This is a genomic window from Nocardia crassostreae, assembly GCF_001613405.1.
GTDB classification, from domain to species: Bacteria; Actinomycetota; Actinomycetes; order Mycobacteriales; family Mycobacteriaceae; genus Nocardia; species Nocardia crassostreae.
Genome location: NZ_BDCH01000038.1, coordinates 1 through 57,671, shown reverse-complemented (window position 1 = coordinate 57,671; position 57,671 = coordinate 1). Strand labels below are relative to the sequence as shown.

Here is a 57,671-nt window from a genome sequence, read left to right as displayed (position 1 = left end):
GCAAGGTGGTGACGGTCGGCGACACGGTCTCGCTGCTACCGCGGGATCTGGGGCCCGGCACCAGCACCTCGGCTGCGACACAAGCCCTTTCGAAGACCTTCGGGATCGCCTGGACGACGGAGTTGCTCACCGTCACCGCCACCGATCCCACCCCCGGCCCGGTGAGTATCCAGCCCAATAGCGCCGTCGTGTGGGGCCCCGGAATCGCCGCGACCGACACGCCGCGTTCACTCATGGGCGATCTGGCCGCCCAGGCTCCGGACCGGCTCGACCGGCCGTCCACACCCGCGCCCATGTCGGCGGTGGCGGTGGCCGACCTCGCGGGTGTGCAAGCACAGGCCGCGAAGCTCACCGAATGGCTGAACCTGGCCCTGGACGAGCCCGAGCTGTTGAAAACCCTTGGCGCACCATCGCATCTGGGTGTGCTCATCACCGGCCCGGCGGGCGTCGGCAAGGCGACGCTGGCCCGCGCCGTCATCGGATCGCGGCGCTTGGTCGAGTTGGACGGCCCGTCGGTCGGCGCCGCCGAGAGCGGCACCCGCCTGCGCGAAGTGGGTATGGCGGTCTCCGAGATCTGTTCGGGCGCAGGTGGGATCCTGCTCATCACGGATATCGACGCCTTGCTGCCGGTCGACGCGGAGCCGGTCGCCACGCTCATTCTCGACCAGCTGCGGGCCGCGGTCGCGGCGCCCGCTGTCGCGGTCCTGGCAACCACCGCCCACCCCGCCTCCGTCGACGCGCGATTGCGCGCACCCGACCTGTGCGATCGCGAGGTGTCGCTCCCCCTGCCCACCGCCGGAGTACGGGCCGCCCTGCTCGAACAGCTCTTGCGCAAGGCCCCCGTGGACGGGCTCAAACTCGACGAGATCGCAGCCCGCACACCCGGATTCGTGGCCTCGGACCTAGCCGCACTGGTCCGCGAGGCGGCCCTGCGCGCAGCCTCCCGCGCCAGCCGCGAACACACCGAACCGGTGCTCACCCAGCCCGACCTGGTCGGAGCCCTGGAGGTAATCCGCCCCCTGTCACGTTCCGGTTCGGAGGAACTGGCCATCGGCAGCCTGAGCCTCGACGACGTCGGCGATATGAAGGAAACCAAGCAGGCCCTCACCGAAGCGGTGCTCTGGCCGCTCCGCCACCCGGACTCGTTCGCTCGCCTGGGCATCGACCCGCCGCGCGGCGTCCTGCTCTACGGACCGCCCGGCTGCGGCAAGACCTTCTTGGTGCGCGCTCTCGCGGGCACGGGTCAACTGAGCGTGCACGCCGTCAAAGGCGCCGAACTCATGGACAAATGGGTCGGCTCCTCCGAACGCGCCGTCCGCGAGCTGTTCCAGCGGGCCCTGGATTCCGCGCCGTCGCTGATCTTCCTGGACGAGGTGGACGCGCTGGCCCCCCGCCGCGGCCAGTCCAGCGATTCCGGCGTCAGCGACCGCGTGGTGGCGGCCCTGCTCACGGAGTTGGACGGTGTCGAGCCCCTACGCGATGTGGTCGTCGTGGGCGCAACCAACCGCCCCGACCTCATCGACCCCGCCTTGACCCGCCCCGGCCGCATGGAACGCCTCGTCTTCGTCCCCCCGCCGGATTCCGCCGCCCGCGCCGAAATCCTGCGCACGGCCGCCAAATCGGTCCCCCTCGCCAAGAACGTCAATCTGCGCAAACTGGCCGCCGAACTCGACGGCTACTCCGCCGCCGACTGCGCCGCCCTCCTCCGCGAAGCCGCCCTCGCAGCCATGCGCCGAGATGTGGACGCCGCCACCGTCACCGCCCAGGACATGGCCGCCGCCCGCACCACCGTCCGCCCCTCCCTGGACCCCGTCCAAGTGGAATCCCTCCGCCTCTACGCCGCCCAACGCGCCGCCTCCACCTGACTTCACACCCCTTCCCGTTGGTTCACACCCTCTATACGGGGTGTGCACCAACGACAGGGGGTGTGAACGCGGGGTTTTGCTGCCGGACCTGCGATTACAGACCGAGTGGTTCGTTTGCTGAATACGGTTAGCAAACCTCGCAACTCAGGCGAGTCGGACCGACCAGTCCGCGTTGTGGCGGTAGTTTCACCCAGGTGAGGGCGTATCAGGTAGCCATCGAGACCGTCACAGCGCTGGTCGCAACAACGGTTGCCGGCCTCTCGCTGGCTATGCCGATCGACTTCGGATGGACGTCGCAGACATCGGCGCTGCAATTGGATTTGCTGGCCTACAGTCTGCCGCGCGCCGTGGGGGCCGGGGTGTTGACGGCCATGATCATCGCGGTGCTCATCACCACCCTGGGCAGCATTGTGGTGGCGTGGGGGACGGCGCTGGGCGGGCTGCTGGTCTTGACCGCCAATCACGTTTTCGGGCACACCGCCGAGCCGCACGCGGCACTGACGACCATGAATTTCATCGATTCACTGGCCGGTGGCGTGGTGCTGGGCGCGCTGGGCGCGGCGGTACTGCACCACAAGCTGCCCGCCTTCGGGTGGACGCTGGGCGTGCTGATCAGCATTCTGCTGGGTTCGGTGAATCCGCTGCCGCATATCGGCGGCATTCTGGGACAAGACGTTCCGGACCAATGGCGAGCGACGGATATGCCGCCGCTGTGGATGATCGAGCTGGCGTTGGTGCTGGTGATCATCGGCACCCTGGCCAATCGGCATCGGCGGCCCGCGGAACGGCCCTCCATCGAATTGCCGCTCGCGCCGATCCTGGCCGGTGTGGTGCTGGTGCTGGTCACCCTGGCCAGCGCGGAATGGCTGGCCCGCCACGGTGACAGCCTCGCGGGCATCGGACTGGCGGTGGTGAGCGCCGTGGCGACAGGAATCATCGCGGCCATGCTCATGCCCGGCCGCGACGGCGAGCTGGCGCTGCTGGCGGTGGCCATCAGCGCGGTGGGTTCCTCGGCGCTCGCGGCGGAGGTGCCCGCCTGGTCGATTCCCATCGCGGTGGCGGTGGCCGTGCTCGGCATGTGGTACGGCACCCGCCGCGGCGCACCCATGGTCTGCCTGCTGTTGTTGCTGGTGCTGGGCTTGTTCACGGCCGTCACCGCGAATACCGACCGGGCGATCCTGATCATGGGCGGAACGGCCGCACTGGTGTGGCTGACCGGATACGGCCTGTACTCGGCCGCGCCGCGCTATGTGCCGAACCGCGTGCTGGGCACCATGATCCTGTTCATCCCGTCGGCGACGCTCGGCCTGCGCGACTACGTGGCGCGCGGGCACTACGCCATTCAGGACACCACCCAGGCGGCAGTGTGCACGGTGACCGCGCAGGACGCCTCCGCGCCCGCCTGGACCGCGGTACTGATCGTCATCGGCTGTTTGGCAGGCTTGCAGGTGCTGCGCAGCTGCCGTCCCGCAGCGAGCCCCGAGGACGGCGTGGCGGAGCAGTCCGACGAACCCGAATCCGGCGGCGGCCCAGAGAAAGAGGATTGAGCCCGCAGGCTCAGGCGTTCGCGGCCACTTCCACCCGCACGCCCTCGCGATCGGCGGCGAACCAGGTGCGATAGAAGGCCGTGATGTAGGCCGTCAGCAGCGTAATGATGACAAGCGCTGCGGGAACCGGATATTCCGCATACGCCACCGACAGGTAGCGATACGACAGCAGCAGCGCCGCCAACAGCACGGCCCCCGCCGCGACAAGCTGGATGCGCACCCGATCCCACCCGCGCTCCGGCTCCCGCAATGCGGACTCGATGGCCAGCAGCAGCACCACGCCCGCCACCAGATCCGCGCCGTAGTGGTAGCCGAAGCCGAGCGTCGCGCCCAACGTGGCGATGAGCCAGAACGTACCGCCCCAGCGCAGCCAGCGCGGCGCGGGATTCCCGTCGGCGTCGCGGCGGGAATGCACGAAGATCGACAGCGCCCACGCGGTGTGCAGGGACGGCATGCAGTTACGGGGTGCGAAGTCACCGAAGGGCAGTGCGCCCGGGGAGAAGTCGATGGGCGGCACGACGTTCGGCCAGTAGTCGCCTACCTGGAAGCCGAGTCCGGCGGATCCGTAGGCGAACATCGGCCCGACCACCGGGAAGATCACGTAGAAGATGGGGCCGATGAGTCCGACCACGAGGAAGGTGCGCACCAGGTAGTGGCTCGGCCATGTGCCGGTCTTCACGACATTGCGCAACTGCCAGATAGTCACGATCATCGCGCCCACCGGTAGTTCGATGTAGACCCAGTGCAGTACGTGGTAGAGCACCGGGCCGAAGAAGTCGACGACCTGGCCCATCAGCCACGACGGGTCGCCTAGGGCGTGGTCGACCAGTACGAGATGTTCATCGAGCATCTGTGGTCCGGCGAGGACGGTGACGAACAGCCAGACCTCGGCCACCTTGCTGGAGAGCACGAGCAGAATGCCCAGTGCGGCTGCGTGGAGGGCGTTGCTGCGCTCCTTGCCGTGCCAGCGCCACGCGGCGATGACGACGATCGCCGTCAGGACGATGACCGGGCCGTTGCCCAGGGCCAGTGGGCCGCCGAGCAGGGTTCGGACCACTTGGTAGGAGATGTCGATGGCCGCGGCGGCGCCTGCGGCGATGAATCGGCGGCGCCACGACAAACCGATGAGCGCTAGGCCTAGGCCCGCCCAGGGGACCGTCACCGATCGGGGAGTTCCCGTGTAATCGAGCCACAAGCTCTCGACCGGGCCCAGAAAACCGTTGCGGGAGGCGACTATCTGAAGGGCAATGAGCAGCACCGGAACAGCGGCCAGCACGGCGGCGATCCGAATGCGCCTCGACGGCATCCGACCCCCACGTGCCCCACCGCTGAGTTCGGAACGCGGACCGTCGAGCAACACCCAGCCATAGTAAACGTCATGTGAACGCAACCCCCGCAGCCAGGCAAACAATGGGGGCGGAGCTGGGTGAACACGTCCCGGTCAGGGCATTGTCGGTGCTGGCCAGGGCATACGGCGTACGCAGGTGGGAGTAGCCAAGATCACACTGTGGGCGCGGGATGGGGGAGAGGGTGGGTCTGATCAGGAACGCTCGTGGCTGAGCGGATTCCCTTCGAACCCGTTCGCAGACCCGCGATCTCACCCCACTACCCCCAGCAATCCCTACTGATCGAGTTCCTTGACCAGTGAGTCCACCACCGCCACCAAATCCCCCTGAGCCGCAGCCGCCACCTTGCGCTGCCTCTGATAGCTCGCGCCCTTCTTGGGGATCTCCGCCACCAACGCCAGCTCCGCCTCGCAGCCCAGGCTCTTGGCGGTCGGCTCCAACCGGTTCAACAGATTGTTCAGATCATCCGTCACAAGCCGCTCATTACTGTCGGCATCCGTAATGATGATCGCGTCCAGCCCATACCGAGCCGCCCGCCACTTGTTTTCCTGCACGTGCCACGGCGGAATCGAAGGCATGGTCTCCCCCGCTTCCACCCGCCGATCCAGGTCCACGATCAAACAGTGGATCAATGCCACGATCGCCGATAGCTCAGTGCGAGTCGGCGTCCCATCGCAAACCCGGACCTCGATGGTCCCCCACTTAGGCGCGGGCCGAATATCCCAGTGCATCCCCCCGAGTTGTTCGAACACACCGGTTTTCATCTGATCGTGCGCGAAACTCTCGAACTGTGACCAGTTTTCGAACTGGAACGGCAACCCCGCCGTAGGCAGCTGCTGGAACATCAGCGCCCGATTGCTCGCATACCCCGTATCCACCCCCGCCCACATCGGCGATGACGCCGACAACGCCAGCAGATGCGGATAAGACAGCAGGAACGTATTCAGGATCGGAAAGACCTTCTCCGGATGCGAAACCCCCACGTGCACATGCACACCCCAGATCAGCATCTGCCGCCCCCACCACTGCGTCCGCTCTATCAGCTCGTCGTAGTGCGCACTGCGCGTCAGCTGCTGCCTGGACCACTGCGCGAACGGGTGCGTCCCCGCGCAGAACAGATCCACCCCCAGCGGATCCGCCGCCCGCCGCACCTGATCCATGGTCCCGTGCAGCTCATCCACCACCTCGGACACCGTGTCGTGCTTGCCCGACACGATCTCCACGGTATTCCGCAGCAACTCCTTGGTGATCTGCGGCGTCCCATCCCACGCCCGCAGATCCCCGCAGGCTTCGAAAACCGCTGCGGCGGTATTGGACAGGTCGCGCGTCACTTTGTCGACGAGCGCGACTTCCCATTCCACGCCGAGCGTGGGCCGGAGCGAACTATTGAAGGGTACCTTCATATTGCCTGCCCCGGCCGTGGCTCACCTCGGATTATGCGACGACGCCGCAGGCAACCCGCGCGCCCGAGTCGCCGGTCGCCTTGGTGTCGGCGTCCGGCCCGGTGGCGCCGCCGGGCTGGGTGTAGCGGCTGGGAATATTGCCGAAGTTGTCCGCACCCGCGTGGATCATCAGGGCCTTGCCCTTGATGTCTTCGAGAGTGACCTTGTCGGTGGTGGTGGTCAGCTTGGCGGTGCCGTCGGAGCGCACCTCGAGGGAGGTCAGGTCGCCGCTGGCCGGATGCGCGTTCTGGTCGCCGACCTGCAGGTGGCCGCCCGCGGAGAGGAAGTCGCCGGGCGCGCCGCCGCTGGGGGCGGTGGAGTTCGGCTCACACTTGCCGAACTGGTGGAAGTGCAGGCCGTGGAAGCCGGGGGTGAGGCCGTGGGCCTCGATGGCGATCTCCAGGTGGTCGCCGACCTTGCCGATGGTGGCGGTGCCGACGGTTTCGCCGTTGGAGTTCTTCAGCGTCGCGCTGGTGGATTCGGTGGGCGGGTTCTGCATGCCGCCACCGCCGCCACCGCCGTGGCCGCCCCCGTGCCCGGTTTCCAGACCGGCCGGAGCGGGCGAGCTGGTGAACACCGGCGGGGTCGTCCCCTTGACGTCACTCGATTCCTGGCTGTTGGTGCAGCCTGCGAGGCCGAGGACCGCGACCGCAAGCACCGGGGTCACAGTCCGCCAGGACGGGCGACGAGTTGTGGACGGGGCCATAGGGGAACTCCTTTACGAGTACCGAGTTTACGAGTACGACTAGGGGCACATGGTTGGTACCGGACAAGATCATGCCAGAGGCAGCACCTCGTCTCGCGCAGGGGCTGTCCGAGTTGTTCAGTTACCGGTCACGATGACGATGACGCCGGCGGGTGAGTCCGCGATTCCCGGGAAACGCGGTTCCGCGCTGACGCCCAGTTCTTCGGCGATGGCCAGGGCCGCCGCCTTCTCACTGGCCGAACTGCCGTAGTACACAGTTGTTTTCGGAATCACACCATTGGCGTAGTTGCCGGTTTCGGCGATGGTCCAGCCGCTGGCGGTGAGTTCTCCGGCGGTCTTGGCCGCCAGTCCCGCGACGGTGCTGTTGTTGTAAACCCTTACGGGAACCGATTTGTCGGCCGCGGCGGCGGGCGTGGTCGGCGGCGCGGTGGTGACCGGCGGGGTCGTGGTGACCGGCGGGGTGACGACGACCGGCGGCAGTGATGATGAAAGTCCCGGCGCCAGAGTGACACCCGGCACAGTGCTGCTGCTGGCGGCGGTGTCGGTCTCGACGCCCTCGGAATCCGAACTCGACAGCGACATGGTGCCGATGCCCGCGAACACGATGGCCAGGGCGATCAGGACCATGGCCAGGGCCCGCAGCGGCGGGCCGCCGGACGGCGAATTCGGGTTGCTCACGATGCCGAGCCTAGTAGTTCGACGGTGTTCACACCTGGAACCCGAGACGGCGTGCGGCTCTGGTCTTCTGCCGACTGGCGCGCAGGCGGCGCAGGCGGCGCAGGCGCTTCACCAGCATGGGGTCGGCGGCCAGCGCTTCGGGCTTGTCGACGACGGCATTGAGGACCTGGTAGTAGCGGGTGGGCGACAGGTCGAACAGTTCCCGGATGGCTTCTTCCTTGGCGTCGGCGTACTTCCACCATTTGCGCTCGAAGTCCAGAATGTCGAGTTCCCGACGGGAAAGTCCGTGCGCGCCATCCTCGTCGGGGGCGGCTGGTTTTTCCTCGCTTGCGGAAATGTTCCGTGCCGCTGCGCTGTCCATAGTGCTCCCTCGCCGAGTGGTCACCAGACGAATATGGTGCTTGTGCGTCGCCGATCATTCAACCACGCGGCGGAGACTTCCGAATGCGTACCTCTCGGCGTGTTTCGGCGATCAACACCCGGCGTGTCGCGCTTCCTCGACGGTCCACCCTGTGGGTAGCCCAGGGCAATCCAGGCAGCAGAACGCAGGCAAGGTTCGCGGCCGTCTCGTTCTGGACTGAGCGGAGGGAGGGAAGAACGAGACCAAGGGGCCGCGAACCCCGCCGGAGCGAAGCGGAGGCAAATAGGCACAGTAGGCTCTTCGACATGGCTATTCTCCCGATCGTCATCGTCGGCGACCCGGTTCTGCACAATCCGACCAACAAGGTCACGCAGACACCCGAGGAACTGGCCGAGCTGATCGCGGACATGTACGAAACCCTCGACGAGGCCAATGGTGTCGGCCTGGCCGCCAACCAGGTCGGCGTACCGCTGCGGCTGTTCGTCTACGACTGCCCCGACGAGGGCCCGGACGGCAGCATGGTGCGCCGCCGCGGCGAGGTCATCAATCCGGTGCTGGAGACCTCGCCGATCCCGGAGACCATGCCGGATCCGGATGACGACGAGGAGGGCTGCCTGTCCGTACCGGGCGAGCAGTACCCCACCGGCCGGGCCGATTGGGCCAAGGTCACCGGCACCGACGAGCGGGGCGAACCGGTCGAGATCGAGGGCAAGGGCTTCTTCGCCCGCATGCTGCAGCACGAGGTCGGACATCTGGACGGCTTCCTCTACGTGGACGTGCTGATCGGCCGCAATGCCCGCGCCGCCAAGAAGGCCATCAAGCGCAATGGCTGGGGTCAGCCGGGTTTGAGCTGGGTGCCGGGCACGGTGCCGGACCCCTTCGGCCACGACGACTGAGCCGAGACGCCCGCCGCCACCGTGGACAGCGCCCGCGGCCTGCCACCGAATTCCGCAGACTTCCCACCGCTCGGACGCCGGGTGGTGGTGCGCTATCGGCTGCCCGAGGGCTATCCACAGCCGCTCACCGATGTGATCGGCGAACTCGTGGACACCGACCCGCTCACCGTGCACACCGCGGACGGCCAGGTGGTGTCGATCGCCCTGGACCGGGTGGTGGCGTGGAAAGAGCTCGGCCCCAGGCCGATTCGCAACAGTGAGATCCGCGCCCTGGAGGCCGCGGCCGCCGACGGCTGGCCCGGCCTGCAGCGCTCGTGGATCGACGGCTGGCTGCTGCGCGCCGGGAACGGGTACACCAATCGCGCGAATTCCGCTGTGCCGCTGGGCGGTTCGGATGGTCCGGCGCTGGCGTCCACGGAAACCCTGCACCGCATCGGCGAGTGGTACACCGCGCACGGCCTGCCGCTGCGGCTCCTGCTGCCCGACCGGCTCGCCCCCGTACCCGCAGGATGGCAGCGCTGGAACGAAACCCTGGTCCTCGCAGTCAATCTCGAGAATGTGACGCTGCCGGAGGGGCCGCCGATGGTGCGGTTCGCCGAGGCCCCGGACGGCGGTTGGCTCTCGGTGCACCGCCATCGCGGCGGCGATTCGGATGTCTCGCCCATGCCCGATGTGGAGGTGCTGACCGCGGTGTGCGATGGCGAAGTCGCCTTCGCCGCACTGGGATTGCCCACTCCCCTGGCCGTCGGCCGGATCGCTGTCACCACCGCCCCCGACGGCCGCACCTGGGCGGGCCTGACCTGCGTGGCCGTCACCTCCGGCCATCGGCGGCGCGGGCTGGGCGCACTGGTGTGCGCCGAGATGCTGCGCTGGGGCCGGGCCCGCGGCGCGACCCACGCCTATGTGCAGGTGGAGGATGGCAATGAGGCGGCCCTGACGTTGTACCGGGAGATGGGCTTCGTGGACCATCACCGGTATCGCTACGCGGCGCCGTAGCCTCCGCTGTTCCACGCCCGACAATCGATCAGTCTCGAAAGGTTTACCGTGCGGCTCGCAACCTGGAACGTGAATTCGATTCGCTCCCGTGTGGATCGGGTGATCTCCTGGCTGGACCGATCCGATATCGACGTCCTGGCCATGCAGGAAACCAAGCGCAAGGACGAGCAGTTCCCCTTCGAAGCCTTCGAAGCCGCCGGATACGAAGTCGCCCATGTAGGCCACAGCCAGTGGAACGGCGTGGCCATTGCCTCGCGCGTCGGCCTGGAGAATGTCGAGATCGGTTTCCCGCACCAGCCCGGCTTCGACAAGAACGCCGGTGAGGCCCTGCTGAGCACTCCCGTCGTCGAAGCGCGCGCGCTGGGCGCGACCTGCGGCGGCGTGCGGGTGTGGAGCCTGTACGTCCCGAACGGCCGCGCCCTGGACGACCCGCACTTCGAATACAAACTGGAATGGCTTGCCGCCCTGCGCAATGCGGGCGTCGAATGGCTGACCGCCAACCCGCACGGGCAGATCGCTCTGGTGGGCGACTGGAATATCGCCCCAACCGATGCCGATGTCTGGTCACCGGAATTCTTCGTCGGCAAGACACACACCTCGGAGCAGGAACGCGACGCCTTCGAGGCCATGACCGAAGCCGGATTCTCGGACGTGATGCGCCCCTTCCACCCCGGCCCGGGCGTCTACACCTACTGGGACTACACGCAGCTGCGCTTCCCCCGTAAGGAGGGCATGCGCATCGATTTCATTCTCGGCTCCCCCACCCTCGCGGCCCGCGTCACCGACGCCAATGTGGACCGCGAGGAGCGAAAGGGCAAGGGCGCCAGTGATCATGCGCCCGTCGTGGCGGAACTCGCGGACTAGCTACACCGGACGCGTTTTTATCGCGTCCCTGGATATGAACACGTCGTAAGTGCCCGGCGTGGCGATGACCGCATTGCCGTACGCCGAGCGCACGAACGGTTTGGTGAACCAGGTTTCCTTCTTCATATCGTCAAAAAACTCCCCGTCACCACCATTGAGGAAGATGTGGTTCTGGGTGGTGGCCACGCCGTCCAGCCGCTGCCCGTAAATCCTGGTGATCTTGTACCCGGAGTTGAAGCCGAGCGCGTTCACCCACGGCTCCAGCTCGACGATATTGGCCTGCAGCACCCACATATCGCCCTGGATCTGATACTTCAGATGCTGCTCGTCGTGCTCCTTGTCCCCGAACAGGGTGAGCTCCACATCCATCATGTGTTCTTGTCCCGCAATGGGAGTCGCCACGATGTGGGCAGCCTTCACCTCCCCGGTGAGGCCGAGGAAGGTTTGCAGCAGCGTGGTGACCCAGAGGATCACCACCGCGACCAGAATCAGCGAGATGGCGCCCGCGCCGCGCCCGGCGAGCACCTTGAATCCCACCTTGCGCGCTTTGAAGATCGCGGTCACCAGCAGTGCCACCGCCGCGACGGCGAGCACCACCAATAGGACCTGGATCCAGCCGAAAGTCACCGGGAAGACCATGCGGTAGTTGTACCCGCAAGTGCCGACACAACACAGCAGGTCAACCGCAAAAAGCGCGTGTCCCGCCGGACGTGCCGCAACACGCCGGGCGGGACACGCGCTGAAGCCGTGTCAGAACGACCGCGTCAGAACGCGGCCTCCTCCAGCTTCATGATGTCGTTGTCGATGTTCTCCACCACCGCGCGCACACCGGTGATGAGCGGCAGCTTGTTCTTGGCGAACCAGGAGGCGACGGCGATCTTGCCGGTGTAGAAGTTCTTGTCCTTCTCCGCCGCGCCCGCGTCCAGCGCGTTCTGGGCGATGACGGCCTGCTCCAGCAGTCGCCAGGAGATGACGAGATCGCCCACGGCGTACAGGAATCGGACCGAGCCCAGCCCGACCTTGTAGATCTCCTCCACATTCTGCTGCGAGGCCATCAGGTAGCCGGTGAGCGCGGCCGCCATGGCCTGCACATCGGCCAGCGCGGTGCCGAGCAGCCCCCGCTCCACCTTGAACGCGTCCGGACCGCTCTCCACGAAGGTGTTGATGAGCCCGGCGACGTGTCCGAGCGCCACGCCCTTGTCGCGAATGATCTTGCGGAAGAAGAAGTCCTGCGCCTGGATGGCGGTGGTGCCCTCGTACAGCGAGTCGATCTTGCAGTCGCGGATGTACTGCTCGATCGGGTAGTCCTGCAGGTAGCCCGAACCACCCAGGGTCTGCAGCGATTCGGTCAGGTTCTCGTAGGCGCGATCGGAACCGCAGCCCTTGACGATCGGCAGCAGCAGATCATTGACCCGCTCGGCCAGGTCGGCGTCCACTCCGAAGTTGGCCGCGGCCACATCGGCGTTCTGGTAGGCCGCGCAGTACAGATACAGCGCACGCAGGCCCTCGGCGTAGGCCTTCTGCTGCGCCAGCGAGCGGCGCACGTCCGGGTGGTGGGTGATGGTGACGCGCGGCGCCGACTTGTCGGTCATCTGGGTCAGGTCCGCGCCCTGCACGCGCTGCTTGGCGTATTCGAGGGCGTTCAGGTAACCGGTGGACAGCGAGCCGGTGGCCTTGGTGCCGACCATCATTCGCGCGTTCTCGATGACCTTGAACATCTGCGCGATGCCATTGTGCACCTCGCCGACCAGGTAGCCGATGGCGGGCTTGGCGCCGCCGAAGGTGATCTCACAGGTGGGCGAGGACTTGATGCCCATCTTGTGCTCGACGCCGGTCACGTAGGCGCCGTTGCGCTCGCCGATCTCCATGGTCTCGGAGTCGAAGAGGTACTTCGGCACGGCGAACAGCGACAGGCCCTTGGTGCCCGGTCCCGCGCCCTCGGGGCGGGCCAGCACCAGGTGGATGATGTTGTCGGCGGTATCGCCGACATCGCCGCCGGAGATGAAGCGCTTGACGCCGTCGATGTGCCAGTCGCCATTGGGCTGCTGGGTGGCCTTGGTGCGGCCCATGCCGACATCGGAGCCCGCGTCGGGCTCGGTGAGCACCATGGTGCCGCCCCAGCGGTTCTCCCAGGCGTGCGCGGCCCAGCGCTTCTGCTCGTCGGTGCCCTGCTCGAACAGCACCTTGTGCATGAGCGGGCCCGTATTGAAGAAGGAGGCCGAGTTGTTGGCGGCCACGATCATTTCCTGGATGGCCCAGATGAGCGCGTTGGGCGCGTTGACGCCGCCCATTTCCTCCGGCATGCCGAGGCCGGAGTAACCGGCCTCGTTGACCGCGGCGACGGTCTTCTTCAGCAGCGGCGGGACGCTGATGCTGAAGGTGGCCGGATCGAATTCGACGGGGGTGCGGTCACCTTCGACGAACGAGGCGGCGATCGGTCCCTCGGCGAGGCGCAGGGCCTCGGTGAGCATGTCGCGCGCGGTCTCGGAATCGAGATCGCCGTAGGCGCCCTGATCCAGCAGTGCGCCGATTCCCAGTACTTCGAACAAGTTGAACTCGATGTCACGCAGGTTCGCCTTGTAATGGGACACGGACTGGCCTCCTAGCCGAAGTTGTGTTGATCAAACTGAAGGCTGCCGTACGCTTGTCCGGCTACGCAACCGTAGGCGGAAGTGCCCCCGGTCACGCACAGGACTTCTGCGCCCTGGCAGCGCAAACAGCGGAATTCCGGGTGCACGTGCACACCCGGATCCTGATGTCACGCGCTCGGGCGAGCGGCGCGGCCGTAGAGTTCGCGGGCCTGTGCGGGCGTCACCGTGACCGGGTTGTCCGGGATTCCCGCTTCAAGGTGTTCGCGCAGGAAGCGTCCGGTCATGGGGCCGATGGCATTGCGGGCCACCAGGGCCAGGCGGCGGTCACTCCTCAGGGTGGCCATGGCGATTCGCATGGCGGGGCGGTAGGCGGCGTCCAGGATGCCGGGCTGGTCGAAGCCGCCGGTTTCGCGCATCCATTTCGGCAGGGTGGCGATGGCGGCGGGGGCGGCCAGGCGGCTGCCCGCCCAGAGGCGCGGGCCCTTCTCCCTGGGGGTGAACAGCAGGTAGTGCATGCCGCGGTGGGCGCGTTCGGAGGAGGAGAGCGTGGGACGCATCCGGGCGAAGTATTCGCGGACCTCGGTGCGTGAGGTGGGGACGTCGGCGGGTTTGCAGGTCTGGAGTTCTGCGGCGATGACGCATTCGGCCCAGTACTGCTTTTCCTCGGCGGGCGTCAGCGGGCCGGGGCCGTACATCTCGTAGCACTTGAGCACCGAATGCCAGCCGGTGACGTGGATCCACAGCTGGGAGTCGGGATTGTTGGCGCTGTAGCGCTTTCCGCTGATGGGCTCGATGCCGGTGGCCTTGGCGTGCACCTGCATCAGATGTTCGGACGCTTCGATGGCCATGCGGCTGTCGGCGACGGCCGCGATGAGGAAGTAGGCGAAGGTGTGGTCGAGCCGCCCGCGCGGATCGGTGTAGATGCCGCCGACATCGGCGACGGCGGCGGTGAGCGCGGGATCGAAGTGCTCGAGAACCACCGCGCGCTGGAAGCCGATGAGCGCGGTGGGCGAGGTCCAGACCTTCCAGGTGGGCGAGTCCGGCCCGAAGAAGCCGTAGTCGATTTGCCGGATGGTGCGAGCCGGGGCGTCGAACTGGGGACGCGTCGAAGCGTTCGTCATCGTGCTGCTCCTTTGCAGTGTCGATGGCATAGGTGTTTCTTGCGGTTTCACCTATTCATTCACGAATGTAGCATTTGTCAGTCGTTCATGGCGTAAGCCCCGGCCAGGCCCCTGACCTGTGTCAACACGCGGTTGAAGCGAGCCTGATCGGCAACCGGGCGGCGCACGAGATCGAGCGCGCGGGTCTGCTGCGCCTTGGTGGCCGACGGCTTGCCGTGCAGGGTGACCGCGTGCCCGGAGGTCTCGCGCACGAACAGGTCGAAGATCTGGTCCAGCACGGTGGGATCGGCGCCCTCGATCTCGGCCTGCTCGAGAATGAGCTGGGCATACGGGATCACCGTGAACAGCTCGCCGATGCCGAACAGGAAGTCCACATCCCGCTGCTGTTCGGCGGTCGGGGTGGCGACGGCGAGCAGGGTTTGCAGCGCCTGCACCTGCTCCAGGAAGACCGCCACATTCGGAATGTGCGAGAAGCGCTCGAACACCGGTCGCCAGTCCTCGAAGCGAATCCGGCCCAGACCGCTGCTGGGGCCCTGCCGGAACAGGAATTCGTCATCGGCGCTGTCGCGGCGCACCGGCACGGGAGCGTATGCGGCACTGGCGAATTCGCTCTTCAACTTGGGCACGGCCCGGCTCGCGGGCCGAGCGGCGCGGCGGCTGGTCCAGCTCAGCGCCTCCGAGACCGCGCGCACGGCGGGCTTGGGCGCGACGCCCGCGCCGGGCAGGTACCGCAGCGCGGCCAAACCGGCATCGGCGGGATGGAACATGTAGTTGGGCATGAACTTCAGCGACAGCGCCATATTCACGTGCACCGCGCCCTCCAGGCGCGGCAGGCCGAACATGGGCGGCAGCGCCATGGCGAAGTAGGTGTCGTTCTCGAAGCCGCGCGCGGCGATGACATCGGCGAGATCCTCGAACAGCTGCTGGCCGTTGCGCGTGACCGACATCTTCTCGATGGCATTGAACAGCAGATAGCGGCGGTCCTCCGGGCTCGCCGGCGCATGTAGTCGATGGCCCGCTCGCTGTAGAGCTTCATGGCCAGCAGCCGCGCGTAGCTGTCCGCCAGCAGCGATTTCACCTGCGGGAACTCGGTCACCCGGTGCCCGAACAGCTTCCGGTTCTCGGCATGGGTCACCGATTCGTACATGGCGTGCTCGCACGCGCCGATGGAGCCGAAGCCGAGATTGAACTTGCCGACGTTCACGGTGTTCATGGCGGCGTCGAAGGCCGCGCGCCCGGTGTGCAGGATGTCAGCTTCGGCGACCGGGTACTTGTCGAGATCGAAGGCGGCGACGTACATCTGGGAGTCGATGACGTTCTTGCGCAGTTTGTAGTTCTTGTGCCGGGAGTCCGCGGCGAAGAACAGATAGCCGGAGTACTCCTCCTCGGTCATCTGCCGCAGGAAGTCGGCGCTGTCGATAATGGGCTTGTCGGCGCGGCGGCCGAAGACCGAGACCATGGCGGCCTGATTGCCATTGCCGATGTAGTACTTGCCGCCGCTGGCGGTGAAACCGCCGCGCGCCTTGGGTTCGAGGACCATATCGGTGGAGTAGACGTCCGCGCCGTGCGCCTGTTCGGACAGCCCGAAGGCGAAGATCTCCCCGGAGTCCAGCAGGGTCGCCGCGCGCGCCTTGGCCTCGGCATTGGGGCTCTGCCAGATCGGGCCGAGACCGAGAATCGTGACCTGCCAGACGTACCAGTACTGCATGCCGTAGAAGCCGAGGATCTTGCTCATCATGGCGATGCGCGCGGTGTCCCAGCGCTTGTTCGGATCGCCGTTGGCCTGGGCGGCGGGGGTGAGGAAGGTGGCGAAAACCCGCTCGCTCTTCACGAAGTCGAGGAATTCCGAGTACCAGATCCGATCGCGGGCGTCGGCCAGCAGCCGCTCCTTGCCGCGGGTCTCGAACCAGTTGACGGTGGCGCGCAGCAGGCGGCGGGTCTCCGGGTCGGATTCGGTGAATTCACAGGTCTTCGGATTGAAGAGGGTCTCGGTCATCTCGTCTTCCTCGGGCAGGGCGGCGGTATGCGTCGGGGGCTTTCCTTCGTGAATGTAGCATTTTTGTTCACAAATATAGGAAATGATCTTGCAACCGCCCCGGACCTGCCGTTCCGGCCTCCGGCCACGCTGCTATCGTCGGTGCCCATGGGCTCCGAATCGGCGGTACGACCCCGCCAGCGCGCGCGGCATCTCGGGCCGGAACGCCGCCGCCCGCAGGTGCTCGACACCGCGCTCACCATTGCCGCCGAGGACGGCATCGCCGCGGTCACCATCGCGGCCGTCGCTGATCGCATGAAGGTGACGCGGCCGGTGGTCTACGCCTGCTTCGCCGATCGGGTGGAACTCATCGACGCGCTCATCCAGCGCGAAGAGGCCTTCATGATCAGCGGAATCCTGGAGGCCCTGCCGCGCCGCCGCGTGGAGGCCGACGAGGCGGTCTTCGTGGAGGGCTTCCGCGCACTGCTGCACACCGCCACCGCGCGCCCCGACTCCTGGCGGCTGCTGTACGGGAATCCCGATCCGGCCGTGGCGAAGTCGTTCGGCCGGGGCCGCGAACTGGCCGTCGAACGCTGCACCCGGCGGCTGCGCCCGACCCTGCGCGCCTGGGGCACCGCGGATGCCGAACGCAAGCTGCCGGTGCTGGTCGAGCTGTGGGTGTCGGCGGGCGAGGGCGCGGTGCGCACCATGCTCAGCGAGCCGGGCGACTGGACGCCCGACACCCTGGGCGAATTCGTCGGCGCCGCCGTGTATCGCGCATTGCGGCACGCCTGAGCGGCAGGGCGTGCGGTTTGCTCAGCAAAACCGCCGTCTCCTCGGCAACTTGATGATTACCATGGGCCACGGCACCATCCTTATCCCGCGAGAGGCCTGCGATGACGTTTTATCGACAAGTTGGATCGGTGCCGCCAAAGCGGCACACCCAGCACCGCAACGAGCAAGGACAGCTCTACTACGAAGAGCTCATGGGAGAAGAGGGCTTCTCCGGTGACTCCTCGCTGCTGTACCACCGCGCACTCCCACCCGCCATCGTGGATTCCTCGGTGTGGGTGCTGCCCGAACAGCGGCTGTATCCGAATCATCCACTCCGGCACCGGCATTTGAAGCTGCACGAGCTCTTCCTGGGCGACAAGCCCACCGAGAGCGATGTGGTGAACGGGCGGCGGCTCCTGCTCGGAAATGCCGATGTGCGCATCTCCTATGTGGCGGCGCTGCAGGCTTCGCCGTTGTACCGCAATGCCATCGGCGACGAGCTGGTGTACATCGAATCCGGCAGCGGCACGGTGGAGACGGTCTTCGGCGCGATTCCGGTGCGCCAGGGCCATCAGGTGCTGCTGCCGCGCGCCACCACCCACCGCTGGATTCCGGAGGGCCCGGAACCATTGCGCGCCTACATTATCGAGGGCTCGGGGCATATCACCCCGCCCAAGCGCTATCTGTCCAAGTACGGGCAGTTGCTCGAGCACGCGCCGTACTGTGAGCGCGATCTGCACGGTCCGGGCGAACCGCTGCTGGCCGAGGGCGAGCAGGTGGAGGTGCTGGTCAAGCACCGTCCCGCCGGAGAGATCGTCGGCACCAGCATGGTCTACGCCACGCATCCCTTCGATGTGGTGGGCTGGGACGGCTGTCTCTATCCGTTCGCCTTCGATATCGCCGACTTCGAACCGATCACCGGCCGCGTGCATCAGCCGCCGCCGGTGCATCAGGCCTTCGAGGGCCAGAACTTCGTGATCTGCAATTTCGTCCCGCGCAAGGTGGACTACCACCCGCTCTCGATTCCGGTGCCCTACTACCACTCCAATGTGGACTCCGACGAGATCATGTTCTACTGCGGCGGAAACTACGAGGCCCGCAAGGGATCCGGGATCGGGCAGGGTTCGGTGTCGGTGCATCCGGGCGGCTATGCGCACGGACCGCAGCCGGGGGCCTACGAACGCAGTATCGGTATCGAATTCTTCGACGAACTGGCGGTCATGGTTGATACCTTCCATCCGTTGCAGCTCGGTGAGGGCGCCCTGGCCTGTGAGGATCCCGGCTATGCCTGGACCTGGTCGGGTCGCGGACCGTCGGAATGGATTTGAGCGGCGTGGATTCGAGCGGCACGGTGTCGGGTAGTGGTGGTGCGGAGGAGAGGCGTGGGGTGGATATGAGCAGCCGGGTGCGGATCGAGGTCCCGGACGGTTCCGGATTCGGCCCCGCGCATCTGCCCTACTGCGTGTTCCGCCCGCGCGGCGGGCAGCCGCGGGTGGGTGCGCGGCTGGGCGATTCGATCATCGATCTGGCGGTGGCCCTGGATGATCCGATGTTCGCCCAGCCCAGCCTGAACGCCTTCATGACCCAGGGCCCGCGGTGCTGGCAGGAGGTGCGCGAGCGGGTGCGCGCGGCCGCGGATTCGGATTTGCCCGCCGCCGCGGTACACGCGGTCGCGGCGGTCACCCTGGATCTGCCGGTGGAGGTCGCCGACTATGTCGACTTCTACGCCAGCATCGACCACGCCACCGCCATGGGCCGCATCTTCCGGCCGGACGGTGAACCGCTGCTGCCGAATTGGCGGCAGTTGCCGGTGGGGTATCACGGCCGCGCGGGCACCGTGGTGGTGTCCGGCACGGAGATCATCCGACCGCACGGCCAGCGCCGGACCGAGTCCGGCACACCGGATTTCGGGCCCAGCCGCCGACTGGACATCGAGGCGGAACTCGGCTTCGTGGTGGGCGCGGGCTCACCGCTGGGCAGTCCCGTCGGCACCGGCGAGTTCGCCGAGCACGTCTTCGGCGTGGCCCTGGTGAACGACTGGTCGGCGCGCGATATCCAGGGTTGGGAGGCGCAGCCGCTGGGCCCGTTCCTCGGCAAATCCTTCGCGACCACGCTGTCGGCCTGGGTGACGCCGCTGGATGCCTTGGCGGAGGCCCGGATTCCGCTGCCCGAGCAGCAGCCCGAACCGCTGCCGTACCTGCGGGACAGCACACCGTGGGGGCTGGATATCGACTTGGCGGTGGAGTGGAACGGCCACCGCATCTCCACTCCCCCGTACGGCCGCATGTACTGGTCGCCCGCGCAGATGCTGGCGCATATGACCGCCAATGGCGCGTCCACCCGCACCGGTGATCTGTTCGCCTCCGGCACCATCTCCGGTCCGGAGCGGCACCAGCGCGGTTCCTTCATGGAATTGAGCTGGGGCGGCACCGAGCCGATCGATATCGGCGGCGACAAGCGCACCTTCCTGGAGGACGGCGACGAGGTGGTTATCACGGCCTCGGCGCCCGCGGCCGGGGGCGGGCGATTGACACTGGGCGAGGTCCGGGGCCGTATCGCCGGGCGGTAACCGGCCGACCGACCAGGGCGAAATCGGTTGTTTCATAGCCGATTTACATGACCATGAGCATGGTCACTGTCCGGTACCCGGGCCGGTTGTGGAACGCTACCGTACCAAAGTCAAGGGACCTTCGGAGGTGCGCGTCGATGTTGACCACTCTTGCCCGGTTCGCCATGACGCGCCCGCGTGTCGTTCTGGTGACCGCGCTGTTGCTGATGATCATCTGCGGTGGCTTCGGCGCCACGGCCAAATCCCATATGGTGGGCGGCGGCTACCTGACCGATGAACTGGAGGCCGTGCAGGCCAACGACTTCATCGAGGACAACTTCCCGGGCGGCAACCCCAATCTGGTGGTCATGCTGACCGCTCCGGACGGCGGGGTGAACAGCCCGGCGGCGCGCACCGAGGCCGAGCGCATCACCGGCCTGCTGACCGCCGATCCGAGCGTGACCGGCGTGCGGTCGTACTGGAACACCATGACGGCCCGCGCCGATCTCGCGACGGCCTTGCGCAGCAAGGACAGTCAGCGCGGGCTCATCCTGGCCACCATTACCGGCACCGATACCGAGGTGCAGAACCGCGCCAATGTGCTGAGCGCCGAACTCAATGGCGACCGCGACGGCGTCGAGGTGCGGGTGGGTGGAATGGCTGGGACCTTCGCCGATATCAACCATCAGGTCGAGAAGGATCTGATCCTGGCCGAGGCCATCGCGGTGCCCATCTCCGGCATTCTGCTGGTGCTGGTGTTCGGCAGCATGGTGGCGGCCGCGCTGCCATTGGGCGTCGGCTTCTTCGCCATCGCGGCGACGCTGGGCATTCTGCGCCTGCTGACCACGGTCATGGACGTGTCCATCTTCGCGCTCAATATGACCAGCGCCCTGGGTCTCGCCCTGGCCATCGACTACAGCCTGTTCATTGTCAGCCGCTATCGCGAGGAACTGGCCGAGGGCCGCGACACCCACGCCGCCATCCTGCGCGCGGTGCAGACGGCGGGCCGCACCGTGGTGTTCTCCGGTCTCACCGTGGCGCTGGCCCTGGCGGCGCTCGCGGTGTTCCCGCAGCCGTTCTTCAAATCGTTCGCCTTCGCGGGCGTGGCTGTGGTGGCGGCGGCCGTCGGGGCGTCGATCCTGCTGCTACCCGCGGCGCTTATTCTGCTGGGCGATCGAGTGAATGCCTGGGATCTGCGGAAACCCTTGCGCCGCCTGTTCGGTCGCGGCGAGCCCGCGCCGAAACCGGTGGAGCAGACCTTCTGGTATCGCCTGGTGACGGTGGTCATGCGCCGCGCGCTGCCCGTGGCCATCGTGGCGGGCGCGGCGCTGCTGTTCCTCGGAACCCCGTTCCTGTCCGCGCATTTCGCCAGTCCGGACGATCGGGTGATCGGCGATTTCGCCTCCAGCCGCCAGGTCGGCAATGCCATGCGCGAGGACTTCAATGCGGATATGGCCAATAGTTCGGTCGTGGTGCTGCCCGGATTCCACGGCGCGCCCAATGAACTCGGCGCGTATGCGGCGGCGCTGTCGAAGGTGTCGGATGTGCCCGCGGTGCTCTCCGGTGACGGCGTCTACGTGAACGGCGCCAAGATGGCGGCGGGCATTCCAGAGATGACCGGACCCGAGGGCGCGTATCTGTCCGTGGGCGCCAAGGCCGCGCCGGGCTCCGCCGCGGGTGAGGAGCAGCTGGCGGCCCTGCGCGCGGTGCCCGCACCGGGCGAGACCCTCTTCGGCGGCGCGGCGGCGCTCAACGAGGACACCATGGAGTCGGTGATCAAGCGACTTCCCTTGGCGGGCGCGATCATTGCCGTCATCACCCTGATCCTGCTGTTCCTGTTCACCGGCAGCGTGGTGTTGCCGGTGAAGGCGCTGCTGCTGAACATGCTGTCCCTGACGGCCACCTTCGGCGCCATGATCTGGGTGTTCCAGGAGGGCCACCTGTCGGGCCCGCTCGGTTTCACCCCGACCGACAGCATCGATCTGTTCATGCCGATCCTCATGTTCTGCCTGGCCTTCGGCATGTCCATGGACTACGAGGTGTTCCTGCTGTCGCGCATTCGCGAGGAGTGGCTGGCGTCGGATCGCGGCAAAGCGGCCAACACCACCTCGGTGGCGCTGGGCGTGGCGCGCACCGGCCGGATCTTCACGGCCGCGGCCGGTTTGATGGCGGTGGTGCTGCTGGCGGTCGCGACCTCCGGGGTCGCCGCCATGAAGCTCTTCGGCATCGGCCTGGCGCTGGCGGTCATTGCCGACGCCACCGTCATTCGCGGTCTGCTCGCCCCCGCCCTCATGCGCCTGATGAGCACCGGAAACTGGTGGGCTCCGAAACCGCTTGCGGCCCTGCACAAGCGGATCGGCCTGGAGGAGGACCCGAGCCCCAGAACCGAGGTCTTCGCAACGGAGCCCGCAGTCGGTACCGTACGGTCCGACTCATAGCCCGAATTGTGCGTATAGAAGAGGGATTCATGAAGAAGCGTATGGCCGGCGTCGTGCTGGCGAGTGCCCTGCTGTTCCCCGTCCAGGCCGCGGTCGCCGGGGCCGCGCCGGTGAGCCCCATCGGCTCCTCGGGTTCGAGCGACACCGGTTCCGGATGCACCTCCTCGCAGCCCCCGACCTGCTCCTCGCCGCTGGCGAAGATCCTGGTCGACCTGCTCACCACCGGCTCGGCCAGCGCCTCCGCGGAGAAGTAGGCCGCTACCCCGTCGCGCGGCGGCCCGCATCGACGACGGTGACGAAGCGCGTCAGATCCTCGACCAGTGTTTCGACGGTATCCGGCGCGCCACCGTCGTCGTGATGGTGCAGCCAGTCCGCTACGAGTTCGAACATGCCGCCGATGGTGGCCAGGCAGAGCGCCAGGCTCTGCCGCTCGTCCAGCCCGTCCCGTTGCGGCAGTTGCTGATTCAGGAACGCCGCCGACCAGCGCCGATTGCTCCGGCGCTGGCGCTCCACCGCCGGTGAGATGCCACCAGCCTCGCCGAAGGTCACCTTCGCCAGCCGCGGATCGTCGGCGATGGCGTGCACGAAGGCCGCCAGTATCGCCCGCATGCGCTGCGGCCAGTCCAATTCCGCGGCCTGTACGGCCGCTTCCCCGACGCGTTGCTGGATCCCTGCCGTGATCTGTTCCAGCAGGGCGGTATAGCAGGCTTCCTTGCTGTCGAAGTGGTCGTAGAAGCCCTTGGTTCCGACATAGGCGGCCTGGCAGATCTGCTCGATGGAGGTCCCCGAATAGCTTTGCCGGGCAAACAGTTCGGTGGCGGCCGTGAGGAGCTGGCGGCGGCGCTGGGCGCTGCGCTCGTCGGCGTCGAGGCCCCGGATGCGACGCCGCGCGGGTGTCCGTTCTGGCGCCGCGGCTGGTTTGCTGCGGGTCATGCCTAGACCTTAGCGGGGCACTTTTGAGAAAGATATCTTGTTTATAATAGGATGCCATGTTGTAATCGCTGTCACGTCGATGAGGAAGGGAACAGACGTGGCAATCAATGGGGATCGCCGACGGCGGGGGTGGCGGCGGTGGACCGCGGCCGCGCTCGCGACGGCAGTCACGGCCGCGGGGGCGGTGCTGGCGGTGGGCGCCACGGCCGCACCGGCGGCGGCGCAACCCGGGCCCTTGAACGTGGACGCGTTCTATCAGGCGCCGGACGGCTTCGAAGCGGCCGCGCCCGGCGAGATTCTGAAGACTCGCGAGGTGCAACTGGCGGTGCTGACCGTCCTGCCGGTGCGAGTCCGGGCCTGGCAGTTGCTGTATCGCACCACCGATCTGTTCGATCAGCCGACGGTGGCCGCCACCACGGTCGCGGTGCCCATGGGCGCCGACACCTCGCGCACCCGCCCGCTGGTATCGCACCACTTCTTCTACGACAGCACCGCACCGCACTGCGCGCCGTCCTATGTGCTGCAGCAGGGCGCGGGCTTGCAGGCGCTCGAGGGCATTCACTCCACGGTCGAATATCTGGAGCTGGCGGCCTCGATCAGCCAGGGCTACGCGGTGAACGTGCCGGACTACGAGGGCATGAACGGGAATCTGGCCGTGGCCAAGGAGCCCGGCTACATGATTCTGGACAGCATTCGCGCGGCGCAGCGCTTCGAACCGCTGGGCCTGGACGCCGCCTCGCCGGTGGCCATGTGGGGGTACTCCGGCGGCGGTATGGCCACCGGCTGGGCCGTGGAAATGCAGCCGACGTACGCGCCGGAGCTGAATATCAAGGGCGCGGCCATGGGTGCGCCGGTCTCGGATGTGCAGTCGCTGCTGCATGTGAACGGGTCCATGTTCGCGAGCCTGATCGGCATCGGCATCTCCTCGCTGCGCAATGCCTATCCGGAGTTCGCGGCCACCACCGAGCGGTATCTGACGCCGGAGGGCCGGGCCATCATGGACCGCACCGAGGGGCAGTGTCTGGTGCGCAATGTGATCACCCTGATGTTCACGGATTATCAACGGCTGCTGACGATTCCGATTCAGGAGTATCTGGCGCTGCCGGAGATCCGCGCGGTGTTCGACGCCACCGTGCTGGGCAAGAATCCGCCGACCGTGCCGGTCATGGTGTACCAGGGCATCTTCGACGAGGCGGTGCCGTACACGACCAATGACAAGCTCGTCGGGGAGTGGTGCGCGGGCGGGTCGTCGGTGCTCTACAAGCGCGACCATCTCTCCGAGCACCTGACGCTGACCACCTTCGGCATGGGCGACGCCTTCAACTGGGTCAAGTCCCGGCTCACCCCGGGCGCACCGGATCCGGTCGGCTGCCAGACCGAGAACCACCTGTCGCTGTTCCTGGATATCAACGACATCATCACCATGACCGAGATCAACCTGAACGCGACGTTCGGAGCGCTGGGCTGGCCCATCGGACCGCAGGAGCGCTAGACACTGTCCCGCCTCTCCGCGACTTCAGCGCGCGGCAGAGTGCCGTTGCCGGTTGGGCACGCGTACCGGCGGCCACGTGCCCAACCGATTCTGGGCGTACCCCAGGAGTTACCCGGACCTCACTAAATCAGTCGTCGCCTGTACGAACCTCTCGGGCTGCGCAGCGTGCGCAACTATTCGCCTGTATTCCCATCCAGGAGTCGCGCGGCGCGGCGGCCCGGTAAGGTCGCGGACGAACAAATTCACGCCAACGGGGGCTCGCACCAGCGGGCTGAGAGGACGGCTAGCCCATTCCGGTCGGAGCAGGGCCGTCGACCGTATGAACCTGACCGGGTAATGCCGACGTAGGGAGGATTCACATGTCATCGAACCGAGCCGCGTCCACTGGGACTCCGGTCGACACCGTGACAACCGGCCCCATCCAGGGCAGCGTCAAGCACTACGAGCAGGTCGAGGCCGAGGGCACGACACTGTGGATTCCGGTGCGGCGCATCAACCTCACCAATGGCGAGCACTTCGACGTGTACGACACCTCCGGTCCGTACACCGACGACAGCGCGGTGATCGATCTGGAGGGCGGGCTGCCCAAGCTGCGCGACTCCTGGGCCAAGCCGGAGGTTCCCGGACCGCGCACCCAGCTGGCCTGGGCGCGCGCAGGCCTCATCACCCACGAGATGCGCTATATCGCCGCCCGCGAGGGCGTCGCGCCGGAGCTGGTGCGCGATGAGGTGGCGGCCGGGCGGGCCGTGATTCCGGCCAACCACAACCACCCCGAATGCGAGCCGATGATCATCGGCAAGAAGTTCGCGGTGAAGATCAATGCCAATATCGGCAACTCGGCCGTGAGCTCCTCCATCGCGGAGGAGGTTGAGAAGATGGTGTGGGCCACCCGCTGGGGCGCGGACACCATCATGGACCTGTCCACCGGCAAGAACATTCACGAGACCCGCGAGTGGATTCTGCGGAACTCGCCGGTGCCGGTCGGCACCGTGCCGATCTACCAGGCCCTCGAGAAGGTGAACGGCGATCCCACCAAGCTGACCTGGGAGATCTACCGCGACACCGTGATCGAGCAGGCCGAACAGGGCGTCGACTACATGACCGTGCACGCGGGCGTGCTGCTGCGCTATGTGCCGCTGACCGCCAAGCGCGTCACCGGCATCGTCTCGCGCGGCGGCTCCATCATGGCGGCCTGGTGTCTGGCGCATCATCAGGAATCGTTCCTGTACACCAACTTCCGCGAGCTCTGCGAGATCCTGGCGAAGTACGACATCACCTTCTCCCTGGGTGACGGTCTGCGGCCGGGCTCCATCGCCGATGCCAATGACGAGGCCCAGTTCGCCGAGCTGCGCACCCTGGGCGAGCTCACCAAGATCGCGAAATCCTATGGCGTGCAGGTCATGATCGAGGGCCCGGGCCACGTGCCCATGCACAAGATCGTGGAGAACGTGCGGCTGGAGGAGGAGCTCTGCGAGGAGGCGCCCTTCTACACCCTCGGCCCCCTCGCCACCGATATCGCGCCCGCCTACGACCACATCACCTCGGCCATCGGCGCGGCCATCATCGCGCAGGCGGGCACCGCCATGCTCTGCTACGTCACGCCCAAGGAGCACCTGGGCCTGCCCAATCGCGATGACGTGAAGGTCGGCGTCATTACCTACAAGATCGCCGCGCACTCCGCGGATCTGGCCAAGGGGCATCCGGGCGCGCAGGCGCGCGACGACGCGCTGTCCAAGGCGCGCTTCGAATTCCGCTGGAACGATCAGTTCAACCTGTCGCTGGACCCCGACACCGCGCGAGAATACCACGATGAGACCCTCCCGGCGGAACCGGCGAAGACGGCGCACTTCTGCTCCATGTGCGGCCCGAAGTTCTGCTCCATGCGCATCTCGCAGGATGTGCGCGACTACGCCGAGAAGCAGGGCCTCACGGATGTGGCGGCCATCGAGGCCGGTATGGCCGAGAAGTCGGCGGAGTTCGCGGAGGCGGGCGGCAAGGTCTATCTGCCGGTCGTGTCCTAGCTCCGAGAACCCCCGGTCAGCCCCGCGACGAAATCTGCTGCACGGCCCAGCCGTTGCCGTCGGGATCCTCGAAGAACAGGAACCCGACATTGTCCAGCGGATGCAGGGTCGGCCGGGGGTTCTTGCCCAGCACCTGCACCTCGCCCACCTCGAGCCCGCGCTCGAGCAGTTCGGCGCGCGCCTTCTCGATATCCGGGACCACCAGTTGCAGCCCCTTCACGCTGCCCGGCTCCATGCGCGGCACGGCCCCCGATGTGCCGATCTGAATGGAGCAGCCGGATCCGGGCGGGGTCAGCTGCACAACTCGCATCCCCTCCCCGAAATCCGAGTCGAAATCGACGGTGAACCCGAGTGGCCCACTGTAGAAGTCCTTGGCCCGATCGACATCCGTTACCGGCACGATCACGACCTCGAGAATCCAGTTCATAGCGCTACCTTCCGGATAGGTACGGCCCTGTCAGAACAGACGGTCCGGCGGACCGGAATTCATCGCCCCATGCTCAGTTCCGGCGCTCCCAGCGAAAGGCGAACTCGCCGGGAGCGGGTGGAAGGCCCGGGAGCTCACCGGTGGTGGCGAGGCCGTCGACGAGCAGGGCGAGCACCCGGCGGCGCAGCTGGGCGGTGCGCTCCGGATCCGGAAAGGCGATGGCGGAACAGGATTCGAGAATGAGGCCCAGGTCGAGGGTATTGACCTCGGGGCGCAGGCGGCCCGACGCGTGGGCGCGGCGCACGAGTTCGTCGTTCAGCTCCCCGGCGCGCTGCACCGCGAGCAGCACCGATTCGTCGGGGGTGAAGGTGCCCGCCAGATGGACGGTCAGGGAATGGACGTCGGCGTCGACGACCCGCTCCAGGAATTCGACCAGGGCCTGCCAGTCGTCCGGATTCTCCAGTGCCGCTTCGGCTTCGGCGTTGTAGCGGCGCAGGCCGTCGTAGCAGAGGGTGCGCAGCAGATCCTCTTTGCTCGGATAGCGGCGATACAGCGCGCTGATGCCGACGCCCGCCCGTTCGGCCACCGCCGAGATCGGGGCCTTGGGATCGGCGAGGAAGACATCGCGGGCGGCGGCCAGGATGAGCTCGTCATTGCGGGCGGCCTGCGCCTTGCGACCGGGCAGCGCGCGCTGAGCAGCGGGTTCGGATGTTGTCGGCATGTCCCCAGCATAGCACTTGAACGGAATGATCTGTTCCGTAATCGGCGCGGTGGCGCTGAGATCCTCTCGCATGCTCGCGAGCGTCACGACGATGGTTCGGGGCCTGTTCCGTTGATGTACTTATTTCACCTTCGGAACAACGGAATTCACCGAAAACCCAACAAGGAGAAACGAAATGCGAATCGCCATCTTCGGAGCCACCGGCACCATCGGCCGCAATGTCGTCGAGCAGGCCCTCGCGGCCGGGCACGAAGTCACCGCGCTCACCCGCAATCCCGCCAATGTGACCGTTTCGCACGACCGGCTGCATGTCATCGCGGGCGATGTGACCGATCCGATCGCGGTGGACCGCGCGGTGGCCGGGCAGGACGCCTGCATCGTCACCCTCGGCGACGGCCGCAAGGGCGTGGTCCGGGCGGCGGGCACCCGCACCGTCATCGAGGCCATGGAGCGTCAGGGCGTGAAGCGGCTCATCGTGCAGTCCACGCTCGGGGCCGGGGACAGCCACGGCAATCTGAACTTCCTCTGGAAGTACATCCTGTTCGGGATGCTGCTGCGCAAGGCCATGGCCGACCACAACACCCAGGAGGGCCATGTGCGGGCCAGCAATCTGGATTGGATCATCGTGCGGCCCAGCGCCTTCACCGACGGTCCGCGCACCGATGGCTTCCAGCGGGATTTCGGCGCGGACGCAAAGGGTCTGACGCTCAAGATCTCGCGCGCCGATATCGCCGCCTTTCTGCTCGAGCAACTCACCAGCGACACCTACCTGCGTCGCACCCCGGGCATCTCGAACTGATCGCCGCACCGAAACAGCGCCTCCGGAACCGCATTTCGCCATACGGTGAAATGCGGGTCCGGTCGTTCACGCGTGTTCGTGCAATTCCCAATTCGGGAACGGATCGGGATATGTGGCCCAGACCTGCGGTCCCGCAGCCAATTCCGCATCGGTCAGCAGGGCGGAATTCAGCAGATCCTGGACGTGCGGGCGATCCGGCTTCACGCCGATGAAGACGATTTCCTGTCCCCGCGGCATATCCAGCGCGGACCAGTGCGCGCCCGCCTCGAAGGTCAGGTTCGGACCGGCCTGCGACCAGATGGCGCACAGGTCGGGACGGCTGGCCAGCCAGAAGAAGCCCTTGCTGCGCAGCAGCCGATGCAGTTGCGCCAGTGCCGAATCCAGCCGCTGCGGATGGAAGGGGCGGTCGGCGGTGAAGGTCAGGCTGCTGATGCCGTATTCCTCGGTCTCCGGGGTGTGACCGCCCGCGAGTTCCTCGTCCCAGCCCTCGAACTGGGCGGCCAGATCCGGGTTGTAGCGGCCGGTGCCGAGCACCTCGGACAGGTCCACGGCGCCGTGCGCGGCATGCACCAGGCGGGCCGCCGGATTCAGCCGCCGGATGGTGGCCTCCACCGTCCCCAGGGCGTTCGCGCTCACCAGGTCCGTCTCGTTGAGGACGAGCACATTGGCGAACTCCACCTGATCCACCAGCAGATCGGCAATGGTGCGCGCATCCCCTTCGCCCGCTTGCATATTCCGTTCCGCGAGCGCCTGCCCCTTCACCACCTCGGCCAGGAAGGTGGAGGCGTCCACGACGGTCACCATGGTGTCGAGGCGGGCGATCTCCCCGAGCCGGAACCCGTCCTCGAATTCCCATTCGAAGGTCGCCGCCACCGGCATGGGTTCGGAGATGCCGGTGGATTCGATGACCAGTTGATCGAACCGCCCCTCGCGCGCCAGCCTGCCCACCGATTCGATGAGATCCTCGCGCAGCGTGCAGCAGATGCAGCCGTTGGTGAGCTCGACCAGCTTCTCCTCGGTCCGGTCCAGGTGTCCCTGACCCGCCACCAGGGCCGCGTCGATATTCACCTCGCTCATGTCATTGACGATGACCGCCACCCGGCGGCCCTCGCGATTGGCCAGGATGTGGTTGAGCAGGGTCGTCTTGCCCGCCCCCAGGAAGCCGGACAGCACGGTCACGGGGAGCGGAGCGGTGGGCTGGGCTGCAGTCATCTCTTTATGATAATGGTTTTCATTAACACTGTGCGGTCCGGGGTAGCTGACCGCACTGTGCGTTCCTCCAACCGCGTAGGGTCTGGAGCTGTGAAACTCCTGCCGCTTACACCCAACGGGCAGACCCCCGTCCGCGCGCTCACCATCGCGGGCACCGACTCCGGAGGCGGGGCGGGCATCCAGGCCGACTCGCGGACCATGGCCATGTGCGGCGTGCACGCCTGCGTGGCCGTCGCGGCGGTGACGGTGCAGAACACGGTGGGGGTCAGCGGTTTCCACGAGATTCCGCCGCAGATCGTGGCCGATCAGGTGCGAACCGTGGTCGGGGACATCGGCATCGGGGCGGCGAAGACCGGCATGCTCGCCTCCACCGCCATTATCGAGGCCGTGGCGGCGGTCTGCCGGGAGGTCGGCATCGGGCGCAATGGCGGCATTCCACTGGTGGTGGATCCGGTCGCGGCCTCCATGCACGGTGATCCGCTGCTGCACGCCGAGGCCCTCGACGCCCTGCGCGACACCCTGATTCCGCAGACCACGGTCATCACCCCCAATCTCGACGAGGTGCGGCTGCTCACCGGCATCGAGGTGGTCGACGACGCCAGCGCGCGCAAGGCCGCCGAGGCGCTGCACGTCCTCGGGCCGCAGTGGGCCATCGTGAAGGGCGGGCATCTGCGCTCCTCCGCCTTCAGCACCGATCTGCTCTTCGACGGCGACACCTTCCGCGAGCTCAGCGCGCCGCGCATTGCCACCGGGAACGACCATGGCGGCGGCGACACCCTGGCCGCCGCCATGACCTGCGCACTGGCCCACGGGTATTCGGTGCCGGACGCCTTCGCCTTCGCCAAGGAGTGGACGCGGCGCTGCCTGGAGGCCGCCTACGATCTGGGCGCGGGCCACGGACCGGTATCGCCGCTGTGGCGATTGCACGTCGCCGAGCAGTAGCGCCTACTCGGCTCCCAGAGTCCGCTCGAGGAGCCGGTCGACCAGGATGCGGGCCGCCTCCGGGGTGTAGCGCGCGGGCTGCTGCACCATGGCGGCCGAGAGACCGGCCACCGCGCCCGCGATCAGTTCGCCGTCCAGCTCCGGCCGGATCGTGCTCGCCCCATCCACTGCCCGCTGCCGTCGCAGCTGCTCGACGCAGGCGTCGACCAGCCAGAGCGCCGCGCCCGCATTGTCGTCCCCGGTAATCGGGGAACCCGTCAGCGAGGCCGCGTGATAGGCCGCGAAGATGACGGTCTCGTCCCGCCGCTCCTGGTCCAGGGGCAGCAGCTGAGCGATGATCGTCCGCAATACCTCGCGTGGCGCGGGATTCTCACCCAGTGCGCCGAGGGCGGCGGCCATGCGCTTGCCCGCGTCCAGCACCACGGCCTGATGGGTGGCCAGCAGGAACTCGCGCTTGGTGCCGAAGTAGTACTGCACCAGCCGCACCGAGATTCCGGCTTCGGCGGCGACGGTCTGGAAGGTGGCGGCCTCCAGGCCGCCGCGCGCAATGACCCGCCGGATGGCGGTGGTGATCTCCCGCCGACGCTGCTCGTGATCCACCAACCGGGGCATGCCCGCCGCCTCCTCTCCTATCCGTCCGCCGCGAAAGGCTTGATGGTACGCCCATATCCATCCGATTCTTTCTGGATCCCGGGGTTGAACTAGGACACGAACTGTCCTACTCGATGGGCATACTCATTGTCATGCGCGAAACGGAATCCACTGCGGGACAGCAGGACCAGGCCGACATCACCGACTACAACGACCCGAACGCGCCGTGGAACCAGGCGTGGGACGAGGAGGGGGGCATCGCCAACTGGAACGACGATGTGATCAAGGAGTTCCGGGAGAACGAGGGCAAGGTGGGTGGCGCCTATGCGGGCGGGGATCTCATCCTGCTGACCACCACGGGGGCCAAGAGCGGTAAGCGGCACACGACTCCGCTGAGTCCGCTGTACCGCGACGAGACCATGTACGTGAGCTCGTTCATCGAGGACAAGTACCCGGCCTGGTGGTACAACATCAAGGCGAATCCGCGGGTCACCGTCGAGCTGCGGGGCAAGACCTACCAGGCAACCGGGACGGTGCTCGAGGGCGCGGACTACGACGAGTTCGCGACCTGGGTGCTGGCCAACAATCCGCTGCTGGCGGACTTCCAGTCCAAGGTCGAGCGGCCGTTGCCGCTGGTGACCTTGACTCTCGGCGACGAGAGCTGAACGCTCCCAGGAACCTCCCAGCCGCGACGCAGGGACGGCCCAGTGTGATCACCGAGCGTGGTGGTCATGAGCGATACAGCGACCGCCGTCCGGGCGGCGGAATCAGCGGAGGCCGCGACCGCGCCCGTGGTGGACGTGGTCGTTCCGGTATACAACGAGGAACGCGATCTCGGGCCGTGCGTGCGGCGGCTGCACGCCTTCCTGAACGGGGGCTTCCCGTTCCGGGCCCGAATCACCATCGCGGACAACGCATCCACCGACAGCACCCTCGACGTGGCACGGCGCCTGGCCGCGGAACTGAACGGGGTGCGGGTGGTGCACCTCGACCGGAAGGGGCGCGGACGCGCGCTGCGGGAGGTGTGGCAGGGGTCGGACGCGCAGATCGTGGCGTATATGGACGTCGATCTGTCCACCGACCTCAATGCCCTGCTGCCGCTGGTCGCGCCGCTGGTGTCCGGGCATTCGGATGTGGCCATCGGGACGCAGCTGGCGTCCTCGGCGCGGGTGGTGCGCGGGCCAAAACGGGAGTTCATCTCGCGCTGCTACAACCTGATTCTGCGAACCTCGTTGCAGGCCAAGTTCTCCGATGCGCAGTGCGGGTTCAAGGCCATGCGCGCGGAGGTGGCGCGGCTGGTGTTGCCCTTGGTCGAGGACGGCGAATGGTTCTTCGACACCGAGCTTTTGGTGCTGGCCGAACGCATCGGGCTACGGATTCACGAGGTGCCGGTCGACTGGATCGATGATCCGGACAGCCGGGTGGATATCGTCGATACGGCGCGCAAGGACCTACAGGGGATTTGGCGGGTCGGGCGGGCGCTGACCACGGGGCGGCTGCCCATCAATGAACTGCGGGCCGCCATCGGGCGGGAGCCGCTGGTGGAGGGCGTGCCGCTCGGGATGGTCGGGCAACTGGTGCGGTTCGGCATCGTCGGAGTCGCGTCGACCCTTGCCTATCTGCTGCTTTATGTACTGCTGCAACCGATTACGGGTGCGCAGCTCGCCAACTTCGCGGCGCTGCTGATCACCGCCGTCGACAATACCGCCGCCAACCGAGCCTTCACCTTCGGGGTGCGCGGAGCCACCGAGGCGGTCTCGCATCACTTCCAGGGACTGCTCATCTTCGGGTTCGGCCTGGTGGTGACGAGCGGATCGCTTTTCGCCCTGCATCATTGGGCGCCCGGCGCGCCCGTGCACCTGGAATTGCTGGCGCTCGTCCTCGCCAACCTGATCGCCACCCTCATGCGATTCGTCGGCCTGCGCTGGGTTTTCCGCCACGCCGGTTCGCGCGCGCACCGCGCGGTGGAAGGAGTCACTCGATGACCGCGACCATGACCGGGCCGAAACCGGTTTCCCCCGCCGCGCACCGGGCTCCGGCCCGCACCGGACGCTGGGAGTACCCCGCGCTGGCGGCGCTGCTGATCGGCACCGCCGTCGCCTATATCTGGAATCTGTCCGCGAACGGCTGGGCCAATTCGTTCTATGCCGCTGCGGTACAGGCGGGTTCGGTGTCCTGGAAGGCGTTCTTCTTCGGCTCCTCCGATGCGGCGAACTCCATCACCGTCGACAAGACGCCCCTGTCGCTGTGGCCGATGGAGCTGTCGGTCCGCGTGTTCGGCCTGCACAGCTGGAGCATGCTGCTCCCCCAGGCCCTCATGGGCGTGGCCGCAGTGGCGCTGCTGTGGGCGACGGTGCGGCGGCCCTTCGGTCCGGCCGCCGGACTGCTGGCGGGGCTGGCGCTGGCCGTGACTCCCGTTGCGGCGCTAATGTTCCGGTTCAACAACCCGGATGCCGCACTGGTGCTGCTCATGGTGGCGGCCGCCTGGGCCATGACCCGCGCGGTGGCCGACGGGCGCTGGCGCTGGCTGCTGCTCACCGGGCTGTTCATCGGACTCGGGTTCCTGGCCAAGCAATTACAGGTGCTGCTGGTCGTTCCGGCCCTGGCGCTGACCTATCTGATCGCAGGGCCGCCGCGCCTTGGTAAGCGCATCCTGCAGCTGTTCGCGGCCGGAGCCGCCATGGTGGCGGGCGCGGGCTGGTGGGTGCTCGTCGCCCAGTTCTGGCCCGCCTCCGATCGCCCGTACTTCGGTGGCTCCCAGAACAATTCGATCATCGAGCTGACCCTCGGCTACAACGGGCTCGGGCGGCTCAATGGCAATTAGACCGGCAGCGTCGGTCCCGGCGGCGAACTTCCGGCCGGTGGCAACGGCATGTGGGGACAGACCGGGATCACGCGCCTGTTCGACTCCGCGCAAGGCGGCCAGATCGGCTGGCTCATCCCGGCGACGCTCGTCCTGCTGCTGGCCGGACTCCTGCTGCGCGGCACGGCGACTCGCACCGATCCCCAGCGGGCGGCCCTCATCCTCTGGGGCGGCTGGCTGCTGGTGACCGGCCTGATATTCAGCTTCATGCAGGGCATCTTCCACTCGTATTACACGGTGGCCCTGGCCCCCGCGGTCGCCGCGCTGACCGGCGCCGGTGCCGTGCAACTGTGGCGGCAGCGCGAAAAGCTGTGGGTGCGTGCCACACTCGCCCTGACGGTCGGCCTCACCACCGCGACGTCCTGGCTGCTGCTCTCCCGCGCCGAATCCTTCGTGCCTTGGCTGCGCTGGGTGGTCCTGGCGGGTGGCATCGCCGCCACCCTGGCCATGTTCCTCCCTGCATCCCGCAAGTCCCTGGTCGCGGCCATCGCGGCGATCCTGGTCGCCCTGGCGGGACCGACCGCCTACACGGTCGACACCATTGCCACCGCCCACAGCGGATCCATCCCCTCCGCCGGACCCAGCACCGGAGGCTTCGGCATGGGCGGTCCGCGTCCCGGCGACGGCGAACAGCGATTCCCCGACGGCGCGCCCGGCGCCCCGGCCGCGGACGGCGCTCCCGCCGGAACCGGCAGGAACGGCGACGACGCGCGACGCGGAGGCGGCTTCCTCGACGCCAGCACGCCCAGCACCCAGGTCACCGCCCTGCTCTCCGCAAACGGCGACTCCTACACCTGGGCAGCCGCCGCCGTCGGTGCGCAGAGCGCGGCAGGCTTCCAGCTCGCGACCGAATTGCCCGTCATGCCCATCGGCGGCTTCAACGGCAGCGATCCCTCACCCACCCTGGAGCAGTTCCAGCAGTATGTGGCCGAAGGCCGAATCCACTATTTCATCGGCGGCGGCAATGGCCCCGGCCACTCCGGTGACAGCCATTCCGCCGAAATCACCAAGTGGGTCGAAGAGAACTTCACCGCCCAGGAAATCGACGGGGTAACCCTCTACGACCTGACCTCCTGACCCGAAACCATGGTGATCATGGGGACTGGCTTCTACCCTGAAGCCAGTCCCCACCAGCACTTTTCAGGGATGGTCGGTATGTGCGACCCCTTCGGATCACAACCGCTGAGCGACGAGCGTCGAGAAGCCTTCTGGCGCAGAGTCGGCTGGGCTCCGGATCTGCCGGAGCCCGAACGCGCCGTCATCGAGCAGCGCTGGGACGACGAATCCATAGAAATGGCCGAAGTCTTCGGCTGGTGACTAGCGCGGGGCGTTCAAAGCGATATGCAATGTCGCCGCCCACTGCTGGACGATCTCCTTGCGGCGCAGGGAGTCGTCGGTGAGCACGTCGGCCAAGCCCAGGCCGCGGGCCAGGTCCAGCGTCGCCTGGACCAGGTGGTGGGCCACCGGGTCGGAGTCGTCGACGCCGAGGGCTTCCACCGCCATGCGGTGGGAGATACGGCCGAAGCGCGCTTCCAGGGGGACGATGCGTTCCCGCAGGACCGGATCGGCGGCGGCGTGCGTCCAGACTTGCAGGGCCGCTTTGAACAGCGTGGTGGTGTAGGACTCGACCAGCCCGGCGACCACGGCCTCGGTGCGGGCCTGGCCTTGGGCGATCTCGGCCAAGGCGAGGGCGTCGGCCTTGGATTGCGCCATGCGGGTATCGAACATGTACTCGAGGGCCGCCGTGATCAGGTCTTCGCGGGTGGGGAAATGATGCTGCGCCGCGCCTCGCGACACCCCGGCGCGTTCGGCCACGACGGCGACCGTGGCGGCGGCCCAGCCCAGTTCGGCCAGGCAGTCGATGGTCGCCTCCAGCAGGCGCTGCCGGGTGGCCCGGCTGCGGTCCTGCTTGGGTTCGTGGGGTGTCGCCATGGTTGCCTATTCTACCCAGGACGGCGGGCGGCGCTGCAGGAAGTCCGTCATACCCTCGATCACCTGCGGGGTTCCGAAGAAGCCCGCGGAGCGCTTGGCGAGTTCCTCGGCGGAGCGGTCGAAGGCGATCAGGAGTTCGGCGTTGACCAGTCGCTTGCTTTCGGCAAGGCCCTGGGGCGCGCCCTTGCGCAGTTCGGCGAGCAGGCGCGCGGTCTCGGCGGCCGGATCGTCGGCGGCCACGGTGACGAGGCCGATGCGTTCGGCCTCGGCGGCGTCGAAGACCTCGCCGGTGCTGAAATAGCGCGCCGCCGCGCGCGCGGACATGCGCGGCAGCAGGGTCAGCGAGATCATGAACGGGGCCAGGCCGATGCGCACCTCGGTGAGGCCGAAGGTGCTGTCGCGCCCGGCGACGGCGATGTCGCAGGCGGCGAGGATGCCCATGCCGCCTGCTCGGACATTGCCGTTCACCTGGGCCACAACGGGTTTCGGCATGGTGAGGATCTCGCGCAGCACCGAGATCATCCAGCGGGTGCGGATATCGGAGGCGGCCGCCGGATCGGCGTCCACCGCCTCCTTGAGATCCGCACCGGCGCAGAAGGTATTGCCGGTGTGGGTGAGCACCACGCCGCGCACCGCATCGTCGCCCGCCGCCCGCTCCAGGCCCGCCAGCAGTTCGGTCACCAAGCGCGAGGACAGCGCATTGCGGTTGTGCGGCGAGTCCAGGGTCAGCGTCGCGAACCCGTCGCGCACCTCGTAGCGCACGAAGGGGGCGTCCTGGGCGGGAGAGCTGTCGGTCATCGAATACTCCTGCTGCTGTGAGCTGCTCGGGTGGGGCGCGGATATTCCGGTCAGTACGACCGGGGCAGACCCAGGGAGTGCTGAGCCACGAAGTTGAGGATCATCTCGCGACTCACCGGGGCCACGCGGGCGATCCGGCTGGCGGCGAGCATGCCCGCCAGGCCCACACCGGCGGTGAGACCGGAGCCGTCGTGGGTCTGGATGGCCTGGTCGAGCGCTTTGATACTGGCTTCGGCCGCAGCGTATTTCGACATGTTCGCGGCCTCGGCGGCGCCGAAGTCGTCGCCCGAGTCGTACAGGACCGCGGCCTTCTGCATCATGAGCTTGGCCAGCTCCAGCTCGATCTTCACCTGGGCCAGGGGATGCGAGATGCCCTGGTGCGAACCGATGGGCGCGCCCTTCCACACCGCGCGCTCCTTGGCGTACCCGACCGCGGCATCGATGGCGTAGCGGCCCATGCCGACCGCCATGGCCGCGCCCATGATGCGTTCCGGGTTCAGGCCCGCGAACAGCTGCGCGATGGCGGCGTCCTCCTGCCCGACCAGCGCGGTCGAGGGCAGCCGCACATCGTCGAGGAACAGCGTGAACTGATTGTCGGGCTCGATGATGTCCATCTCCTGCTTCGTCTTCACGAAGCCGGGCGCATCGGTCGGCACGATGAACAGCGCGGGCTGCAGATTGCCGGTCTTGGCATTCTCGGTGCGGGCCACGATGAGCACCGCCTCGGCCTGATCCACACCGGAGATGAAGATCTTGCGGCCGGTCAGCAGCCAGTCGTCGCCATCGCGGCGGGCGGTGGTGGTGATCTTGTGCGAATTGGAGCCCGCATCGGGTTCGGTAATGCCGAAGACCATCTTCGAGGAGCCGTCGGCCAGCCGGGTCAGCCAGTACCGCTTCTGATCCTCGGTGCCGTACTTGCTGATGATGGTGCCGCAGATGGCGGGCGAGACCACCATGAGCAGCAGCCCGCAACCCTGTGCCGCGAGCTCCTCCTGTACCAGCGCAAGCTCGTAGATCCCCGCGCCGCCACCGCCGTACTCCTCGGGCAGGTTCACGCCCAGGAAGCCGAGTTTGCCCGCCTCGTCCCACAATTCGGTGAGCGGTTCGCCCTTGCGCGCCTTCGGCCCGGCGTAATCGCGCAGGTTGTACTTGGCGGCCAGCTTGGCCACCGCGGCCCGCAGCGCCTTCTGCTCGTCGGTTTCGATGAAGCTCATCTGTCTACTCCTGGTTGTCGCTGTCATCGGACTGGACGACGACGAGCACCGCGCCCACCTCAACCTGCTGGCCTGCCGTCACAGGGAGTTCGGTGAGAATGCCCGCGGCGGGGGCCGCGATGGTGTGCTCCATCTTCATGGCCTCCAGCCAGAGAATGGGCTGGCCCTTCTCGACCCGCTGGCCGAGCTCCGCACCGAGGCGGATGACCGAACCGGGCATGGGCGCCAGCAGCGAGCCCTCGGCCACCTGATCGGCGGGATCCTCGAAGCGCGGGAGCCGCCGCAGCGCCACCGGGCCGAGCGGGGAATCCACCGCGACCAGATCGCCGTAGCGGGCGATCTCGAAGCGGCGGCGCACCTTACCGCGCTCCTCCGGCACCAGCAGGGTCACCGAATCCGGTGTGGCTTCGAGCAATTCGAGTCCCTCGCGGCCCTCGACCGCGAGCCCGGCGCGGGTAATGCGGTAGCGCACCTCGTGCTTGCCGCTGACCCGGCTCTCGTAGGACTTGGACTGCACCTGCGACGGCAGATTCCGCCAGCCGCTGGGCAGACCCGCGCCGACCCGTGCCCGCGCCCGATTGGCGGCGGCGTCCGACAGGGCGGCGGCTACGATCGACAGCTGCTCATCGGACTCGGAAACCAGTGGCGCGGACAGCTTTTCCAGATCGTGCGTCGCGAATAACGCGGTATCGGTATCGCCCGCCAGGAAGGCCGGATGCCGCAGCACCCGCACCAGCAGATCGCGATTGGTGACCAGGCCGTGGATCTTCGCGCGTTGCAGCGCCGCAGCGAGCAGATGCGCTGCCTCGTCGCGGGTTTCGGCGAAGGAGATGACCTTCGACAGCATGAGGTCGTAGTGCACGCCCACCACCGAACCGTTCACGACACCGGTGTCCAGGCGCACGCCCGGCTGCTCCAGCACCACGAATTCGCCTACGGCGCCCGGGATCTCGATCCGATACACGGTGCCGCTCTGCGGCTGCCAGTCGTGCGCCGGATCCTCGGCGTACAGCCGGACCTCGATCGAATGCCCGCGCATGGCGGGTGGTTGTGCAGGCAGCGCGCGGCCCGCGGCGACCTGTAGCTGGGTGCGCACGAGATCGAGACCGGTGACGTTCTCCGTCACCGGATGCTCCACTTGCAGACGGGTATTCATCTCCAGGAAGAAGAACTCACCCTGCTCGTCGGCCAGGAATTCGACCGTGCCCGCGCCTTCGTAGCCAATGGCCTCGGTCGCCAGCCGGGCCGCCTCGAACAGCCGCTCCCGCATGCCGTCCACCCGCTCCACCAGCGGTGACGGCGCTTCCTCCACGACCTTCTGATGCCGCCGTTGAATCGAGCATTCGCGCTCGCCGACCGTCCACACGGTGCCGTGCGTATCGGCCATGACCTGCACCTCGATATGGCGGCCGGTCTCCAGATAGCGCTCGCAGAACACCGTCGGATCGCCGAAGGCCGATTCCGCCTCGCGCCGTGCGGCTTCCAGCTGCCCGGGCAGCTCGGCGAAGTAACGCACCACGCGCATACCGCGGCCGCCGCCACCGGCGGAGGCCTTGATGAGCACCGGGAGCACGGCCGCGGTGACCTCGGCCGGATCGAGTTCGGCCAGTACCTGGACACCGGCGGCGTCCATCATCTTCTTGGATTCGACCTTGGAGCCCATCTGCTCGATGGCGCTCACCGGCGGGCCGATCCACACCAGTCCGGCGGCCTGCACGGCGCGCGCGAAATCGGCGTTCTCGGAAAGGAATCCGTAGCCGGGGTGCACGGCGTCGGCACCGGCGGCGAGGGCGGCCTCGATGAGCAGTTCGGCACGCAGGTAGGTCTCACCGGGCGTATTGCCGGGCAGCCGGATGGCGGCGTCGGCATCGGCCACATGCGGCGCGTCGGCATCGGCGTCCGAGTACACGGCGACCGTGCCGACAGCCATCCGCCGACACGTCGCGAACACCCGCCGGGCTATCTCGCCGCGGTTGGCGACCAGTACGTTCGTGAGCCCACCCGCCGCCCGACCGCCACCCCTCACGGAATCGCTTCGCGATGCTGTAGTCATACCTGGCCTCACATCCGGAAGACGCCGAAGCCCTCGGCGCCCTTGATCGGGGCATTGTGGATGGCGGACAAGGCCATTCCCAATACCGTGCGGGTATCGCGCGGGTCGATGACGCCGTCCTCGTAGAGCCGTCCCGACATGAACATGGGCAGCGATTCGGCCTCGATCTGCGCCTCGATCATGGCGCGCAGTCCGGCGTCGGCGGCCTCGTCGAACGGCTGCCCCTTCGACTCGGCGGCCGCGCGGGCCACGATCGAGATGACGCCCGCCAGCTGCGCACCGCCCATGACGGCGGATTTCGCACTGGGCCAGGCGAAGACGAAGCGCGGATCGTAGGCGCGCCCGCACATGCCGTAATGGCCCGCGCCATAGGACGCGCCCATGAGCAGCGAGATGTGCGGCACCTTGGAATTGGAGACCGCGTTGATCATCATCGCGCCGTGCTTGATGATGCCCTTCTGCTCGTACTCCTTGCCGACCATGTAGCCGGTGGTGTTGTGCAGGAACAGCAGTGGCGTATTCGACTGGTTGGCCAGCTGGATGAACTGGGTGGCCTTCTGCGATTCCTCGGAGAACAGCACGCCGCGCGCATTGGCCAGAATGCCGACCGGATAGCCGTGCAGTTCCGCCCAGCCGGTGACCAGGCTGGAACCGTAGAGCGGTTTGAACTCGTCGAAATCGGAGCCGTCCACCACGCGGGCGATGACCTCGCGCGGATCGAACGGGATCCTGAGGTCACCGGGCACGATGCCGAGCAGTTCCGCCTGGTCGTACAGCGGCTCGATGACCTCGGTCAGCGGGCGCGGGGCCGGGCCCTGCTTCTTCCAGTTCAACCGCTTGACGATGGAGCGGCCGAGCCGGATGGCGTCCTGCTCGTCCACGGCCAGGTAGTCGGCCAGACCCGAGACCCGCGCGTGCATTTCGGCGCCGCCCAGGGATTCGTCGTCGGACTCCTCACCGGTGGCCATCTTCACCAGCGGCGGGCCGCCCAGGAACACCTTGGAGCGCTCCTTGATCATGACCGTGTAGTCGGACATGCCCGGGATGTACGCGCCACCGGCGGTGGAGTTGCCGAAAACCAGTGCGATGGTGGGGATTCCGACCGCCGAGGCCCGGGTCAGATCCCGGAACATACGCCCGCCAGGCACGAAGACTTCCTTCTGCGTGGGCAGATCCGCGCCGCCGGATTCCACCAGCCCGATGACCGGCAACCGGTTCTCCATGACGATGTCGTTCATGCGCAGGTTCTTGCGCAGCGTCCACGGATTCGAGGTGCCGCCGCGCACGGTCGGATCCGGCGCCACGATCATGCATTCGACGCCCTCGACAATGCCGATGCCCGCGATCACGCTGCCGCCGACATGGAATTCACTGCCCCACGCCGCGAGCGGGCACAGTTCCAGGAATGGTGAGTCCTCGTCGATGAGCAGTTCGATGCGCTCGCGCGCGGTCAGCTTGCCGCGCTTGCGATGCCGCGCCATCTTGTCCGGTCCGCCACCGGCGATGTTCTTGGCGTATTCGGCGTCCACCTCGGCCAGCTTGGTGGTCATCGCCTCGGCCGCGGCCTGGTATTCGGCCGAGGCCGGGTCTATGGCTGTGCGCAGAATGGTCAAGACTGGAACCCCAATCGCTTTGCCGCCAGGGCGGTCAGGATCTCGTTGGTACCGCCGCCGATACCGAGGATGCGGACATCCCGGTAGTGGCGTTCCACTTCGGACTCGCGCATATAGCCGAGCCCGCCGAACAGCTGGACGGCCTGGTGGGCGACCCATTCGGCCGTCTCCACCGCGGTGTTCTTGGCGAAGCACACTTCGGCGATCAGATCGGTGTCGCCTTGCGCGGCCCGCTCCACCACATGGTGGGTGTAGACGCGGGCGATATCTATGCGACGCGCCATCTCCGACAAGGTGTTCTGCACGGACTGCCGGGAAATGAGCGGGCGGCCGAAGGTCTCGCGGTCGCGGCACCATTGCACGGTCAGGTCCAGGCAGCGCTGCGCGTGGCCGTACGCCTGCGCGGCCAGGCCGACGCGTTCGCTCACGAAAGCCATGGCGATCTGCGAGAACACGGTGTTCTCCGGGCCCACCAGATTCGAGACCGGCACGCGCACATCGACATACGACAGTTCCGCGGTATCGGAGGCCAGCCAGCCCATCTTCTCCAGCTTGCGGCTGACGGTGAAACCGGGCGTGCCCTTCTCCACCACCAGCAGCGAAACACCGGCCGCGCCTTGGCCACCCGTGCGGACGGCAGTCACCACGTAGTCGGCGCGCACGCCGGAGGTGATGAAGGTCTTGGCGCCATTGACGATGAACTCGTCGCCATCGCGTACCGCGCTGGTGGTGAGGTGCCCGGCATCGGAACCGCCGCCGGGCTCGGTAATGGCCAGCGAGCCGATCTTCTCCCCCGCCAGGGTCGGCTCGGCCCAGCGTTCGATGTGCTCGGCATTGCCGGAGGCGATAATGTGCGGCACCGCGATTCCGCAGGTGAACAGGGAGGCGAACAGGCCGCCCGAGCAGCCCGCGTAGTGCATCTCCTCGCACACGATGGCGGCGTCGATGCCGTCGCCGCCGGAGCCGCCCGCGGATTCCGGGAACTGGATGCCCAGCAGGCCCAGCGCGCCCGCCTTCTTGTGGAGATCACGCGGGATCTCCCCGGCGCGCTCCCAGTCGTCCAGATACGGCAGCACCTCGCGCTCGGCGAAACCGCGCACGGTGGCGCGCAATTCGCGGCGCTCGGGGGTATTCCAGGGACTCACGTATCCGGTGCGCCCACCCGTCGCCCGGCCGCCACCCCCCACTGAATCGCTTCGCGATACCGTACTCATAGCAGCTCCACGGGGATATCGATATGGCGGGAGCGCAGCCATTCGCCGAGCCCCTTGGCTTGCGGATCGAAGCGGGCCTGATAGGCCACGCCCTCGCCGAGCAGACCCTCGACGATGAAGTTCACGGCCCGCAGGTTCGGCAGCACATGCCGGGTGATGGGGAGTTTCGCGGTTTCCGGGAGCAGCAGCCGCAGTTCGTCCACGGTCAGCGCGTGCACCAGCCAGCGCCACTGTGCGTCGGTGCGCACCCAGACGCCGATATTGGCATTTCCGCCCTTGTCGCCACTGCGGGCCAGCGCGATCGTGCCGAGCGGGACCCGCTTGGTCTCGCCCTGCGGAAGCTGCTGCGGCAAAGTGGGTTCCGGTACCTCGGCGAGTTCGAGGGTCTCGGCCGCCGCAGCGATCTCGATGGTGCGGTCGTCCGGCAGGACGGCAATGTGCGGCACCTCCGTCGCATCCACATAGCCCGGCTTGAACACGCCGTAGGGTCCGCCGTTTCCGGGCGGCGCGGTCAGCGAGAAGCCCGGGTAGCTGGCCAGCGCTAATTCCACGGCCACACTGGAGAATCCGCGGCCGACCTTGGTGGGATCCGGATCGCGCACCAAGCAGCGCAACAGCGCGCTGGCCTGCTCCTCGGTCTCGGCATCGGGCCGGTCCAGCCGTACCAGCGACCAATCCAGTTCGGCCGGGCGGACTTTCAGCCACGATTCCAGCTGCTGCCGCGCCAGCCGCGCCTTGGCCTCGATATCGAGGCCGGTGACGATGAACTCCATCTCGTTGCGGAAACCGCCGATGGTATTGAGCGACACCTTGGTTCGCGGCGGCGGCGCCTCACCGGTCACCCCGCTGATGAGCACCCGGTCCGGGCCGTCCTGCGTGAGCCGGATGCTGTCCAGCCGCGTGGTCACATCCGGTCCGGCATAGCGCGCGCCCTGGATCTCGTACATGAGCTGCGCTTCGACCGTGTCCACGGTGACCGCGCCGCCGGTGCCCGCGTGTTTGGTTATCACGCTGCTGCCGTCGCGGCGCACCTCCGCAATGGGGAAGCCGGGCCGGTTCAGATCGGCGATCTCGGTGAAGAAGGCGAAATTGCCGCCGGTGGCCTGGGTGCTGCATTCGATGACATGGCCCGCGACCACCGCCCCGGCGAGCGCGTCGTACTCGGTGCGCCCCCAGCCGAAGTGCGCGGCGGCCGGTCCCACCACCAGCGCGGCATCGGTGACCCGCCCGGTCACCACCACATCCGCGCCCGCGTTCAGGCATTCGGCAATGCCCCACGCACCGAGGTAGGCATTGGCGGTGAGCGGCGTCCCGAGTCCCAGCTCGGCCGCCCGCGGCAGTAGATCATCGCCGGTCACGTGCGCGACCTTCGCGGCGAGCCCGAGCTTGTCCGATACCTCGCGGACCCGTTGCGCCAGCCCGGCGGGATTCAGCCCACCCGCATTGGCGACGATCTTCACACCCGATTCCAGGGCCAGCCCCAGGCAGTCCTCCAGCTGCCGCACAAAGGTTTTCGCGTATCCCAGGTTCGCGTCCTTCATGCGATCGCGCCCCAGGATCAGCATGGTGAGCTCGACGAGATAGTCGCCGGTCAGCACGTCGAGCTGCCCGCCCTCGAGCATCTCCCGCATGGCGCTCATCCGGTCGCCGTAGAAGCCGGAACAGTTGCCGATCCGGATGAGTTCCGGGTCTTCGGCGAGCTGACTCATAACTGGGCCTCCCTGTGCACCCGAGTCCGGGCACAGCGTCATCGCTGCGGTCGGTTACAGGGTCACATCGGGCCGCCAGAAAATCAAGCCTGCACGCTTGTTTTTATTCGAATGTGCCATCGACCTCGATAATCGCCACTCGATGACTTCCACAGAGTCGGGCCGAGGCAGACTGGTCCGGTGTCTTCCGACCTCATCGTGATTCTGCTGCTCGCGCTCGCCGGTTTCTTACTGGGCGGGGCCTACAGCCTGTGGAAAACCACTCGCCCGCTCGCCATTGGCCTCGGAGTTTGCGGAGTGTTAGCTGCGGTGGGCGCGATTCTGAACGGGTCGGCTGAGCCGACCCGTTCACTCCGCTTCGAGGCGGAAGATCCGCAGATCCTCGGGCACCCCGCTCAGCGGCGCGGCGAAGAAGCTGCGGCGATAGGGCCGCACGCCGAAACCCAACTCCTCCAAGGTTTCCGCGCTCAGCGCGTCGAGGGTGGCCGCCGACATCATGGTGTTCCCATTGCCGCCCGCCTCGATGACGCGCGCCGCGATGGTCACGTCCACCCCCAACCAATCGCCGCCGATCTCCCGCGGCATGCCCGTGTGCAGCCCCATGCGCATCTGCGGGCGGTACCTGTCGACATTCACGGCGGTGAGGTTCTCCTTGGCCGCCACCGCGGCCTTCACGGCCCGGTCGGCGGACGGAAACACAGCCATCACACCGTCACCCATGCGCTTCACGACCTGACCGCCCCGGTCCACGATGGGCGGTTCGATGGCCTTGGCCACCCGGCGCAGCAATTCCAGCGTGGCCTCGTCCCCGGCGGCCAGGGACCAGCTGGAGAACGCCACCAGATCGGTGAACATGATGGTGATGTCCTGCGGCCCCCGGCCCTTGCCGACCCGCTCCAGCATGGCCTGCCAGACCTGCAGCGCGCCCAGACCCAATTCGCGAGCGGCGCTGGGGGAATCGCCGACGATCTTGTCCGCGGCGCGGGCCACCGCGCGGGCGCTGCCGGGCCCCGACACCGACAGCGGATCACCGAAGGCGGGATCGCCCGGCAGGTTCTCGCGGGCCTTGCGGATCACGCCGATGAGGTCCCCGCGCTGATTGGCGGCCGACACCAGTGCCGACAGCTGACCGGGAAACCGGCCCCGGCGCTGCCGGACCGGTTCGGCATCGATATTGGACGGGGTCAGCGGAATGACGACCTCGGGCTCGATGCGGGGCTCCTCGGACTCGGCCGCAGCACCGTCGGAGGGTCGTTCGCTCACGCCCAGAGCGTATCTCAGCGCTTGATCCTCGGATGGATGAATGATTGCCACCTGGACACCTCCCGATCGGAACGAGCGGCCACACCATTGGGCCCGCCGATGTTCGAGTGCTTTGGTTGCTGACGCGATGCTACTCACCGTTCAGGGCCGCGGCTAGATGCTTCCGGCCGGAAGCGAAACTTTTCACAGACAGTTAAAACAAGCCCCGTTCGCGACATCGGCCCGATACGGCGAACCGTATCGGGCCGATGCAACACCGTCGATCGGGCAGTGACCGACGGCCCCGGGCAGGGTCTTTTACGCGTCGCGCTCGTTCACGACGAAGAGCGCGGCGCCGAACACGATGGCGCAGAAGACGGCGAAGTAGATCAGGCTGCCCCACGGGCCCCAGTGCCAGTTCGCCGAGGACGATTCCTGCATGCTGAAGAACCGCTGACCGTTCTGGAACGGCAACCACGGGCCCACATTGCGGCCGAAGCTGCCGAAGGCGCTCAGCAGCGGCTCGATCACCAGCGGCCACAGCACGATGATGGAGATGGCCGCGGCCGACTGCCGCACCAGCACGCCCACGCCGATGGCGAAGAGAATGCCGAGCAGGGCGTAGATCGGCACACCCCACAGCGCCCGCTGTTCTTCACTCGTGGCCAGTTCCAGCCCCGGCACCGTGCCGTAGATGCCCCGCGTCAGGAATAGCGCGGCCACGGCCAGCACCGCGGTCAGCACGGTCGCGTACACGGCCAGCAGGGCCGTCTTCACCACGATCACATTCGAGCGCTGCGGCGTCGCCAGGAAGGTCGTGCGAATAATGCCGAAGCGGTATTCGCTGGTCACCGACAAGGTCGCCATGATCATGAGCACCAGGACGCCGAAACCGCTCACCCCCGCCACCGCGGAGGCCACATTCAACGGCGGCACCTCGGGATTGTCCTTGGTGGAACTGGACACCGCGGCGATGAGCGCCGCGAATCCCAGCCCCAGCACCACCACCACGGCCGAGCACCACCAGGGCGAACGCGTCGAGGTGAGCTTGATCCGTTCCGCTGCCAGCACGCCCATCAGAGCGCACCTCCCATCACCTGGTCGAACCCTTCGGCGTGGTACTCCACCGCACCTCCGGTCATCCGCATGAACGCCTCCTCGAGCGAGGCCCGCTGCGGGGACAGCTCGAAGAGCGTGATGTCGTTGGCGCCGGCCAGTTTTCCGACCACATCGCTGGTCACCCCGGCCACCACCAGCGCCGGTCCGTCATGGTCGGCGCCGTCCTCGCGGACGGTCATGCCATTGGAGGTGAGCAGGCTGCGCAGCTGATCCAGCTGCGGACTGCGCACCCGCACCGACGATTCCGACGCCTTCTCGATGAAATCCTTGGTGGTGGTGTCGGCAATGAGCTTGCCGCGGCCGATCACCACCAGGTGATCGGCGGTCTGCGCCATCTCCGAGAGCAGGTGGCTCGACACCAGCACGGTGCGGCCCTCGGCGGCCAGGCGCTGCATGAAGCGGCGGATCCACAGAATGCCCTCGGGATCGAGGCCGTTCACCGGCTCGTCGAACAGGAGCACCTGCGGATCGCCGAGCAGCGCGCCCGCCAGGCCGAGACGCTGCGACATGCCGAGCGAGAAACCGCCCGCATTCTTACCGACCACCTCGGCGAGGCCGACCAGGCGCAGCACTTCCTCGACGCGCGAATTCGGGATGTCGTTGGACGCCGCCAGCCACGCCAGATGCGCCCGCGCCGAACGATTCGGATGCACCCATTTGGCATCCAGGAGCGCGCCCACCGACTCGAGGGGCTTCTTCAGCTCCCGGTAGGGCTTGCCGTCGATGAGCGCGGTTCCGGAGGTCGGTTTGTCCAGGCCCAGGATCATGCGCATGGTGGTCGATTTCCCGGCGCCATTGGGGCCGAGGAAGCCGGTCACCTGGCCGGGACGGACGGTGAACGTCAGATCCGACACCACGACGGTCTGGCCGTAGTGTTTGGTCAGGCCTCTCAGTTCGATCATGGGGACCAGTCTTCCCCAAGAGTTCGCCGGGCACTATCGATCGCAGGTCGCGCGTCGAATAGTTCTTTCGGATTACCTGGTACTCAGGGTGTTCAGAGCCCTGGCGAGGAAGCCTGGGCCCAGAACCGCTTCGGGATGCGCCCGGCCGCGCGCGCCAGATATCCGGCCTGTACGGCCGCGGCCATGGCGGCCGCCATGGTGGCGGGCTTGCGGGCGCGGGTGACCGCGGTGGCGAGCAGGACGGCGGAGCAGCCGAGCTCCATGGCCAGGGCCGCGTCGCTGGCGGTGCCGATGCCCGCGTCCAGGATCACCGGGACTCCGGCATCGGCCACGATCATCTCGATATTGTGCGGATTACCGATGCCCAGGCCGGTGCCGATGGGCGAGCCCAGCGGCATGACGGCCGCGCAACCGGCGTCCTCGAGACGGCGGGCCAGCACCGGGTCGTCGGTGGTGTAGGGCAGGACGGTGAAACCGTCGTCCACCAATTGTTCCGCGGCGCTGACCAATTCGATGGCGTCCGGGAGCAGGGTGCGCTCGTCGGCGATGACTTCCAGTTTGACCCAATCGGTTTCGAGGGCCTCGCGCGCGAGCTGGGCGGTGAGCACGGCTTCGGCGGCGGTGCGGCAGCCCGCGGTATTGGGCAGCGGTGCGATCTCCAGGCGTTTGAGCAGATCCAGCACGCCGGTGCCGCCCGCGGCGTCCACCCGGCGCATGGCGACGGTGGTGAGCTCGGTGCCCGAGGCTACGAGGGCCTCCTCCAGCACCGTCAGGTTCTCCGCGCCGCCGGTGCCCATGATGAGCCGGGAGCCGAAGCTGCGGCCCGCGATGATCAGCGGTTCCATCTCGTCAGCCACCCTGCACCGCCGTCAGCACCTCGATCTCCCAGCCCCGGCCGACCCGCTCGTCCCAGCGGGACTTGGGGAACAGGGCGCCGTCGACGGCCACCGCGACACCCTGACAGGGCAGGTTCAGGGTCTCCAGCAGCTCACGCACCGTCGGAGGTTCGGCGAACTGGTGATCCGCACCGTTGACGGTGACGCCGATCGGGATTGCTGTCATCGAACTCCTCCTCGGGAAATCGGGGTGGCGAAGCGGCCGGGGGCCGCGGCGCGCGCTGCGGGCAGCTCGGTATCCGCCAGTAGAGCGAGCACGGCGTCAGCAGTAACCGGGACGCCGAGAATTCCATTCCGGCCGTGCCCGGTCGCGGCGATCACGCGCTCGTCGAGAGGGCCGAGCAGGGGCAGATTGTCCGGTGAGCCGGGGCGCGAACCCGCGATGGCCTCCGCGAACTCATATTCGCCGATCCCCGGGAAAACGGTCTCGGCATCGGTGATGAGATCGCGGACCCCGGCGACGGTCACGGCGGTATCGAAACCCGCCTCGTATTGGGTCGCGCCCAGGACGATCCCGTCCTGGCGCGGCACCAGATAGATGGGGCGGCCGTGCACGCGGGCCCGAATCACGCTGCGGGGCGGCGGCGGTGCGCTCGGGCGGCGGCGCAGGCGCAGAATCTCGCCCTTCACCGGGCGCACCGGCAGGCCCGGCCACAGGTCGGCGGAGGCCGCACCGGCCGCCAGCACGATGCGATCGTGCGGCAGATCCGATAGCGCTCGCACCTTTTCGGCGCGCACCTCGACTCCTACGGCGGCGCACGCCTCTCGCAAGGCCGTCACGAGGGCGCGATTGTCCACCGCCGGTTCGGACGTGGACAGCAATCCGGCCCGGATGCCGCGCCCCAGACTCGGCTCCGCGGCGCGAACTCCCGCCCGATCCAGCAGTCGCAGCTCACTCCTCGAATCCGAGCGGGACCGGTCGTCGGCAGCGGGCTCGCTCACCGGAAGGGACAGGTCGTGGGCGTTCACCCACTCGGCGATGGTGCGCAGATCCGCGGCATCGGCGGCATCGAGGGCCACCGTCAAGGTCTGCGCGGCGGTGAAGACGTCCACGCCGGTGCGCGCTCGCAGGCGGGTCGCGAAGTCCGGCCAGCGGGCCAGGGAGGCGGTGCCGAATTCCAGCGCGTCGTCCTCGCCGGGCCAGCCCTCCGAGAGTGGGGCGAGCATGCCGCCTGCCACCCAGGAGGCTCCGGTTCCGAGTGCGGGGTCATACAGCGTGACCGTCCAGCCCGCCTCGGCCGCACGCCAGGCCGCCGACAGCCCGATCACACCGCCGCCCACGACGGCCAGTGTCCGCATCGATTCCACCTCACTCGCCCGGATCACCCCGGACCTGCACAGACGCCGCGCTGAAGAATTCGTGTTCTGCGCCGGAGCGAAGTTCGTCCGACGGGCGCGTCGCGCGTTCCACGGTAGCGCGACTACCGTTTGACGGGTGCAACCCTCCCACCCGAACCGGCCAGTACCACCGCGGGAACGCCTGGCCAGCGCCCGGCTGTACCTGTGCACCGATGCCCGCCGGGAGAAGGGCGACCTGGCCCGATTCGCCGAAGCGGCCCTGGCCGGTGGCGTCGACATCATCCAGCTGCGCGACAAGGGTTCGCCCGGGGAGAAGCAGTTCGGCCCGCTCGAGGCCAAGGCCGAACTCGGCGCGCTGGCCGAATTGAAGGCCGCCGCCCGTCGCCACGGCGCACTGGTCGCGGTGAACGATCGCGCCGATGTCGCCTTCGCCGCGGGCGCGGACGTCCTGCATCTCGGGCAGAACGATCTACCGCCCTGGTATGCGCGCCGCCTGCTCGGGCCGGACGTGGTGATCGGCCGCTCCACCAATAATCGCGCGCAGGCCGGACTGGCGGCCATCGACGAGCACATCGATTACTTCTGCACCGGGCCCGTCTATGCGACGCCCACCAAACCCGGCCGTCAGCCCTCCGGGCTCGAGCTGGTCCGCTCGACCGCCGAATCGCACACGCACCGTCCGTGGTTCGCCATCGGCGGCATCGACGACGAGCACATGCAGGAAGTCCTGTCGGCCGGGGCGACCCGCGTCGTGGTGGTCCGCGCCATTACCGATGCCCGTGATCCCGAGGCCGCGGCGCGCGCCCTCAAGCAGCGCCTGCTCGACAACGTCGGCCACTAGTCCCCGGGCGCGGCGGCAACGGCCACCGGGTCCAGGCGGATGGGCACGCCATTGAGGTTGGACATGCCCGCCAGGCGTTCCACATCCGTTGTGGCCGTGGACATGAGGTCGTTGACATTGGCGCCGCCCGCGGCATTGGCCCGCTGCCAGCCGCCGCGATGACCCCAGCCGTGCGGAATGGCCACCGTGCCCTCGGTCATGTCCTCGGTGAGGTGGGCGGTCACCTCGATCGAGCCGTTGGGTGAGGTCACCCGGCAGCGATCGCCGTCGGAGATACCCGATGCGGCAGCGTCTTTGGGATGGATGCGGGCGGTGTGGTCGCGCGCGCCGCGCATGAGCAGTTCGGAGTTGTGCATCCAGGAGTTGTGGGATTTCAACTCGCGCATGCCGATCACCCGCAGCGGATAGGACGGGTCCGAGGGCGGAGAGCTGAGGGTCCGCAATTCGGCGAGAATCTCCTCGGGAGCCAGCTGCACGCGATTCCCCTTGTGCTGCACGACTTCCCGGCGCACTCCCGTGGCGATGGCGTCGGCCAGCACGATGCCGTGCGGATGCCGCCGCAGCATGCGCAGGCTGAGACCGCCCGGGCGCAGGCCGAACCAGTCGCCGTACGGGCCGGTGCGCAGGGCCAGATCGGCCAGCAGGGTGGGGGTGGGGCGAGCCGCGGAACCGCCGGGGAGACGGCGTAGCCCGCTCAGCACCCGTCCGGCCGGACGGGCGGGGCCGAGGACGAAGGGCTGGATGCCGATTCGCGTCGCGATGGCGTCGATGATCTGCCATTCCTCCCTGGCTTCGCCGTACGGTTCCACGACCCGCTCGGTGTACTGGGTGTACGGGGTCGGAGCCAGCGCGGTGAACGGGAGTGGGAGATCGTCGCGTTCCAGGAAGGTGGTCGCGGGCAGGATGTAGTCGGCCAGCCGGTTGGTGTCGTTGACATAGAGGTCTATCGACACGAACAGGTCGAGTTGGGACAGGGCTGTGGACAATTCGCGGGTATTGGGGACCGAGGAAGCCGGATTGCCCGCCGAGGTGAACAGGGCGCGCAGGCGCCCCGGACCGGGCGTCAGAATCTCCTTGGCCATGACGGCCGCCGGGAAAGTGCCCAGCACATCCGGGAAATCGCCTATGCGGGAACGGGTTTTGCCGTAACCGATCAACCCCAGGCGGGCATTGAGCTTGGAGACGGCCACCAGTTCCTTGCCGAAGACGCTGCCGCCGGGCCGATCCAGATTGCCGGTCACCAGGGCGAGGGCATCGATCAGGAAGGCGACCAGGGTGGCGTGGCGGCCCAGGCAGGTGCCGGTGCGGCCGTAGACGGCGGCGGAGTCGGCGCGCGCGAGATCCCGGGCCAGGGCGCGCACGCGATCCGGATCCAGACCGGTGACGGCGGCGGTGGCTTCGGGAGTGAATCGGACCACGGCCCTGCGCAATTCGCTGACTCCAGCGGCTTGCCGCCGCAATGCCGAGCGGTCCTCCAGGCCCTCGGCGAAGATCACGTGCAGTAGGGACGCGAGCAGCCAGGCGTCACCGTCGGGCCGGATGCCGACATGCTCGAACAGGCGGGCGGTCTCGGTGCGGCGCGGATCCACGACCACCACCCGGCCCCCGCGCTTGGGAATGGCGGTGAGCTTCTCCCGAATTCGCGGCGCGCTGACCGCACTGCCGTGCGAGACCAGCGGATTCGCGCCGATCATGAGCAGGAAATCGGTGCGGTCCAGATCGGGGACGGGCACCGAGGTGAGCGAACCGTAGAGCAGATGGCTGGCGACGAAACGATTGTTGATGTCCTGGGAGCCCGCCGAATACACGTGGCGCAGGCCCGCGGCGAGCTGGAACCCCACTATCCACAGGGTGTGCGAATAGGAGAACGTGGCGGGATTGCCGAAATACCAGCCGAGGCTTTCGCGACCGTGCTCGCGAATGAGCGTGCGCAGGCGCGCGCCGATCTCGTCCAGGGCGGTATCCCAGGAGACGCGTTCGAATTCGCCGTCGGGCCGCCGCCGCAGCGGGTGCAGCACGCGATCGGGGTCGTTCTGGATATCGGTGAAGGCGATGCCCTTCGGGCAGGCCGTGCCCTGGGACAGCGGATGCGCCTTGTCGGCGCGCAAGCGCACCAGCTTGCCGTCCTCGACGGTGGCGATCAGCCCGCAGAGCGGTTCGCAGATCCGGCAGTAGGTGGGAACCTCACGGATGCTCACGCCCTCAAGACAACACTTGATCCAAGGTGAGCAACAACACATTTCCGGCCAAATCGGTCGGTTCGGCGGGTGGATCGGCGGCCGTTATCCGCGCGGTGCGGCCGTGCCCGTTGCCATTGGCGTGCAACCAGACCAACCCCTCCCCGGCCAGATCCAGGGTGCGTGGCAATGCGGCCGCCACCGTGTCCGGATCCGCGAGGCCGTCGAGACTGACGCCGATCGGCGTCGCGCGCAGGGAGGGCCAGGCGGCGGCGAAGCCGGGATGCAACTCGCGGGCGTCCACCTCGTCCTCGGGAATCCACGCCAGTTCGCGGCTCTCCATATTGCCGCGGGTGCGCAGCGGGGCGGCGGCATCGGCGATGACCGTGGTGTACGTCCAGCCGCTGGGCGCGGTGGCGGTCACCCGTTCACCGCGCACCCGGATGGATCCGGCGGTAATGCCCGCCTCTTCCTCGGCTTCGCGGACGGCGGCGTGCACGCTGGTCTCATGACTGTCGCGAGCCCCGCCGGGCAGCGCCCAGGTGCCGCCCTGATGGCTCCACGCGGCGCGGTGCTGGAGCAGGACGGCCGAGCCGCCGGTGGTGAGCGGTGCGCGCAGCAACAGTCCAGCAGCTCCGAAGCGGCCCCAGTGCCGGGTGCCGTCGGGACTTTTCGACCAGCCGTCGCCATCACCACGAATACTCGATCCCATCCTCGAATCCGCCGTGCGGACCGGCGGGTGTTCCCGCGTCACGGCATCGGTAAGTCCACAATAAGCTCAATCGACAGCAACCAGTCGAGCGTTCGTTTTCGGTAAGTGGGAGGTGAGCATGGCTCGCACCGAGCAGTTGCGGCTCGATGAGCTGTCACCGCGCGCCGCAGCCGCCGCCGTCCGCGAACGTCTCGCGACCACCGAACTGAAGACTTTCGCGCAGTCCTCACCGGCCAAATTGATTGCGGTCGGTTTGATTCTGCTGAGTATGTGCGTGGCTGCGGGCGTGGTCACCGCGGCGGCGGTGAACGATCGGCAACACGCCCTGGACGTCCTGCTGGTGCAGGCCGAACCGGACGCCTACTCCGCACAGCGGCTCTACACCGCGCTGTCGGTGGCCGACGCCTCCGCCGGTACGGCCTTCATCTCCGGCGGGCTCGAACCGAAGGCCGTACGCGACCGGTACAACCAGGCCGTCGGCGAGGCGGCGGCCGAACTGGTGACCCAGTCCAATCGGACCGGCGGGGACTCCGATACCCATCTGCGCACCGGTATCGGCACCGGGATACCCGTGTACTGCGGGCTGGTGGAGACCGCGCGCGCCAACAACCGCAGCGGTTTCCCGGTCGGGGCGGCCTATCTCAGCGAGGCCTCCAATCTCATGCAGGCGACCATGCTGCCGATGGCGCAGGAACTGCAGGAGCATCGGTCCGAGGCCATTACCGCCACCCAGCGCAATCATGTGCGCCCGCCGTGGCCCGCCATCGTGCTGCCGCTGCTGGCGGTGGGCGCGCTGGTGGCGGCGCAGTGGTTCCTGTTCCGGCGCTGGCACCGGGTGCTCAATGCGGGTCTGCTGCTGGCCACCGGGACCATGGTGGTGCTGCTGTCCTGGACGGTCATCGCGGGCGTCATCTCGGCGGTCGCCACGACGCATTCGCGGGATTTCGGGAGCATTCCCGCCAAGGCGCTCACCGAGAGCCGGATTCTGGCGCAGCAGGCGCGCACCGCGGAGACGCTGAAACTGGTGCGCCGCGATACCAGCAGCGAATACGACCGCACCTTCGACGAGGCCACCGGCGAGTTGAAGACGATCCTGGCCGGATATCCGGCCGATGCGCCGGGCGCGAAGGACGTCACCACCGCCACCGCCGCCCTGGGCCGCTGGCTGGCCGCGCATCAGCGCATGAACGAGGCCCTGACCCGGGGCGATTTCATCGGCGCGGGCGCGGTGGCCACCGGTCCGGGGGCCAATGAGGCCACCGCCCAGGTGGACGCCCTCGACCGGGCGCTCGCCGACGGCATTACCGACAGCCGGAACATGTTGCGCACCAATACCTCCCATGCCGCCCGCACGCTCGATCTGCTGGCGCCGGGCGCCCTGGTGCTCAGCACCGCGGCGGCGGTCTTCATTGCCGCCGGGCTGTGGCCGCGACTACGGGAGTACCGATGAGGAGCCGAAGACTCGTTCTGGCCGCGGCGCTGGCCGCGTTGTCGCTGGCCTTGGCCACCGGCTGTAGCACCGAGGACCCGCCGCCCGCGCCGTCCACCCGGGTGCCCAGCTATGTCGAACCGCCGCTGCCCTCGGGAGCCGTCCCGGCGCAGACGCACGCACCGCTGCCGCCGGACACCCAGACCTGTGACGATCCGACCGCCAGCCTGCGGCCCACCGGTACGGACGGGCCGATCGTGGCCGCGATCCGCGCGCGCGGACGACTATTGGTGGGCCTGGACCCCGGCAGTAACCTCTTCAGCTTCCGCGACCCGACCACCGGCGCGCTCGCCGGATTCGACGTGGATATCGCCCGCGAACTGGCCCGCGATCTGCTCGGCAATCCGGAGCTCATCGAATACCGCATTCTCGGCTCGGCCGATCGCGAACGCGCGCTGCAGGAGAAGTCCGTCGACGTGGTGGTGAAGACCATGACCATCACCTGCGATCGGCGGCAGCGGGTTTCGTTCTCCACGCCGTATCTGCTGGCGCATCAGCGCGTGCTGACCGTCCGCAATTCGGGCATCGGCGGCCTGGCGGATCTGGCCGGAAAGCGCGTGTGCGTGGTCCGCGGCACCACGTCCCTGGACCGCATCCGCCGCGAGCAGCCCGCCGCCTCCATCCTCACCGTCCCCAGCTGGGCCGACTGCCTGGTGGTGCTGCAGCAGCGCCAGGTCGACGCCATCAGCACCGATGACGCCATTCTCGCCGGGCTCGCCGTCCAGGACCCGCTCACCGAGGTCGTCGGTCCCAACCTGAGCACCGAGAACTACGGGATCGGCATGCCCAAGGACTCCGACGACCTGGTCCGCTCCGTGAACGGCACCCTGGAACGCATTCGCGCCGACGGCACCTGGAATCGCCTCTACCGCCAGTGGCTGTCCGCCGTCCTCGGCGACGCCGGGGTACCACCGCTGCCGAGGTACCAGGACTGATGACCGAACCCGCCGAACCCGAACCTCCCGCCCCCGCAGGCCGATCCGCCGACGGCGGGGAACCGACGCGAATCACCGGCCGCGGCGACAGTCCGGGCGAGGCAAGCCACTCCACCGCGCGCGACGAGGACGGCGGAGCAGCGACACGGGCTACGAGCCGCGGGGCGGCAACGGGCGAAGCGACGCGCGCAACCACTCGTGGTGGCCAAGGCGCCGGTGCGCACGCCGCTGATGTGGGTGGCGGTGACAGCCCCGAGGAGACTCGGGCCGCGGTGCGGCACGCGGACGGCGAGGCGGCGGAAGCCGGGGCGGAGCAAGGGGTTTCGGGGTCCGGGACCAGCGGGCAGCCGGGGGCGGGATCCGCGGAATCCGCCGGGGACGGGCGGACGCCGACGCGGCCGTCGTCGCAGCGGACGCAGCGGCTGACGCGGCCGCGGCCGCTGGTGCGGCGGCTGGGGGCCGGGCTGGTGCCGATTCCGGCGGTGGAACCGGTGGATCCGGAGCGGGCGGTACTGGCGGATCCGGAGGTCAAGGAGGGGCGGCGGTTCTGCTGGCGGTGCGGGAAGCCGGTGGGGCGGGCCACCGCGACGAAGGCGGCCACTACCACCGGAACCTGTGAGACGTGCGGGGCGCCTTATGATTTCCGGCCCTCGATCATGCCGGGCGATCGGGTGGCGGCGCAGTACGAGATCCAAGGGTGTATCGCGCACGGCGGGCTGGGGTGGATCTATCTGGCCATCGATCGGAATGTGAGCGATCGGTGGGTGGTGCTCAAGGGCCTGCTGCATGCCGGTGACGCGGAGGCGCAGGCCGTTGCCGTGGCGGAGCGGCAGTTCCTGGCGGAGGTCGTGCATCCCGGCATCGTGAAGATCCACAACTTCGTCGAGCATCCCGGCTCGGACGGGGAGCCGATCGGGTTCATCGTCATGGAGTACGTGGGCGGGCATTCGCTGCGCGATCTGCTCGACAAGTACGCCAAACCCGAGCGCATGCCGGTCACCGAGGCCATTGCCTATGTGCTGGAAGTGCTTCCGGCGCTGGACTATCTGCATTCGGTGGGGCTGGCCTACAACGATCTCAAGCCGGACAACATCATGGTCACCAGCGATCGGGTGGAGCTCATCGACCTGGGCGCGGTCGCGCAGTTCGAGGCGTATGGAAATCTGTACGGCACCAGGGGTTTCCAGGCGCCGGAGATCGCGCGGACCGGGCCCACGGTGGCCTCCGACATCTACACCGTCGGCCGCACCCTGGCCGTGCTGACCCTCGACATGCCCATGGAGAAGGGCGCTTACGTCGAGGGCATTCCGGAGGCGAAGACCCAGCCGGTGCTGGCGCGGCACGAGTTCTATCACCGGCTGCTGCTGCGCGCCACCG

General features: G+C 67.7%; 49 protein-coding genes and 3 pseudogenes (1 of these 52 running past the window's edge). 23 read left to right on the top strand and 29 right to left on the bottom strand.

Features of this window, described 5'->3' with window-relative positions; translation table 11 throughout:
* Together NC4_RS33955 and NC4_RS33950 are read left to right on the top strand one after the other, a co-directional pair.
* Positions 1-1,865, top strand: partial view of an AAA family ATPase gene (locus NC4_RS33955; RefSeq protein WP_067547036.1) — the 3' portion only. 352 nt of this gene lie to the left of the window's left edge; the window shows 1,865 of its 2,217 coding nt (coding positions 353-2,217); its start codon lies off the left edge, out of view; it ends in the stop codon at positions 1,863-1,865.
* Positions 1,866-2,059: 194 nt separating this feature from the next.
* Positions 2,060-3,412, top strand: a complete 1,353-nt coding sequence (locus tag NC4_RS33950; RefSeq protein WP_157555389.1) for a hypothetical protein — start codon at positions 2,060-2,062, stop codon at positions 3,410-3,412.
* A 10-nt stretch (positions 3,413-3,422) separates the two neighbouring features.
* Here NC4_RS33950 and NC4_RS33945 read toward each other — a convergent pair whose 3' ends face one another.
* The 5 genes from NC4_RS33945 to napA form a co-directional block, all read right to left on the bottom strand.
* A complete protein-coding gene (locus tag NC4_RS33945) occupies positions 3,423-4,718 on the bottom strand; it encodes a phosphatase PAP2 family protein (RefSeq protein WP_067547030.1) in 1,296 nt (431 codons plus the stop codon).
* A gap of 315 nt (positions 4,719-5,033) precedes the next feature.
* On the bottom strand, positions 5,034-6,161 hold the full coding sequence (locus NC4_RS33940) for a glutamate--cysteine ligase (RefSeq protein WP_067547027.1): 1,128 nt from the start codon (positions 6,159-6,161) through the stop codon (positions 5,034-5,036).
* Between the two features lie 31 nt (positions 6,162-6,192).
* A complete protein-coding gene (sodC, locus tag NC4_RS33935) occupies positions 6,193-6,906 on the bottom strand; it encodes a superoxide dismutase[Cu-Zn] (RefSeq protein WP_067547024.1) in 714 nt (237 codons plus the stop codon).
* A 117-nt stretch (positions 6,907-7,023) separates the two neighbouring features.
* Entirely contained in the window at positions 7,024-7,584 is a 561-nt protein-coding gene (locus NC4_RS33930) for a LytR C-terminal domain-containing protein (protein WP_067547021.1), read from the bottom strand.
* A 28-nt stretch (positions 7,585-7,612) separates the two neighbouring features.
* Entirely contained in the window at positions 7,613-7,945 is a 333-nt protein-coding gene (gene napA, locus NC4_RS33925) for a nucleoid-associated protein NapA (protein WP_067547018.1), read from the bottom strand.
* Between the two features lie 305 nt (positions 7,946-8,250).
* Here napA and NC4_RS33920 point away from each other — a divergent pair, with 305 nt between their 5' ends.
* Genes NC4_RS33920 through NC4_RS33910 form a run of 3 tightly spaced genes read left to right on the top strand, consistent with a single transcriptional unit; the run spans position 8,251 to position 10,701 of the window.
* Positions 8,251-8,841 carry a peptide deformylase gene (locus NC4_RS33920; protein WP_067547015.1) on the top strand — a complete coding sequence of 197 codons (591 nt, stop codon included), beginning with the start codon at positions 8,251-8,253 and terminating at the stop codon, positions 8,839-8,841.
* Between the two features lie 39 nt (positions 8,842-8,880).
* Positions 8,881-9,837 (top strand): N-acetylglutamate synthase, CG3035 family, encoded by a 957-nt coding sequence (locus NC4_RS33915; RefSeq protein ID WP_067547111.1) that lies wholly within the window; start codon positions 8,881-8,883, stop codon positions 9,835-9,837.
* 48 nt (positions 9,838-9,885) lie between these two features.
* Positions 9,886-10,701 carry an exodeoxyribonuclease III gene (locus tag NC4_RS33910; protein ID WP_067547012.1) on the top strand — a complete coding sequence of 272 codons (816 nt, stop codon included), beginning with the start codon at positions 9,886-9,888 and terminating at the stop codon, positions 10,699-10,701.
* Here NC4_RS33910 and NC4_RS33905 read toward each other — a convergent pair whose 3' ends face one another.
* From NC4_RS33905 to NC4_RS33890, 4 genes and pseudogenes are all read right to left on the bottom strand, one after another.
* Positions 10,702-11,340 (bottom strand): hypothetical protein, encoded by a 639-nt coding sequence (locus NC4_RS33905; RefSeq protein WP_067547009.1) that lies wholly within the window; start codon positions 11,338-11,340, stop codon positions 10,702-10,704.
* A 125-nt stretch (positions 11,341-11,465) separates the two neighbouring features.
* Entirely contained in the window at positions 11,466-13,292 is a 1,827-nt protein-coding gene (locus NC4_RS33900) for an acyl-CoA dehydrogenase (protein ID WP_067547007.1), read from the bottom strand.
* A gap of 167 nt (positions 13,293-13,459) precedes the next feature.
* A complete protein-coding gene (locus tag NC4_RS33895; RefSeq protein ID WP_067547003.1) occupies positions 13,460-14,413 on the bottom strand; it encodes an oxygenase MpaB family protein in 954 nt (317 codons plus the stop codon).
* A gap of 77 nt (positions 14,414-14,490) precedes the next feature.
* A pseudogene (locus NC4_RS33890) lies at positions 14,491-16,409 on the bottom strand (acyl-CoA dehydrogenase family protein).
* 147 nt (positions 16,410-16,556) lie between these two features.
* Between NC4_RS33890 and NC4_RS33885 the strand changes: the two are divergent.
* From NC4_RS33885 to NC4_RS33865, 5 genes are all read left to right on the top strand, one after another.
* Positions 16,557-17,183, top strand: a complete 627-nt coding sequence (locus NC4_RS33885) for a TetR/AcrR family transcriptional regulator (RefSeq protein ID WP_067547000.1) — start codon at positions 16,557-16,559, stop codon at positions 17,181-17,183.
* A gap of 101 nt (positions 17,184-17,284) precedes the next feature.
* Positions 17,285-18,490: a homogentisate 1,2-dioxygenase gene (locus NC4_RS33880; protein ID WP_067546997.1), complete on the top strand. Its 1,206-nt coding sequence runs from the start codon at positions 17,285-17,287 to the stop codon at positions 18,488-18,490.
* Between the two features lie 65 nt (positions 18,491-18,555).
* On the top strand, positions 18,556-19,731 hold the full coding sequence (gene fahA, locus NC4_RS33875; protein WP_067547108.1) for a fumarylacetoacetase: 1,176 nt from the start codon (positions 18,556-18,558) through the stop codon (positions 19,729-19,731).
* A 137-nt stretch (positions 19,732-19,868) separates the two neighbouring features.
* A complete protein-coding gene (locus NC4_RS33870) occupies positions 19,869-22,148 on the top strand; it encodes an MMPL family transporter (protein WP_067546995.1) in 2,280 nt (759 codons plus the stop codon).
* 29 nt (positions 22,149-22,177) lie between these two features.
* Positions 22,178-22,402, top strand: a complete 225-nt coding sequence (locus NC4_RS33865; RefSeq protein ID WP_067546992.1) for a hypothetical protein — start codon at positions 22,178-22,180, stop codon at positions 22,400-22,402.
* 4 nt (positions 22,403-22,406) lie between these two features.
* On the opposite strand, the gene NC4_RS33860 is transcribed toward NC4_RS33865, so the two are convergent.
* Complete coding sequence (locus NC4_RS33860) at positions 22,407-23,081, bottom strand: TetR/AcrR family transcriptional regulator (RefSeq protein ID WP_067546989.1); 675 nt, start codon at positions 23,079-23,081, stop codon at positions 22,407-22,409.
* 97 nt (positions 23,082-23,178) lie between these two features.
* Between NC4_RS33860 and NC4_RS33855 the strand changes: the two genes are divergently transcribed.
* Positions 23,179-24,573, top strand: coding sequence for a lipase family protein (locus NC4_RS33855; protein ID WP_067546985.1), 1,395 nt, complete (start codon positions 23,179-23,181; stop codon positions 24,571-24,573).
* Positions 24,574-24,932: 359 nt separating this feature from the next.
* Positions 24,933-26,594, top strand: a complete 1,662-nt coding sequence (gene thiC / locus NC4_RS33850; protein ID WP_067547105.1) for a phosphomethylpyrimidine synthase ThiC — start codon at positions 24,933-24,935, stop codon at positions 26,592-26,594.
* A 16-nt stretch (positions 26,595-26,610) separates the two neighbouring features.
* Here thiC and NC4_RS33845 read toward each other — a convergent pair whose 3' ends face one another.
* Positions 26,611-27,021, bottom strand: a complete 411-nt coding sequence (locus tag NC4_RS33845) for a VOC family protein (protein ID WP_067546983.1) — start codon at positions 27,019-27,021, stop codon at positions 26,611-26,613.
* A 73-nt stretch (positions 27,022-27,094) separates the two neighbouring features.
* Complete coding sequence (locus NC4_RS33840; RefSeq protein WP_067547102.1) at positions 27,095-27,742, bottom strand: TetR/AcrR family transcriptional regulator; 648 nt, start codon at positions 27,740-27,742, stop codon at positions 27,095-27,097.
* 175 nt (positions 27,743-27,917) lie between these two features.
* On the opposite strand from NC4_RS33840, the gene NC4_RS33835 reads away from it, so the two are divergent.
* Positions 27,918-28,541, top strand: coding sequence for an NAD(P)-dependent oxidoreductase (locus tag NC4_RS33835; RefSeq protein WP_067546980.1), 624 nt, complete (start codon positions 27,918-27,920; stop codon positions 28,539-28,541).
* A 66-nt stretch (positions 28,542-28,607) separates the two neighbouring features.
* Here the strand turns inward: NC4_RS33835 and NC4_RS33830 are convergent, their stop codons facing one another.
* Positions 28,608-29,753, bottom strand: coding sequence for a GTP-binding protein (locus tag NC4_RS33830; protein ID WP_067546977.1), 1,146 nt, complete (start codon positions 29,751-29,753; stop codon positions 28,608-28,610).
* A 90-nt stretch (positions 29,754-29,843) separates the two neighbouring features.
* On the opposite strand from NC4_RS33830, the gene thiD reads away from it, so the two are divergent.
* Positions 29,844-30,695 (top strand): bifunctional hydroxymethylpyrimidine kinase/phosphomethylpyrimidine kinase, encoded by an 852-nt coding sequence (gene thiD / locus NC4_RS33825; protein ID WP_067546974.1) that lies wholly within the window; start codon positions 29,844-29,846, stop codon positions 30,693-30,695.
* A 3-nt stretch (positions 30,696-30,698) separates the two neighbouring features.
* Here the strand turns inward: thiD and NC4_RS33820 are convergent, their stop codons facing one another.
* The gene (locus tag NC4_RS33820) at positions 30,699-31,307 is read right to left on the bottom strand and encodes a TetR/AcrR family transcriptional regulator (RefSeq protein ID WP_067546970.1); all 609 of its coding nucleotides are present in this window, start codon (positions 31,305-31,307) and stop codon (positions 30,699-30,701) included.
* A 131-nt stretch (positions 31,308-31,438) separates the two neighbouring features.
* On the opposite strand from NC4_RS33820, the gene NC4_RS33815 reads away from it, so the two are divergent.
* From NC4_RS33815 to NC4_RS41245, 4 genes and pseudogenes are all read left to right on the top strand, one after another.
* Positions 31,439-31,951, top strand: a complete 513-nt coding sequence (locus NC4_RS33815; protein WP_084530030.1) for a nitroreductase/quinone reductase family protein — start codon at positions 31,439-31,441, stop codon at positions 31,949-31,951.
* Positions 31,952-32,017: 66 nt separating this feature from the next.
* On the top strand, positions 32,018-33,271 hold the full coding sequence (locus NC4_RS33810; protein WP_067547096.1) for a bifunctional glycosyltransferase family 2/GtrA family protein: 1,254 nt from the start codon (positions 32,018-32,020) through the stop codon (positions 33,269-33,271).
* Positions 33,268-35,226, top strand: a pseudogene (locus tag NC4_RS33805) (glycosyltransferase family 39 protein). Before NC4_RS33810 ends, NC4_RS33805 begins: the two are co-directional and overlap by 4 nt.
* A gap of 78 nt (positions 35,227-35,304) precedes the next feature.
* Positions 35,305-35,466 carry a hypothetical protein gene (locus NC4_RS41245; RefSeq protein ID WP_169814921.1) on the top strand — a complete coding sequence of 54 codons (162 nt, stop codon included), beginning with the start codon at positions 35,305-35,307 and terminating at the stop codon, positions 35,464-35,466.
* On the opposite strand, the gene NC4_RS33800 is transcribed toward NC4_RS41245, so the two are convergent.
* From NC4_RS33800 to NC4_RS33770, 7 genes are all read right to left on the bottom strand, one after another.
* On the bottom strand, positions 35,467-36,081 hold the full coding sequence (locus tag NC4_RS33800; RefSeq protein WP_067546967.1) for a TetR/AcrR family transcriptional regulator: 615 nt from the start codon (positions 36,079-36,081) through the stop codon (positions 35,467-35,469). It abuts the gene before it with no gap.
* Between the two features lie 6 nt (positions 36,082-36,087).
* On the bottom strand, positions 36,088-36,879 hold the full coding sequence (locus NC4_RS33795) for an enoyl-CoA hydratase family protein (protein WP_067546964.1): 792 nt from the start codon (positions 36,877-36,879) through the stop codon (positions 36,088-36,090).
* Between the two features lie 50 nt (positions 36,880-36,929).
* Positions 36,930-38,093: an acyl-CoA dehydrogenase family protein gene (locus NC4_RS33790; protein WP_067546962.1), complete on the bottom strand. Its 1,164-nt coding sequence runs from the start codon at positions 38,091-38,093 to the stop codon at positions 36,930-36,932.
* A gap of 4 nt (positions 38,094-38,097) precedes the next feature.
* Positions 38,098-40,146: an acetyl/propionyl/methylcrotonyl-CoA carboxylase subunit alpha gene (locus NC4_RS33785; RefSeq protein ID WP_067546959.1), complete on the bottom strand. Its 2,049-nt coding sequence runs from the start codon at positions 40,144-40,146 to the stop codon at positions 38,098-38,100.
* 8 nt (positions 40,147-40,154) lie between these two features.
* Entirely contained in the window at positions 40,155-41,759 is a 1,605-nt protein-coding gene (locus NC4_RS33780) for an acyl-CoA carboxylase subunit beta (RefSeq protein WP_067546955.1), read from the bottom strand.
* The gene (locus NC4_RS33775) at positions 41,756-42,904 is read right to left on the bottom strand and encodes an acyl-CoA dehydrogenase family protein (protein ID WP_067546950.1); all 1,149 of its coding nucleotides are present in this window, start codon (positions 42,902-42,904) and stop codon (positions 41,756-41,758) included. Before NC4_RS33775 ends, NC4_RS33780 begins: the two co-directional genes overlap by 4 nt.
* Positions 42,905-42,969: 65 nt before the next feature.
* Positions 42,970-44,682 carry an acyclic terpene utilization AtuA family protein gene (locus NC4_RS33770; protein WP_067546947.1) on the bottom strand — a complete coding sequence of 571 codons (1,713 nt, stop codon included), beginning with the start codon at positions 44,680-44,682 and terminating at the stop codon, positions 42,970-42,972.
* Between the two features lie 180 nt (positions 44,683-44,862).
* Between NC4_RS33770 and NC4_RS45325 the strand changes: the two are divergent.
* Positions 44,863-44,994: pseudogene (locus NC4_RS45325) on the top strand (CG2302 family histidine operon protein); the annotation flags it as partial.
* A 36-nt stretch (positions 44,995-45,030) separates the two neighbouring features.
* Here NC4_RS45325 and NC4_RS33765 read toward each other — a convergent pair.
* From NC4_RS33765 to NC4_RS33740, 6 genes are all read right to left on the bottom strand, one after another.
* Complete coding sequence (locus tag NC4_RS33765; RefSeq protein WP_439957582.1) at positions 45,031-45,798, bottom strand: adenylate/guanylate cyclase domain-containing protein; 768 nt, start codon at positions 45,796-45,798, stop codon at positions 45,031-45,033.
* Between the two features lie 444 nt (positions 45,799-46,242).
* Positions 46,243-47,001 carry an ABC transporter permease gene (locus NC4_RS33760; protein WP_067546944.1) on the bottom strand — a complete coding sequence of 253 codons (759 nt, stop codon included), beginning with the start codon at positions 46,999-47,001 and terminating at the stop codon, positions 46,243-46,245.
* On the bottom strand, positions 47,001-47,945 hold the full coding sequence (locus tag NC4_RS33755) for an ABC transporter ATP-binding protein (protein WP_067546941.1): 945 nt from the start codon (positions 47,943-47,945) through the stop codon (positions 47,001-47,003). Before NC4_RS33755 ends, NC4_RS33760 begins: the two co-directional genes overlap by 1 nt.
* Before the next feature lie 92 nt (positions 47,946-48,037).
* The gene (locus NC4_RS33750) at positions 48,038-48,790 is read right to left on the bottom strand and encodes a thiazole synthase (RefSeq protein WP_067546938.1); all 753 of its coding nucleotides are present in this window, start codon (positions 48,788-48,790) and stop codon (positions 48,038-48,040) included.
* Positions 48,791-48,794: 4 nt separating this feature from the next.
* Complete coding sequence (thiS, locus tag NC4_RS33745) at positions 48,795-49,007, bottom strand: sulfur carrier protein ThiS (protein WP_067546934.1); 213 nt, start codon at positions 49,005-49,007, stop codon at positions 48,795-48,797.
* Positions 49,004-50,140 (bottom strand): FAD-dependent oxidoreductase, encoded by a 1,137-nt coding sequence (locus NC4_RS33740; RefSeq protein ID WP_067547090.1) that lies wholly within the window; start codon positions 50,138-50,140, stop codon positions 49,004-49,006. The genes thiS and NC4_RS33740 overlap by 4 nt, the downstream gene beginning before the upstream one ends.
* A gap of 136 nt (positions 50,141-50,276) precedes the next feature.
* Between NC4_RS33740 and thiE the strand changes: the two genes are divergently transcribed.
* Positions 50,277-50,981 carry a thiamine phosphate synthase gene (gene thiE / locus NC4_RS33735; RefSeq protein WP_067546931.1) on the top strand — a complete coding sequence of 235 codons (705 nt, stop codon included), beginning with the start codon at positions 50,277-50,279 and terminating at the stop codon, positions 50,979-50,981.
* Here thiE and NC4_RS33730 read toward each other — a convergent pair.
* Positions 50,978-53,179 (bottom strand): molybdopterin-dependent oxidoreductase, encoded by a 2,202-nt coding sequence (locus tag NC4_RS33730; RefSeq protein WP_067546928.1) that lies wholly within the window; start codon positions 53,177-53,179, stop codon positions 50,978-50,980. The genes thiE and NC4_RS33730 overlap by 4 nt on opposite strands.
* A gap of 4 nt (positions 53,180-53,183) precedes the next feature.
* On the bottom strand, positions 53,184-53,858 hold the full coding sequence (locus tag NC4_RS33725) for an NUDIX domain-containing protein (RefSeq protein ID WP_067547087.1): 675 nt from the start codon (positions 53,856-53,858) through the stop codon (positions 53,184-53,186).
* Between the two features lie 130 nt (positions 53,859-53,988).
* On the opposite strand from NC4_RS33725, the gene NC4_RS33720 reads away from it, so the two are divergent.
* The 3 genes from NC4_RS33720 to NC4_RS33710 form a co-directional block, all read left to right on the top strand.
* Entirely contained in the window at positions 53,989-55,320 is a 1,332-nt protein-coding gene (locus NC4_RS33720; protein WP_067546925.1) for a GlnX family signal transduction membrane protein, read from the top strand.
* Entirely contained in the window at positions 55,317-56,294 is a 978-nt protein-coding gene (locus tag NC4_RS33715; RefSeq protein WP_067546922.1) for a glutamate ABC transporter substrate-binding protein, read from the top strand. The genes NC4_RS33720 and NC4_RS33715 overlap by 4 nt, the downstream gene beginning before the upstream one ends.
* The coding region (locus NC4_RS33710; RefSeq protein WP_157555388.1) for a serine/threonine protein kinase at positions 56,294-57,671 on the top strand (1,378 nt) is incomplete at its 3' end. The genes NC4_RS33715 and NC4_RS33710, both read left to right, overlap by 1 nt.

Coding starts and splice junctions, on each gene's coding strand:
- NC4_RS33945 (WP_067547030.1), bottom strand. CDS start 4,718: ATGCCGTCGAGGCGCATTCGGATCGCCGCCGTGCTGGCCGCTGTTCCG.
- NC4_RS33940 (WP_067547027.1), bottom strand. CDS start 6,161: ATGAAGGTACCCTTCAATAGTTCGCTCCGGCCCACGCTCGGCGTGGAA.
- sodC (WP_067547024.1), bottom strand. CDS start 6,906: ATGGCCCCGTCCACAACTCGTCGCCCGTCCTGGCGGACTGTGACCCCG.
- napA (WP_067547018.1), bottom strand. CDS start 7,945: ATGGACAGCGCAGCGGCACGGAACATTTCCGCAAGCGAGGAAAAACCA.
- NC4_RS33920 (WP_067547015.1), top strand. CDS start 8,251: ATGGCTATTCTCCCGATCGTCATCGTCGGCGACCCGGTTCTGCACAAT.
- NC4_RS33905 (WP_067547009.1), bottom strand. CDS start 11,340: ATGGTCTTCCCGGTGACTTTCGGCTGGATCCAGGTCCTATTGGTGGTG.
- NC4_RS33895 (WP_067547003.1), bottom strand. CDS start 14,413: ATGACGAACGCTTCGACGCGTCCCCAGTTCGACGCCCCGGCTCGCACC.
- NC4_RS33885 (WP_067547000.1), top strand. CDS start 16,557: ATGGGCTCCGAATCGGCGGTACGACCCCGCCAGCGCGCGCGGCATCTC.
- NC4_RS33880 (WP_067546997.1), top strand. CDS start 17,285: ATGACGTTTTATCGACAAGTTGGATCGGTGCCGCCAAAGCGGCACACC.
- fahA (WP_067547108.1), top strand. CDS start 18,556: ATGAGCAGCCGGGTGCGGATCGAGGTCCCGGACGGTTCCGGATTCGGC.
- NC4_RS33870 (WP_067546995.1), top strand. CDS start 19,869: ATGTTGACCACTCTTGCCCGGTTCGCCATGACGCGCCCGCGTGTCGTT.
- NC4_RS33865 (WP_067546992.1), top strand. CDS start 22,178: ATGAAGAAGCGTATGGCCGGCGTCGTGCTGGCGAGTGCCCTGCTGTTC.
- NC4_RS33860 (WP_067546989.1), bottom strand. CDS start 23,081: ATGACCCGCAGCAAACCAGCCGCGGCGCCAGAACGGACACCCGCGCGG.
- thiC (WP_067547105.1), top strand. CDS start 24,933: ATGTCATCGAACCGAGCCGCGTCCACTGGGACTCCGGTCGACACCGTG.
- NC4_RS33845 (WP_067546983.1), bottom strand. CDS start 27,021: ATGAACTGGATTCTCGAGGTCGTGATCGTGCCGGTAACGGATGTCGAT.
- NC4_RS33840 (WP_067547102.1), bottom strand. CDS start 27,742: ATGCCGACAACATCCGAACCCGCTGCTCAGCGCGCGCTGCCCGGTCGC.
- NC4_RS33835 (WP_067546980.1), top strand. CDS start 27,918: ATGCGAATCGCCATCTTCGGAGCCACCGGCACCATCGGCCGCAATGTC.
- NC4_RS33830 (WP_067546977.1), bottom strand. CDS start 29,753: ATGACTGCAGCCCAGCCCACCGCTCCGCTCCCCGTGACCGTGCTGTCC.
- NC4_RS33820 (WP_067546970.1), bottom strand. CDS start 31,307: ATGCCCCGGTTGGTGGATCACGAGCAGCGTCGGCGGGAGATCACCACC.
- NC4_RS33815 (WP_084530030.1), top strand. CDS start 31,439: ATGCGCGAAACGGAATCCACTGCGGGACAGCAGGACCAGGCCGACATC.
- NC4_RS33810 (WP_067547096.1), top strand. CDS start 32,018: ATGAGCGATACAGCGACCGCCGTCCGGGCGGCGGAATCAGCGGAGGCC.
- NC4_RS41245 (WP_169814921.1), top strand. CDS start 35,305: ATGTGCGACCCCTTCGGATCACAACCGCTGAGCGACGAGCGTCGAGAA.
- NC4_RS33800 (WP_067546967.1), bottom strand. CDS start 36,081: ATGGCGACACCCCACGAACCCAAGCAGGACCGCAGCCGGGCCACCCGG.
- NC4_RS33795 (WP_067546964.1), bottom strand. CDS start 36,879: ATGACCGACAGCTCTCCCGCCCAGGACGCCCCCTTCGTGCGCTACGAG.
- NC4_RS33790 (WP_067546962.1), bottom strand. CDS start 38,093: ATGAGCTTCATCGAAACCGACGAGCAGAAGGCGCTGCGGGCCGCGGTG.
- NC4_RS33785 (WP_067546959.1), bottom strand. CDS start 40,146: ATGACTACAGCATCGCGAAGCGATTCCGTGAGGGGTGGCGGTCGGGCG.
- NC4_RS33770 (WP_067546947.1), bottom strand. CDS start 44,682: ATGAGTCAGCTCGCCGAAGACCCGGAACTCATCCGGATCGGCAACTGT.
- NC4_RS33760 (WP_067546944.1), bottom strand. CDS start 47,001: ATGGGCGTGCTGGCAGCGGAACGGATCAAGCTCACCTCGACGCGTTCG.
- NC4_RS33755 (WP_067546941.1), bottom strand. CDS start 47,945: ATGATCGAACTGAGAGGCCTGACCAAACACTACGGCCAGACCGTCGTG.
- NC4_RS33750 (WP_067546938.1), bottom strand. CDS start 48,790: ATGGAACCGCTGATCATCGCGGGCCGCAGCTTCGGCTCCCGGCTCATC.
- thiS (WP_067546934.1), bottom strand. CDS start 49,007: ATGACAGCAATCCCGATCGGCGTCACCGTCAACGGTGCGGATCACCAG.
- NC4_RS33740 (WP_067547090.1), bottom strand. CDS start 50,140: ATGCGGACACTGGCCGTCGTGGGCGGCGGTGTGATCGGGCTGTCGGCG.
- NC4_RS33720 (WP_067546925.1), top strand. CDS start 53,989: ATGGCTCGCACCGAGCAGTTGCGGCTCGATGAGCTGTCACCGCGCGCC.
- NC4_RS33715 (WP_067546922.1), top strand. CDS start 55,317: ATGAGGAGCCGAAGACTCGTTCTGGCCGCGGCGCTGGCCGCGTTGTCG.